Source organism: Microbacterium sp. TPU 3598 (assembly GCF_002356155.1).
In the GTDB taxonomy this organism is placed as follows: domain Bacteria; phylum Actinomycetota; class Actinomycetes; order Actinomycetales; family Microbacteriaceae; genus Microbacterium; species Microbacterium maritypicum_A.
Genome location: NZ_AP017975.1, coordinates 3734588 through 3787270 on the forward strand (window position 1 = coordinate 3734588; position 52683 = coordinate 3787270).

At 67.4% G+C, this 52683-nt stretch carries 55 protein-coding genes (1 of these 55 running past the window's edge); 30 read left to right on the forward strand and 25 right to left on the reverse strand.

Going from position 1 to position 52683, the window contains the following annotated elements; genetic code table 11:
* Positions 1–385, reverse strand: partial view of a Pr6Pr family membrane protein gene (locus MST3598_RS17835; RefSeq protein WP_036271974.1) — the 5' portion only. Its footprint begins 293 nt before the window's first position; only the first 385 of its 678 coding nucleotides appear in the window; it begins with the start codon at positions 383–385; the stop codon falls past the left edge of the window.
* An 80-nt stretch (positions 386–465) separates the two neighbouring features.
* On the opposite strand from MST3598_RS17835, the gene MST3598_RS17840 reads away from it, so the two are divergent.
* Positions 466–1434 carry a hypothetical protein gene (locus MST3598_RS17840; RefSeq protein WP_029260788.1) on the forward strand — a complete coding sequence of 323 codons (969 nt, stop codon included), beginning with the start codon at positions 466–468 and terminating at the stop codon, positions 1432–1434.
* Positions 1431–2531 carry a hypothetical protein gene (locus tag MST3598_RS17845; protein ID WP_029260789.1) on the forward strand — a complete coding sequence of 367 codons (1101 nt, stop codon included), beginning with the start codon at positions 1431–1433 and terminating at the stop codon, positions 2529–2531. The genes MST3598_RS17840 and MST3598_RS17845 overlap by 4 nt, the downstream gene beginning before the upstream one ends.
* A 326-nt stretch (positions 2532–2857) precedes the next feature.
* Here MST3598_RS17845 and MST3598_RS17850 read toward each other — a convergent pair whose 3' ends face one another.
* Positions 2858–3487, reverse strand: a complete 630-nt coding sequence (locus tag MST3598_RS17850; RefSeq protein WP_021201435.1) for a TetR/AcrR family transcriptional regulator — start codon at positions 3485–3487, stop codon at positions 2858–2860.
* A gap of 76 nt (positions 3488–3563) precedes the next feature.
* Here MST3598_RS17850 and MST3598_RS17855 point away from each other — a divergent pair, with 76 nt between their 5' ends.
* Both MST3598_RS17855 and MST3598_RS17860 read left to right on the forward strand, forming a co-directional pair.
* On the forward strand, positions 3564–3944 hold the full coding sequence (locus tag MST3598_RS17855) for a DUF1761 domain-containing protein (protein ID WP_029260790.1): 381 nt from the start codon (positions 3564–3566) through the stop codon (positions 3942–3944).
* A 16-nt stretch (positions 3945–3960) separates the two neighbouring features.
* A complete protein-coding gene (locus MST3598_RS17860; protein WP_021201433.1) occupies positions 3961–4242 on the forward strand; it encodes a DUF1905 domain-containing protein in 282 nt (93 codons plus the stop codon).
* A 9-nt stretch (positions 4243–4251) separates the two neighbouring features.
* On the opposite strand, the gene MST3598_RS17865 is transcribed toward MST3598_RS17860, so the two are convergent.
* The gene (locus MST3598_RS17865; RefSeq protein WP_029260791.1) at positions 4252–4998 is read right to left on the reverse strand and encodes a 3-hydroxybutyrate dehydrogenase; all 747 of its coding nucleotides are present in this window, start codon (positions 4996–4998) and stop codon (positions 4252–4254) included.
* 18 nt (positions 4999–5016) lie between these two features.
* Positions 5017–6378 carry an MFS transporter gene (locus tag MST3598_RS17870; RefSeq protein WP_036271975.1) on the reverse strand — a complete coding sequence of 454 codons (1362 nt, stop codon included), beginning with the start codon at positions 6376–6378 and terminating at the stop codon, positions 5017–5019.
* A gap of 107 nt (positions 6379–6485) precedes the next feature.
* Here MST3598_RS17870 and MST3598_RS17875 point away from each other — a divergent pair, with 107 nt between their 5' ends.
* The 7 genes from MST3598_RS17875 to MST3598_RS17905 all read left to right on the forward strand — a co-directional run bounded on the left by MST3598_RS17875 (position 6486) and on the right by MST3598_RS17905 (position 13106).
* Positions 6486–7397, forward strand: coding sequence for a LysR family transcriptional regulator (locus MST3598_RS17875; RefSeq protein ID WP_029260792.1), 912 nt, complete (start codon positions 6486–6488; stop codon positions 7395–7397).
* A 70-nt stretch (positions 7398–7467) separates the two neighbouring features.
* Positions 7468–8163 carry a DUF1684 domain-containing protein gene (locus MST3598_RS17880; protein WP_051671250.1) on the forward strand — a complete coding sequence of 232 codons (696 nt, stop codon included), beginning with the start codon at positions 7468–7470 and terminating at the stop codon, positions 8161–8163.
* A gap of 28 nt (positions 8164–8191) precedes the next feature.
* Complete coding sequence (locus MST3598_RS17885) at positions 8192–9688, forward strand: ABC transporter substrate-binding protein (RefSeq protein WP_029260794.1); 1497 nt, start codon at positions 8192–8194, stop codon at positions 9686–9688.
* Between the two features lie 52 nt (positions 9689–9740).
* Positions 9741–10703 (forward strand): ABC transporter permease, encoded by a 963-nt coding sequence (locus MST3598_RS17890; RefSeq protein ID WP_029260795.1) that lies wholly within the window; start codon positions 9741–9743, stop codon positions 10701–10703.
* Positions 10700–11560, forward strand: coding sequence for an ABC transporter permease (locus MST3598_RS17895; RefSeq protein WP_021201425.1), 861 nt, complete (start codon positions 10700–10702; stop codon positions 11558–11560). Before MST3598_RS17890 ends, MST3598_RS17895 begins: the two co-directional genes overlap by 4 nt.
* The gene (locus tag MST3598_RS17900) at positions 11557–12354 is read left to right on the forward strand and encodes an ATP-binding cassette domain-containing protein (protein ID WP_029260796.1); all 798 of its coding nucleotides are present in this window, start codon (positions 11557–11559) and stop codon (positions 12352–12354) included. Before MST3598_RS17895 ends, MST3598_RS17900 begins: the two co-directional genes overlap by 4 nt.
* The gene (locus tag MST3598_RS17905; protein WP_029260797.1) at positions 12351–13106 is read left to right on the forward strand and encodes an ABC transporter ATP-binding protein; all 756 of its coding nucleotides are present in this window, start codon (positions 12351–12353) and stop codon (positions 13104–13106) included. The genes MST3598_RS17900 and MST3598_RS17905 overlap by 4 nt, the downstream gene beginning before the upstream one ends.
* Before the next feature lie 13 nt (positions 13107–13119).
* Here MST3598_RS17905 and MST3598_RS17910 read toward each other — a convergent pair whose 3' ends face one another.
* The 5 genes from MST3598_RS17910 to MST3598_RS17930 all read right to left on the reverse strand — a co-directional run bounded on the left by MST3598_RS17910 (position 13120) and on the right by MST3598_RS17930 (position 17719).
* A complete protein-coding gene (locus tag MST3598_RS17910) occupies positions 13120–13623 on the reverse strand; it encodes an HIT family protein (protein ID WP_136053574.1) in 504 nt (167 codons plus the stop codon).
* Positions 13620–14021: a DUF779 domain-containing protein gene (locus tag MST3598_RS17915; protein WP_029260799.1), complete on the reverse strand. Its 402-nt coding sequence runs from the start codon at positions 14019–14021 to the stop codon at positions 13620–13622. The genes MST3598_RS17910 and MST3598_RS17915 overlap by 4 nt, the downstream gene beginning before the upstream one ends.
* A gap of 66 nt (positions 14022–14087) precedes the next feature.
* Entirely contained in the window at positions 14088–15638 is a 1551-nt protein-coding gene (gene exaC, locus MST3598_RS17920) for an acetaldehyde dehydrogenase ExaC (RefSeq protein WP_021201420.1), read from the reverse strand.
* A gap of 109 nt (positions 15639–15747) precedes the next feature.
* Entirely contained in the window at positions 15748–17076 is a 1329-nt protein-coding gene (locus MST3598_RS17925) for a GAF domain-containing protein (protein ID WP_029260800.1), read from the reverse strand.
* A 76-nt stretch (positions 17077–17152) separates the two neighbouring features.
* Positions 17153–17719, reverse strand: a complete 567-nt coding sequence (locus MST3598_RS17930; RefSeq protein WP_029260801.1) for a TetR/AcrR family transcriptional regulator — start codon at positions 17717–17719, stop codon at positions 17153–17155.
* A gap of 510 nt (positions 17720–18229) precedes the next feature.
* On the opposite strand from MST3598_RS17930, the gene MST3598_RS18790 reads away from it, so the two are divergent.
* The 3 genes from MST3598_RS18790 to MST3598_RS17945 are packed head-to-tail and all read left to right on the forward strand — an operon-like array spanning position 18230 to position 19135.
* Positions 18230–18361 (forward strand): hypothetical protein, encoded by a 132-nt coding sequence (locus MST3598_RS18790; protein ID WP_269320237.1) that lies wholly within the window; start codon positions 18230–18232, stop codon positions 18359–18361.
* A 56-nt stretch (positions 18362–18417) separates the two neighbouring features.
* On the forward strand, positions 18418–18756 hold the full coding sequence (locus tag MST3598_RS17940) for a FitA-like ribbon-helix-helix domain-containing protein (RefSeq protein WP_157749871.1): 339 nt from the start codon (positions 18418–18420) through the stop codon (positions 18754–18756).
* Complete coding sequence (locus MST3598_RS17945) at positions 18743–19135, forward strand: PIN domain-containing protein (protein ID WP_046399039.1); 393 nt, start codon at positions 18743–18745, stop codon at positions 19133–19135. The genes MST3598_RS17940 and MST3598_RS17945 overlap by 14 nt, the downstream gene beginning before the upstream one ends.
* Positions 19136–19141: 6 nt before the next feature.
* Here the strand turns inward: MST3598_RS17945 and MST3598_RS17950 are convergent, their stop codons facing one another.
* The gene (locus MST3598_RS17950) at positions 19142–20569 is read right to left on the reverse strand and encodes a CCA tRNA nucleotidyltransferase (protein ID WP_029260804.1); all 1428 of its coding nucleotides are present in this window, start codon (positions 20567–20569) and stop codon (positions 19142–19144) included.
* Positions 20570–20852: 283 nt separating this feature from the next.
* On the opposite strand from MST3598_RS17950, the gene MST3598_RS17955 reads away from it, so the two are divergent.
* The 12 genes from MST3598_RS17955 (at position 20853) to MST3598_RS18800 (ending at position 33755) form a co-directional block, all read left to right on the forward strand.
* Positions 20853–23399, forward strand: coding sequence for a purple acid phosphatase family protein (locus MST3598_RS17955; RefSeq protein ID WP_029260805.1), 2547 nt, complete (start codon positions 20853–20855; stop codon positions 23397–23399).
* Between the two features lie 138 nt (positions 23400–23537).
* Positions 23538–24179, forward strand: a complete 642-nt coding sequence (locus MST3598_RS17960; RefSeq protein ID WP_029260806.1) for a hypothetical protein — start codon at positions 23538–23540, stop codon at positions 24177–24179.
* Positions 24180–24277: 98 nt separating this feature from the next.
* A complete protein-coding gene (locus MST3598_RS17965) occupies positions 24278–25303 on the forward strand; it encodes an Lrp/AsnC family transcriptional regulator (protein ID WP_021201411.1) in 1026 nt (341 codons plus the stop codon).
* Positions 25304–25418: 115 nt separating this feature from the next.
* Complete coding sequence (locus tag MST3598_RS17970) at positions 25419–26909, forward strand: aldehyde dehydrogenase family protein (RefSeq protein ID WP_029260807.1); 1491 nt, start codon at positions 25419–25421, stop codon at positions 26907–26909.
* A complete protein-coding gene (locus MST3598_RS17975; protein WP_096359661.1) occupies positions 26906–27664 on the forward strand; it encodes a gamma-glutamyl-gamma-aminobutyrate hydrolase family protein in 759 nt (252 codons plus the stop codon). The genes MST3598_RS17970 and MST3598_RS17975 overlap by 4 nt, the downstream gene beginning before the upstream one ends.
* The gene (locus MST3598_RS17980) at positions 27661–28131 is read left to right on the forward strand and encodes a DUF3830 family protein (protein ID WP_017829890.1); all 471 of its coding nucleotides are present in this window, start codon (positions 27661–27663) and stop codon (positions 28129–28131) included. The genes MST3598_RS17975 and MST3598_RS17980 overlap by 4 nt, the downstream gene beginning before the upstream one ends.
* 41 nt (positions 28132–28172) lie before the next feature.
* Positions 28173–29252, forward strand: coding sequence for an extracellular solute-binding protein (locus tag MST3598_RS17985; protein WP_021201408.1), 1080 nt, complete (start codon positions 28173–28175; stop codon positions 29250–29252).
* Positions 29249–30076: an ABC transporter permease gene (locus MST3598_RS17990; protein ID WP_021201407.1), complete on the forward strand. Its 828-nt coding sequence runs from the start codon at positions 29249–29251 to the stop codon at positions 30074–30076. The genes MST3598_RS17985 and MST3598_RS17990 overlap by 4 nt, the downstream gene beginning before the upstream one ends.
* A gap of 2 nt (positions 30077–30078) precedes the next feature.
* Positions 30079–30879, forward strand: coding sequence for an ABC transporter permease (locus MST3598_RS17995; RefSeq protein ID WP_029260809.1), 801 nt, complete (start codon positions 30079–30081; stop codon positions 30877–30879).
* Positions 30879–31922: an ABC transporter ATP-binding protein gene (locus tag MST3598_RS18000; RefSeq protein ID WP_096359663.1), complete on the forward strand. Its 1044-nt coding sequence runs from the start codon at positions 30879–30881 to the stop codon at positions 31920–31922. Before MST3598_RS17995 ends, MST3598_RS18000 begins: the two co-directional genes overlap by 1 nt.
* A 67-nt stretch (positions 31923–31989) precedes the next feature.
* A complete protein-coding gene (locus MST3598_RS18795; RefSeq protein ID WP_269458656.1) occupies positions 31990–33273 on the forward strand; it encodes an alkaline phosphatase family protein in 1284 nt (427 codons plus the stop codon).
* The gene (locus tag MST3598_RS18800; protein ID WP_269458657.1) at positions 33165–33755 is read left to right on the forward strand and encodes an alkaline phosphatase family protein; all 591 of its coding nucleotides are present in this window, start codon (positions 33165–33167) and stop codon (positions 33753–33755) included. The genes MST3598_RS18795 and MST3598_RS18800 overlap by 109 nt, the downstream gene beginning before the upstream one ends.
* 51 nt (positions 33756–33806) lie before the next feature.
* Here MST3598_RS18800 and MST3598_RS18010 read toward each other — a convergent pair whose 3' ends face one another.
* The 4 genes from MST3598_RS18010 to MST3598_RS18025 all read right to left on the reverse strand — a co-directional run bounded on the left by MST3598_RS18010 (position 33807) and on the right by MST3598_RS18025 (position 37608).
* Entirely contained in the window at positions 33807–34229 is a 423-nt protein-coding gene (locus MST3598_RS18010; RefSeq protein WP_029259454.1) for a GNAT family acetyltransferase, read from the reverse strand.
* Positions 34230–34265: 36 nt separating this feature from the next.
* On the reverse strand, positions 34266–34916 hold the full coding sequence (locus MST3598_RS18015; RefSeq protein WP_029259455.1) for a dihydrofolate reductase family protein: 651 nt from the start codon (positions 34914–34916) through the stop codon (positions 34266–34268).
* Positions 34917–35015: 99 nt separating this feature from the next.
* A complete protein-coding gene (locus tag MST3598_RS18020; protein ID WP_029259456.1) occupies positions 35016–36071 on the reverse strand; it encodes an LLM class flavin-dependent oxidoreductase in 1056 nt (351 codons plus the stop codon).
* Between the two features lie 28 nt (positions 36072–36099).
* A complete protein-coding gene (locus tag MST3598_RS18025) occupies positions 36100–37608 on the reverse strand; it encodes a DUF7059 domain-containing protein (protein WP_172889168.1) in 1509 nt (502 codons plus the stop codon).
* A 135-nt stretch (positions 37609–37743) separates the two neighbouring features.
* On the opposite strand from MST3598_RS18025, the gene MST3598_RS18030 reads away from it, so the two are divergent.
* The 4 genes from MST3598_RS18030 to trxA all read left to right on the forward strand — a co-directional run bounded on the left by MST3598_RS18030 (position 37744) and on the right by trxA (position 43048).
* Positions 37744–39951, forward strand: coding sequence for a DUF6049 family protein (locus tag MST3598_RS18030; RefSeq protein WP_269458661.1), 2208 nt, complete (start codon positions 37744–37746; stop codon positions 39949–39951).
* Positions 39944–41560, forward strand: coding sequence for a murein biosynthesis integral membrane protein MurJ (murJ, locus tag MST3598_RS18035; protein ID WP_029259459.1), 1617 nt, complete (start codon positions 39944–39946; stop codon positions 41558–41560). Before MST3598_RS18030 ends, murJ begins: the two co-directional genes overlap by 8 nt.
* Before the next feature lie 119 nt (positions 41561–41679).
* Complete coding sequence (trxB, locus tag MST3598_RS18040) at positions 41680–42660, forward strand: thioredoxin-disulfide reductase (RefSeq protein ID WP_021201396.1); 981 nt, start codon at positions 41680–41682, stop codon at positions 42658–42660.
* Positions 42661–42724: 64 nt separating this feature from the next.
* Positions 42725–43048 carry a thioredoxin gene (gene trxA, locus MST3598_RS18045; protein WP_021201395.1) on the forward strand — a complete coding sequence of 108 codons (324 nt, stop codon included), beginning with the start codon at positions 42725–42727 and terminating at the stop codon, positions 43046–43048.
* Between the two features lie 88 nt (positions 43049–43136).
* Here the strand turns inward: trxA and MST3598_RS18050 are convergent, their stop codons facing one another.
* From MST3598_RS18050 to rpmH, 11 genes are all read right to left on the reverse strand, one after another.
* Positions 43137–43667 (reverse strand): GrpB family protein, encoded by a 531-nt coding sequence (locus MST3598_RS18050; protein WP_051671077.1) that lies wholly within the window; start codon positions 43665–43667, stop codon positions 43137–43139.
* Between the two features lies 1 nt (position 43668).
* Entirely contained in the window at positions 43669–44004 is a 336-nt protein-coding gene (locus MST3598_RS18055; protein ID WP_021201393.1) for a hypothetical protein, read from the reverse strand.
* A gap of 9 nt (positions 44005–44013) precedes the next feature.
* Entirely contained in the window at positions 44014–45462 is a 1449-nt protein-coding gene (locus MST3598_RS18060; protein ID WP_197024849.1) for a sugar porter family MFS transporter, read from the reverse strand.
* A 60-nt stretch (positions 45463–45522) separates the two neighbouring features.
* On the reverse strand, positions 45523–46494 hold the full coding sequence (locus MST3598_RS18065) for a ParB/RepB/Spo0J family partition protein (protein WP_021201391.1): 972 nt from the start codon (positions 46492–46494) through the stop codon (positions 45523–45525).
* Positions 46494–47369 carry a ParA family protein gene (locus tag MST3598_RS18070; protein WP_231924898.1) on the reverse strand — a complete coding sequence of 292 codons (876 nt, stop codon included), beginning with the start codon at positions 47367–47369 and terminating at the stop codon, positions 46494–46496. Before MST3598_RS18070 ends, MST3598_RS18065 begins: the two co-directional genes overlap by 1 nt.
* Positions 47370–49299: 1930 nt before the next feature.
* The gene (gene rsmG, locus MST3598_RS18075) at positions 49300–49923 is read right to left on the reverse strand and encodes a 16S rRNA (guanine(527)-N(7))-methyltransferase RsmG (protein ID WP_029259462.1); all 624 of its coding nucleotides are present in this window, start codon (positions 49921–49923) and stop codon (positions 49300–49302) included.
* Positions 49924–49957: 34 nt separating this feature from the next.
* Complete coding sequence (locus MST3598_RS18080; protein WP_021201388.1) at positions 49958–50449, reverse strand: Jag family protein; 492 nt, start codon at positions 50447–50449, stop codon at positions 49958–49960.
* Positions 50446–51516: a membrane protein insertase YidC gene (gene yidC / locus MST3598_RS18085; RefSeq protein ID WP_021201387.1), complete on the reverse strand. Its 1071-nt coding sequence runs from the start codon at positions 51514–51516 to the stop codon at positions 50446–50448. The genes MST3598_RS18080 and yidC overlap by 4 nt, the downstream gene beginning before the upstream one ends.
* Before the next feature lie 3 nt (positions 51517–51519).
* Positions 51520–51870, reverse strand: a complete 351-nt coding sequence (yidD, locus tag MST3598_RS18090) for a membrane protein insertion efficiency factor YidD (RefSeq protein WP_029259463.1) — start codon at positions 51868–51870, stop codon at positions 51520–51522.
* The gene (gene rnpA, locus MST3598_RS18095; protein WP_021201385.1) at positions 51867–52223 is read right to left on the reverse strand and encodes a ribonuclease P protein component; all 357 of its coding nucleotides are present in this window, start codon (positions 52221–52223) and stop codon (positions 51867–51869) included. The genes yidD and rnpA overlap by 4 nt, the downstream gene beginning before the upstream one ends.
* 6 nt (positions 52224–52229) lie before the next feature.
* A complete protein-coding gene (gene rpmH, locus MST3598_RS18100; protein ID WP_013584598.1) occupies positions 52230–52367 on the reverse strand; it encodes a 50S ribosomal protein L34 in 138 nt (45 codons plus the stop codon).
* Positions 52368–52683 lie beyond the last annotated feature (316 nt).

Here is a 52683-nt window from a genome sequence, read left to right on the forward strand (position 1 = left end):
GGAAGACGACGTGCAGGACGACGCTCACCCAGGGCGGCGCCGAGCCGGTGCCCGGGACGAGCACGTTGTAGATCACGCCGACGACGATCAGGTACGCGGTCACGAGGCCGCGCAGCAGGGTGAGCCAGGACGGAGCCCGTCGGCCGCTCACACCGAGGAATCCGGTGCCGATCAGGACGCCCGCCGCGATCAGACTGGTCTGATTCGTGAAGTACCCGAAGTAGTCGAACGGATTCACGTCTCCGACGGCGATGCGCAGGGCATAGGCGTATACGAGGATTCCGACGACCGCGATGCCGATCAGAATGCGGGAGAGCTCCCACGCGGGAGCGGGCCGCAGCGCGACGGAGGATCGCGGCGCGACGGTCCTTCTCCCGGTCTCCACGCCGTCAGCCTAGAGCCGCTCTCTGCACGCCCGGTGTCCGCCGACACTGCGCGCCGCGATGTGCCGGGTAGCGTGGGGGCATGGAGTGGATGTCCGATCCCTCGGCGGGAGCGTGGCTGCGCGAGCGGCTCGACGCAGACTACGAGACCATGCACGGGGTGGTGCCCCGTGGTTTCCCTGCGTACGCACGCATCTTCCATCCGGCGATCGCCCGGTCGCTGCCCGGCCGGACGATCCCGACGGCTGACGAGCTGGTGCGCATGCCAGAGCCCGAGCAGCGCGCGCTCATGGCCGAGTTCGTCGACGAGCCCGTCTCCTGGGCGCAGACCGCCGCGGCATTCGGCACGGTCCTGCATCCGCTCGCGCAATGGCAGCGGATCGTGCGCACCCCGCCCGACGGCGACTGGCGCACGCGGATCGCCCCGGACGGTCGCGAGTTCACCGCCCCGATGGAGGGTGAGCTCGATCCGAACCTTCTGGCGACCATCGCCGCTCACCTCGTGGACCACACTCAGACCCCGGATGCGGGCTTCGCCGCGCTCTGGGAGGGGCGAGGGGGGCTGCTGGGCTTCTTCGGTGTCACGCCTTCCCGCTCCTTCCTGACCTTCACCGACGATCCGAACCATCAGGCGATGCTCGAGCGCAGCGCGCACGACCCGTTCAACAACGTCTTCCGTCGGCCCACCTGGCAAGAGGGCATCCTCTCGCGGGAGATCTCGGAGGGGCCTCGGCTCGATCTGCCGGGGCGCGACCACGTGCTGTTCTCCGCTCCGCCGCGCGCATTCGCCGACCCGGAGTGGGTGCTGCACGTGCCGTGGCGCGATCTCCCCGCCGAGGAGCACGGATTCCCGCCATCGGCCCAGAGCCCGAGCATCCACTGGCCCGAGGATCGTGCCTGGGTGATGGTGAGCGAGGTCGACTACGACTCGACGATCGTGGCCGGCTCGTCTGCCCTGATCGAGGCGCTCTGCGCGGACGAGCAGCTGGAGGCGCTCCCTCTTCCGGAGGGGGCCGCCCTCACGTGGGACGCCGATGCGGTGAACCGGTGACCTCCCCGCAGCCGCCCTTCGACGCGCGCCCGCTCACCGATGCGGTGGATCCCGCTGCGGTGCGCGCCTTCGCCGCGGAACTCCGTTCGCGACCGACGGGCGGCGTGACGGCGTCCACGGTCATCGGCATCGTCGCGGCAGCGATCTTCGCGGTCGTGATGCTCCCGCTCCTCGTCGGCGTCACCCTGAGTCTGGCGTCCTTCGGCGACTCGCCCGCCGCCGCGGCGATCCCCCTCGTGCTGATCGTGCTCCTCCTCGCAGCGGTGGGAGTGATGATCTGGTTGGGGGTGCGCAACGCGCAGGCCCGGCGATATCGACTGCACAGCTTCGCCCAGGCGAACGGAATGACCTACGAGCCGAAGGTCGCCGACCCACCCCTGCCCGGGATGATCTTCCATCTCGGCCGCGCACGGCAGTCCACCGATCTGATCCGCGGCACCCGCCCGCGCTTCGTCGAGTTCGGCAACTACCAGTACACGGTGCAGTCGGGAAAGAACTCCACGACCTACCGGTGGGGATACGTGGCCGTGAAGCTCGACGTGCCGCTGCCGAACATCGTGCTCGACGCCACGGGCAACAACGGCTTCGGCTCGAACCTGCCGGCATCGTTCCAGCGAAGCCAGCGCCTGTCCCTCGAGGGCGACTTCGATCGGCACTTCACGCTCTACTGCCCTGAGGGGTACGAACGCGATGCCCTCTATCTCTTCACGCCAGACATCATGGCGAGGTTCATCGACAACGCCGCCGAGCTCGACGTGGAGATCGTCGACGACTGGCTGTTCCTCTACACGCAACGGAAGGTCTCGACCCTCGATCCCGCCACCTGGGCCTGGCTCTTCGGCACCGTCGGAGCCCTGCTGACGAAGTTCGATCAATGGACGCGGTGGCGCGATGAGCGGCTCGTGGCCGAGACCGGATCGCTCGCCTCGGCTCCGGCGCCGACTCCCTCATTGCCGTTCGCTCCCCCGGCCGGGCTGCTCACCCCGCCTCCCGGCGTCGCGCCGCAGGGCCGACGGCTCAAGCGCGGCGGCACCTGGGTGCCGGTCGTCATCGTGATCGCGGTCATCGGCTTCTGGATCGTCAGCCGACTGTACTGAACCCATTCCACGGAGCCGACCGAACGGAGGCCGACGGAACCGAGCCGACGGAACAGAGGCCGACGGAACCGAGCCGACGGAACGAGCCGGGCTGAGCCGACGGGCGGAGAGAGGCGGAGGGCCGAGTGTGGGGGTGGGTGCCGGCTGGGGACCGAGCTCCCACCCCATCCCCCCTCGGGATCGAAAAGAGATCCACTCTCCCTCCGCATGACGGCTGAGCCGCCCCGCCCACGGTCAGCTGGGGACTGACGCTGCTGGGCGTATGGTCAAATGGTATACCGGGCGAGGTTGCAACCCGTTGCATCCATTCGGGCGAATGCGCTTGCTTACCCGCGGTCCTCGCGAGGGAGGTAGCCCGCCAAGAACAGATCGACGGCTCTGGCCACCGGTGGCTCACCTGTCTCCACACCCAAGAGGCCGGCGTTCAAAGGTGCGCCCACGACCAGCCAAGTGAACTCGCTCGCGAGTGCGTCGGCGTCGTCGACGGTCAGGCCGTGCGCGTCGGAGAGATCGATCATCGCGTCTGCGAGATTGCGTATATTCGCGTCCCAGCTCTGCGCCAGGTAGTCCCTCGCGACCTCCGGATGCGCGGCCGCTTCGGCGATGACCAGTCGACGCATCGCCACCACCGGCGCGCTCAGCATCCCGGCCCGCATCGTCTCGCCGAGTGCGACGAGCCCCTCCCTCAGGTCGGGATGCGCCCTCACCGCTTCGAGAGCCGGTCTCATGGCATCACGGCCGGCGAGCGCCCAATGCCGGACGACGGCGGCATACAGCGCCGACTTCGACGCATGCTCCCGATAGAGGGACGCCTTCGAGATGCGGGCGCGCTTGGCGACCTCGTCCATCGATGCCCCCGCGTATCCGAACTCGAGGAAGACATCACGGGCGGTATCGAGCAGCGCTTCGCCCGTGCGACCGGCCGGACGTCCAGGCGTTCGAGTCATCGCGGTCATGTCGTTCAGTTTAGTACTTGACAGTTTCCCCTGTCGGGCATACTTTGAGTACCAACAAGTACTAAAGGAGGCCGACATGATCGTTCCGGCAATCGTCCTCGCCACGGTGGCATCGTTCATCGCGAGCGCTCTGCTCTACGCCGTGCCCCCGGTCTCGGCGCTCATCTCTCGGACGAGCACTCCTCGACCCGGCCTCCCCGCCGCCGCACAGATGGCATCGGTGGTCCTGCGCAGCCTCATCGTCTCCTGCCTCGTGGCCGGGCTGATGATCGCAGCCGGCTGGCACGGCGCCGGTTACGGGTCGCTCCTCGGACTGGCGCTGTGCACACTCCCTCTCGTCCTGCTCATGGGCGGCGTCGTGCACGAGAACACCGCGCTGCCGGCAGCGGGCGTGCACCTGCTCGACTGGATCCTCAAGCTCGTCATCATCGGAGCGATCGTCGGATCGTTCGTCTGACCGAAAGGAGAGGCACATGAGCAGCCCCCTCGACATCACATTCACGGCCACCCTCGGAAAGGTTCGCGAAGGCGACACCTGGACCTGCGTGCAGCTGGACGACTCCGCGACCATCTTCGGCACACGAGGACTCGTCAAGGTGGCGGGCACCATCGACGGCGAGCCCTTCCGCGGCGCCTTCATGGCGCTCGGCGACGGCACCCACAAGCTCCCGGTCGCCGCCCCCATCCGCACGCGCATCGGAAAGGGCGACGGCGACGAGGTGACCGTGCATCTCACCGAGCGCCTCAACGGCTGAAGCACGCCCTCAGCGGGCCGACCAGCCGCCGTCGATCGTGTAGCTGGCCCCGGTGACCATCCCCGCGGAGTCACCGGCGAGCCACAGCGCGAGCGAGGCGACCTCGCTCGGCTCGACGAGCCTCTTGATGGCGGACTCGGTGAGCATCACGGTCGCGAGGACCTCTTCCTCGGGGATCCCGTGCACGCGGGCCTGATCGGCGATCTGCTTCTCGACGAGGGGCGTGCGCACGTAGCCCGGGTCGATGCAGTTGCTCGTCACACCTCGGGGCCCGCCCTCCAGTGCCGTCACCTTCGACAGCCCCTCCAAGCCGTGCTTCGCTGCGACGTACGCCGCTTTGTAGGCGGAGGCGCGCAAGCCGTGCACGCTCGACACGTTGATCACCCGCCCGAAGCCCCGGTCGTACATTCCGGGGAGGGCGGCCCGGATGAGCAGGAACGGCGCCTCGAGCATGAGCCGCAGGATGAAGGAGAACCGCTCCGGCGCGAAGTCCTCGATCGGGCTCACGTGCTGCACTCCCGCATTGTTGACGAGGATGTCGACGTCGATGCGGGCATCGGCCAGCGCCCCGAGGTCGGAGAGGTCAACGTGCCACGCCTCTCCGCCGATCTCCGCCGCGAGCGCCTCCGCGGACGCACGGTCGACATCGGCGACCGTGACCCGGGCGCCCGCCGAAGCGAGCTCACGGGCGCAGGCCGCCCCGATCCCGCTCGCCCCGCCCGTGACGAGCGCCCTGCGTCCGTGCAGATCGGTCATGTCGTACTCCTTCGCATGTCAGGCCGCGGCCGCACGGGCAGCATCGGCGTCATCGATGGCCTGCAGCGAGATGCCCTTCGTCTCGCGCAACGACACCACGGCGATGGCGGTCACGACGCAGGCGATGACGATGTAGATCGCGATCGGCAACCAGGATCCGAAGTCGCGCAGCCACTGGATCGCGAGGATCGGGGCGAGCGAGCCGGCGAGGATCGCGGTGACCTGGGAGCCGAGGGAGACGCCCGAGTACCGCATCCGCGTGGGGAACAGTTCCGCCATCACCGCCGGCTGCGGGGCGTACATGAAGGCGTGGAAGCAGAGCCCGATGGTCACGGCCAGCACGATGAGGACCGGGTTGAGGGTGTCGAACATCGGGAAGGCGAAGAACGCCCAGGTCGCGCTGAGGATCGCGCCGGTGAGGTAGACGGGCTTACGCCCCCACCGGTCGGCGAGACGCCCCAGCTGCGGGATGATCGCGAAGTGCACGACGTGCGCGATGAGCAACGCGAGCAGCAACTGACTCGTGTCGTATTCGTGCACCGTCTTCAGGTAGACGATCGTGAAGCTGACGACGATGTAGTAGACGATGTTCTCGGCGAAGCGGATGCCCATCGCCTGCAGGATGCCCTTCGGATAGCGGCGCAGCACCTCGACGACACCGTACGACGTGGCCTTCTCCGCCTCGACCTGCGCCTTGGCCTCGAGGAAGATCGGCGCCTCTTCGACGTGACGACGGATGTAGAAGCCGACCAGCACGATCACCGCCGACAGCCAGAAGGCGATGCGCCAGCCCCATTCAAGGAAGGCGGCCGAGCTCATCACCCATGAGCTCACGAGCAGCACGAGGGTGGCGAGCAGGTTGCCCACGGGCACGGCGGCCTGCGGCCAGCTCGACCAGAATGAACGCGAGCGGTCGGGGCTCTGCTCGGCGACCAGCAGCACGGCGCCGCCCCACTCCCCGCCCACGGCGAAGCCCTGGAGGAAGCGCAGCGCCACCAGCAGGGCGGGCGCCCAGTAGCCGATGCTCTGGAACCCGGGGAGGCACCCCATCAGGAACGTCGCTGCGCCGACGATGATGATCGTCGCCTGCAGGGTGGGCTTGCGGCCGAACCGGTCGCCGATCTGCCCGAAGACGATGCCGCCGAGCGGACGCGCGATGAATCCGATCGCGTAGGTGACGAAGGCCGCGATGATCCCGTCGAGGGGAGAACCGGTTGCGGGGAAGAAGTAGGTGCCGAACACCAGGCTGGCCGCGGTGGCGTAGAGGAAGAACTCGTACCACTCCACGACCGTGCCGGCCATGGAGGCCGCGACGACCCGCTTCAGCTTCGAGTTCGGGGCGGAGGGGGCGGTGGGGGCCGCGCTCACTGAGGATGTCATTGTCTGTCTCCTTCGGGTGTCGCCGGTGACACCCGCGTCCCAGTGTCGAGCACGGCGCTCTCTGCAACAACGCCCAGTGCTGCACATCGACTGTGCATAATTGCAGAATGGATGCTGTCAAGCGGCCTCGCGCCGACGACCTTCTCGTGCTCCTCGCGGTCGCGCGCACCGGACGCTACACGAGTGCCGCCGCGCATCTGGGACTCGATCACACGACCGTCGCCCGCCGTATCGCCGCCCTCGAGGACGTGCTCGGCGGACGCGTGGTCGCACAGTCGGCGACGGGGTGGGAGTTGACCGACCTCGGCCGGTCCGCCGCAGAGACGGGAGGCCGGATCGAAGCGGCGCTGTCGCAGCTCGACGGCGGCACCGAACCACCGGATCCGATCTCCGGTGTCGTCCGAATGTCGGCGACAGACGGATTCAGCGCCTACATCGCGGCCCCCGCGGTCGCCGCGCTGCGCAGGGACCATCCGAGACTCACGGTCGAGATCGTCGCGGCGACCCGGCGCGCCGCCGAGCATCGCGCCGGTCTCGATCTCGAGGTCGTGGTGGGGGTGCCGCAGACGCGTCGTGCGCACGCCGTGAAGCTCGGCACCTACACGCTGGGAATGTACGCGTCCCGCGACTACCTCGATCGGGTCGGAACGCCGAGCACCGCTGCCGAGTTGGAGCAGCACCAGCTGGTGTACTTCGTCGATTCGATGCTGCAGGTCGATGCCCTCGACCTGCCTCGCCGACTCGTGCCGCGCATGCAGGACGGCCTGACCTCCACCAACGTCTTCGTGCATGTCGAGGCCACGCGAGCAGGCGCCGGCATCGGCCTCCTCCCCTGTTTCGCGGCAGACCGCCACCACGACCTCGTGCGGCTGCTGCCCTCGGTGTTCGCCGAGAAGCTCCCCTACTACCTGGTCGCTCGTCCCGAGTCGCTGCGCCTGCCCGCCGTCTCCGCTCTGGCCGCAGCTCTGCGCGCGCAGACGCGCGCGTCGAGGGCGATGCTCGACGGCGCGAGCGACTGAGCACCGCCTGTGTGACCCCGGGTGACGAACCCGACCCCGCCCCCTTCTGCATGCAAGAGAATTGAAAGCGATGTCTGAACGCGAAGAACACACCCACTGGCAGGCCGAGCGCCGCGCCGCCGTCACGTCGCCGACCGGCAACCTCGCCCTGATCGAGACCCGCTGGACCGGTGAGCGCCCCGATGTCGATGCCGAACAGCGCGCCGCGGCCGACACGGTGACCGTGACGCCGATCGAGCGCACGAACATCGAGACGGGTCAGGCGGAGCACGGGCTGCGCGTCTGGGATGCGGACGCCCCCGCCATCCGCGCCTTCGACCGCATCGACACCTACGATTACGACCCGGCGTGGGTGCTCGAGGGACACTTCACCCCGGTCTCCGGTGATCGACGCGTGTCGTTCGAGCACATCCGCGACAACGGCGGCACCCGTGATCTGGTCGTCCCTGGCGACATCCGCCTCGAGCTCGACGGCCAGGAGTACACCCTCGCCGCGTTCGACGACGGCGGCACGCTGCTGCTCGTGTTCGGCGACGAGACGAACGGCTCGGAGACCTACGGATCCGGTCGCTTCCTGTTCGTGCAGCTGCGCGACGACGAGGGCTCCGTCGTCCTCGACTTCAACCGCGCGTTCGTGCCGCCGTGCGGATTCAGCGCCCAGTACAACTGCCCGCTGCCGCCGGCATCCAACCGCTTCCCCCTGCCTATCCGAGCAGGCGAGAAGAACGTCGTGTTCCGCGACGGCTTCGACATCTACGCGGCCTGACGCCGCACTCGCTCACCCTGGAGTACTCATGAGAAGAACCCGCATCCTCGGCGCGCTCGGCGCCGTCGCCACGCTCGCCCTCGTGGCCGGCTGCGCGTCGGGCACGAGCAACGACGCCACCGCGAGCGAAGACGCCACGATCCTCATCGGGTCGCTGTACGAGCCCACCAACCTCAGCAACACGCAGGGCGGTGGCCAGGGTGTGACCGAGGCGCTGACCGGCAACGTCTACGAGGGCCTGTACCGGCTCACGGACGACGGCGAGGTCGAACCGCTCCTCGCCGAAGACGCCCAGGTGTCCGACGACGGCCTGACCTACACGATCACGCTGCGCGACGACGTGACCTTCCACTCGGGCGACCCGCTCACCTCCGCCGACGTGAAGTCGAGCATCGAGGCCGTCACCGCCGAAGACTCCGTGTCCGCCCGCAAGTCGAGCTTCACGACCATCGCCGACATCGCCACCCCCGATGACAAGACGGTCGTGTTCACGCTGTCGGAGCGCTCGATCTCGTTCCTGTACAACCTCAGCTACGTCTGGATCGTGAACGACGAGGCCGGCGACATCACGTCGTCCGAAGACGGCACCGGCCCGTACACGCTGGACGAGTGGAAGAAGGGCTCGACCCTCACCCTCCAGCGCTGGGACGACTACTGGGGCGAGCCTGCCAAGAACGGCGAGGTCGTCTACACGTACTTCACCGACGCGACGGCGGAGAACAACGCACTCCTCACGGGTGAGATCGACGTCATCACCAGTGTGCAGAACCCCGACTCGCTCACGCAGTTCGACTCCGACGACTACGTCGTGAGCGAGGGCACCTCGACCACGAAGGAGCTGCTCGCCTTCAACGACCGCGTCGCCCCCTTCGACAACACGCTCGTGCGCAAGGCGGTCTACTCCGCGATCGACACGAAGAAGCTCCTCGAGTCGATCTGGGGCGACTACGGCACGCTGATCGGGTCGATGGTGCCGCCGACCGACCCCTGGTACGAGGACCTCACCTCCGTGAACCCCTACGACGTCGAGCTGTCGAAGGATCTGCTCGCGCAGGCCGGCTACGCCGACGGCTTCACGTTCACGCTCGACACCCCGAGCTACGACCCGCACCCCGCCGTGGCGGAGTTCCTGCAGTCGCAGCTCGCCGAGGTGGGCATCACGGTCGAGATCAACACGATCAGCGCCGACGAGTGGTACACGAAGGTGTTCAAGGAGCAGGACTTCGAGGCCACTCTGCAGGAGCACGTGAACGACCGCGACGTGGTCTGGTACGGCAACCCCGACTTCTACTGGGGCTACAACGACGCCGACGTGCAGCAGTGGGTCGCCCAGGCCGAGCAGGCCGCAACGACCGACGAGCAGACGGCCCTGCTGAAGCAGGTCAACGAGAAGATCGCCGCGGATGCCGCGAGCGTATGGTTGTACCTGTACCCGCAGATCGTGGTCGCCTCCAGCGATCTCAGCGGGTACCCGGTCAACGGCCTGAACTCGCAGTTCTTCGCCTACGACATCGTCAAGTCCTGACGTGCGTGGGGGATGCCGCGCGTCGGCATCCCCCACGTCATCCTGAGAAGCCATGCTCGCCTACCTCCTGCGCCGCCTCGCGTTCCTCGCGGTCTCGCTCGTCGTCGCGATGGTCGCGATCTTCGTTCTGCTGCGCCTGCTTCCCGGCGACCCGGCCAACGCCCTGCTCTCGGTGAACGCCACCCCGGAGCAGATCGATGCCGCGCGCGCTCAGGTCGGCTCCGACCAGCCGCTGCTGCAGCAGTTCACGACGTGGGCGGGCCAGGTGCTCCGCTTCGATCTGGGTGAATCGTTCCTGAGCTCGCGCCCCGTCGGGCCCGACATCGCCGACCGTCTCGCCGTGACGCTCCCGCTCACCCTCATCGCCTTCACGATCGCGCTACTCGTCTCCCTCGCCATCGGCATCACCGCCGCCGTGAAATCCGACCGCTGGTACGGCATCGCCCTCTCGGGCTTCGCGCAGCTCGGTGTCGCGGTCCCCGTGTTCTGGGTCGGAGTGGTGCTCGTCTGGGTGTTCGCGCTCGGCCTCGGTGCTCTGCCGTCGGGCGGATTCCCCCGCAAGGATTGGGAAGATCCGGCGGATGCACTGCGCTCGCTCGCGCTGCCCATCCTCACCATCGTGATCGTCATGAGCGCCTCCCTGAGCCGCTACGTGCGCTCGGCGACGCTCGACGTGCTCGGCAGCGACTATCTGCGCACCGCCCGCGCCGGTGGTTCCGGCATGGGTGAGGCTCTGCTCCGGCATGGGGTGCGCAACGGCGCGGTGCCCGTCGTCGCGGTGCTCGGCATCGAACTGTCGACGACGCTTCTCGGCGCGGTGGTCGTCGAGAGCGTCTTCACGCTTCCGGGACTCGGCAGCCTGCTGCTGTCGGCCATCGAGCAGCATGACTTCCAGGTCATCCAGGGCGTCCTCGTCGTCAGCACCCTGTTCGTGCTGCTGGTCGGGTTCGCCGCCGACATCGTGCAGCGCCTGATCGACCCGCGCCTGCGCACGAGCGTCTCGGGGAACCGATGAGCCGCGTCGCCGAACAGCTGATCACCGCGTCCGTGCCCGTGCGCCGGCGGCCGAAGGCGACCCTGCTGATCGGGATCGTCCTCACCGGCATCATCGTGCTGATCGCCCTGGTCTCCCTGTTCTGGCTCCCCTATCCGCTGGCCGACACCAGCGGCGGGCGTCTCGAGGGGCCCAGCGCCCTGCACCTGCTCGGCACCGACCGACTCGGACGCGACCTGTTCTCGCAGCTGATGTGGGGCGCACGTATCGCCCTCATCGTCGGCACCTGCGCCGTCGCGATCGCGGCAATCCTCGGCACCGTCGTCGGGCTTCTCGCCGCATTCGCGCGCCCCTGGGTCGACGACACGCTCTCGGCCGGACTGGATGTCGTGATCGCGTTCCCCGTCCTCCTGCTCGCGATGCTGGTCGTCGCCGTACAGGGAGCGTCGCTGTGGTCGGCGGTGCTCGCGATCGGACTCGCGATGTCGGCGGTCGTCGCCCGTCTCACGCGCATCCTCGCGCGTCGCGTGCTGCAGGAGCAGTACATCACCGCCGCGCGCACGAGCGGCACCGGCGTGCTCGGAATCGTGTTCCAGCATGTGCTGCCGAACATCGCACCCACGCTCGCCGTGAGCCTGGCGCTGCAGTTCGGCGCAGCCGTGCTGGCCGAGGCGAGCCTGTCGTACCTCGGGTTGGGAGCACCGCCGCCCAACGCATCGTGGGGGCGGATGCTGCAGGAGGCGCAGGGCACCGTGCTCACCGCTCCCGTGGGCGCCATCGCTCCCGGTGTCGCGATCATCGCGCTCGTGCTCGGCGTGAACTTCCTCGCCGACGGTCTGCGTGACCTGGCCGACCCGACCCGCAGGAGGAGCCGATGAGCATCCTCGACGTCTCCGGCCTCACAGTCCGCTCCGGCGCGGGCACCCTCGTGCGCGATGTCTCCTTCTCCCTCGCGCCCGGTGAGCGCCTGGGCCTGATCGGTGAGTCCGGCTCGGGCAAATCGCTGACCTCCCTGGCCGTGACCGGGCTGCTGCCGGATGCCCTCAGCGCGTCGGGCTCGGTGCTGCTCGACGGCCACCAGGTGATCGACGCCCGCGACGCCGACCTCCGCCCGCTGCGCGGACCCGTCGCGCAGATCGTGTTCCAGGAGCCCCTCACCGCGCTCGACCCGCTGATGAAGGTCGGCCGCCAGATCGCCGAACCGCTGCGCCGCCATCTCGGGCTGCGCGGGGCAGAGCTGCGTTCTGCGGTAGCGGCTGCCCTCGACGAGGTCGCGTTGTCCGACGCCCGCATCGCACGCGCCTACCCGCATGAGCTCTCGGGTGGCCAGCGTCAGCGGGTGGCGATCGCCGTCGCCCTCGCGGCTCGCCCGCAACTGCTCATCGCCGACGAACCGACGACTGCACTGGACGTGACCGTGCAGGACGGGGTGCTCGCGCTAATGGAACGCCTGGTCGACGAACGAGGCATGGCGCTGCTGTTCATCAGCCACGATCTGGCCGTCGTCTCGCGCATGGCCGATCGCATCGTCGTGCTGCGCGACGGACTCGTGGTCGAAGCAGGCACGGTCGCGCAGGTGCTGCAGGAGCCCGCCGAGCCGTACACGAGGATGCTGGTCGACAGCGCCCGTGCACTCGACGCCTTCCTCGACGCCGGGGAGGTCGGACGATGACGCTGCTCGAGCTGCAGGGCGCCGGCTTCGCCTATGGGTCGCGTCGCGTGCTCGATGGCGTGTCGCTTCGGGTCGACGAGGGCGACTCCCTCGGCCTGGTCGGAGAATCGGGCGCGGGCAAGTCGACGATCCTCCGGCTGCTGCTCGGACTCGCCGTCCCGCGTGAGGGACAGGTGCTGTTCGAGGGCGCCCCGCTCGCACTGCGCGACCGGGCGCAGATGCGTCGCTTCCGCGCGAGCGTGCAGCCGGTGTTCCAGGACCCGTACTCGTCTCTCGACCCGCGCCAACGCATCGACCGGATCATCGGCGAACCGCTCCGTTCGCTGGGTCTGGCATCCGGCGCCGATGCACAACGCCGCATCGCCGAGGCGCTCGACTCCGTCGGGCTTCCCGCCGACACCGCGCGCCGCTATCCGCACGAGTTCTCCGGTGGGCAGCGCCAGCGCATCGCGATCGCGCGCGCCGTGGTCTCACGCCCCCGGGTGCTGCTCGCCGACGAACCCGTCAGCGCCCTCGACGTGACGACGCGCGTGCAGGTGCTCGAGCTGCTCGACCGGCTGCGCCGCGAGAACGGCCTGTCGCTCGTGATGGTGTCGCACGACCTGACCGCGATCGCCTCGGCCTGTGATCGCACGCTCGTGCTGCAGAACGGCCGCGTGGTCGAGCAGGGGGCCACCCCGGCCGTGCTGCACGAACCGCAGGACCCGTACACGCGGGCGTTGGTCGATGCCGTGCCGCGGCTGCCGCGCTGAGCACCGGGCGGGGTCAGGCGAAGTCCCGCCACGTCTCGCGAAGAGCGGCGACGGAACCACCCAATTCGGACGCCGACAGGTACACAGGCCCCTCCGCGATATCCACATTCCGAAGCGGGTCATCGTCTCGATGCTGCGGGAACACATGGCAGTGCAGGTGCGGTGCGCGATGCCCCATCACGAGGTAGTCGATCTTTCGGGGCGTGAACGCCGCGCCGACCGCCTTACCCGCGCGCTGCACGTCGTGCCAGAAAGCATCGAGCTGAAGCGCATCGAGCCGATCGAGGTCGGTGACGTGTTCACGAAGAATCACCACGGAATAACCGGCGTGAGCTTGATTTCGCACGAGACGAAAGTATGTGGCCTCGGTGGAACCCACCAGGATGCTGTGTTCGTTCTCCTCCAGGTGAGCGTCGGCGCACATGCCGCACCGCGCGGGATCGATGAGCTCCGACCACTGCTCCTCCGTCCACCACATCGGCTCATCGTAACCAGAAGCCTCCGTCGCGCCGTTCACACCGCTCGCGTCGACAAGCCGAAGTACTCCAGCTCCGCATCGTTCAGCATCCGGGACCGGATCAGGAATCGCATCCCGGTCGGGCCTTCAACCGAGAAACCCGCACCGCGCCCCGGCACCACGTCGATGGTCAGGTGCGTGTACTTCCAGTACTCGAACTGCGACTCCGACATGAACACCTCCACCGTCTGCGGCAGTCCGACGTCGAAGGCACCGAGCAGCACGTCGCCCGGCCCCGTGATGAACATCCCGATCGGGTAGCACATGGGTGAAGAGCCGTCGCAGCAGCCGCCGGACTGGTGGAACATGAGCGGCCCGTGCTGTGCGGTCAGCTCACGCACGAGTGCGGCCGCCGCCTCCGTCACGTCCACGCGCTGATAGGTGCCGATGCTGACCATGACTGCCGCCTTCCCGGGAGGAGCCGGGCGGACGCTGAGGGAGCAGCGCCCGCCCGGGGATCGAGCTCAGAAGAAGCCCATCGGCCCTTCCGCGTACGAGACGAGGAGGTTCTTCGTCTGCTGGTAGTGGTCGAGCATCATCTTGTGGTTCTCGCGCCCGACGCCCGACTGCTTGTACCCGCCGAACGCCGCATGCGCCGGGTACTGGTGATACGTGTTCGTCCAGACGCGTCCGGCCTCGATCGCCCGCCCTGCACGATAAGCCGTGTCCCCGCTGCGGCTCCACACGCCGGCACCGAGTCCGTAGAGGGTGTCGTTCGCGATCGAGATCGCGTCGTCGAAGCCGTCGAACGAGGTGACCGACAGCACGGGCCCGAAGATCTCCTCCTGGAAGATGCGCATGTCATTGGTGCCCTCGAACACGGTCGGCGCGACGTAGAAGCCCTCGCTCAGATCGCCGCCGAGATCGACCCGCTCGCCACCGGTGAGCAGTCGCGCACCGCCCTGCTTGCCGATGTCGATGTAGCTGAGGATCTTCTCCAGCTGATCGTTCGACGACTGCGCGCCGATCATCGTCGCCGGATCCAGCGGATTGCCCTGCACGACCTTCGCGACCCGTTCCAGCCCGTCGGCGAGGAAGCCGTCGTAGATCGACCGCTGGATGAGTGCGCGCGAGGGGCAGGTGCAGACCTCGCCCTGATTCAGCGCGAACATCGTGAAGCCCTCGAGCGCCTTGTCGTAGAACGGATCGCTGGTCGAACGCGCGACGTCTTCGAAGAACACGTTGGGGCTCTTGCCTCCGAGTTCCAGCGTCACCGGGATCAGGTTCTGCGAGGCGTACTGCATGATGAGGCGACCGGTCGTGGTCTCGCCCGTGAAGGCGACCTTGCGGATGCGCTTGTGCTGCGCGAGCGGAGCGCCCGCCTCGATACCGAACCCGTTCACGATGTTCACGACGCCGGCCGGCAGCAGGTCGCCGATGATCTCGAACAGGAACAGCAGGGATGCCGGTGTCTGCTCGGCGGGCTTGATCACGACGCAGTTGCCCGCGGCGAGCGCGGGCGCCAGCTTCCAGACCGCCATCAGGATCGGGAAGTTCCAGGGGATGATCTGACCGACCACACCCAGCGGTTCATGGAAGTGGTACGCGACGGTGTTCTCGTCGAGCTGGCTGATGCCGCCTTCTTGCGCCCGCAGGACGCCGGCGAAGTAGCGGAAGTGGTCGACGGCGAGCGGGATGTCGGCGGCGAGGGTCTCGCGTACCGGCTTGCCGTTCTCCCAGGTCTCGGCGACCGCGATCTCCTCGAGGTGCTGTTCGATCCGGTCGGCGATCTTGTTGAGGATCACGGATCGCTCGGCAGGACTGGTCTTGCCCCAGGTCGCGAACGCCTGCCACGCGACCTCGACGGCCCGGTCGATGTCTTCGCTCGTGCCGCGACCGACCTCGGTGAAGACCTTGCCGTTCACGGGGCTGACGTTCTCGAAGTACTGGCCCTTCACAGGCTCGACGAACTCGCCGCCGATGTAGTGGCCGTAGCGCGGCCGGTAGTTCGCGAGCGCGCCCGGCTGGCCCGGGGCCGCGTAGGCGAGGGACACGTCTTCTTCGACGATGCTCATGGGGTCTCCTTCGACGGGGCCGCGCGTCGGTGCAGCGGCTCTTCTCCGAAGGTAGGTCGCCCGGGGTTGCGCCCCGATGCGCAACGTTGCGCCCGGTTGCAGGCCGCGGTCAGGCCTCGAGGCGCTCGATCCTCGCGACGAGCCCTGCGCGCTTCGGCGACCGGGCGGGGAGCATCTCCAGCGCGAGACGGAGTGCCTCGGCATCTCCCTGCCCCTCGGGGATCTCTGCGTAGGAGAGCAGCACGTCGAGACTCGCCTCGGACAGCATCGCTTCGCGGAGCGCTCCCCTCACCGACTCCCGGAACTCCTCGACGCCGGGCGAGGTCGACTCGGGGAGCACCGGACCCCGATAGGCGGTGAGCGCCACACGGTGCGCGCCGCGATCGAGCAGTGACAGCACGTCATGTGCGTCGGTATCGAGGGCGACGGGAAGGCGGTACGGGCGCGACTCGGGCACCAGATCGGGGGTCGTGCGCTCGAGCACCTTGCGCAGGCGAACCATTTCCGGGCGGAGCGTGTCGGGCGAGACGCCCGGGCCGTAGACGAGCTCGCAGAGGCGCTCGGCCGAGAGACCCTGGCGGTGCACGGCCAGCATCAGCAGGATCGCCGCGTGGCGTGCGCTGAGCTCGATCATGGACTCGTCGTGTGCGGACTCGGTCTCCAGGCGGGCCCGATCCCGGCCGAGCACATGCAGCGTCGCGCGCGCGGTCGCCGGCATGCGTCCCTTCGTCACGCTGGTTCGCGGCCGGGACTCCTCGCTCCGTCGGCGCAGACGAGCCACCATCAACTCCGACTCGACCGCGCGGGCCGTCGCATCGACCAGCAGTCGCGCCTGCAGCGAGACCACCTCGGGGCCTCCGGTGATGTCGATGACTCCGAGCACACGCTGCGTCTCGGGGTCGCGGACGGGCGCAGCCGTGCATGACCACGGATGCACGAGGCGGTTGTAGTGCTCCGCGCCGCGGATCTGCACCGACTGGCCGAGGGCGAGCGCGGTTCCGGGGGCGCTCGTGCCGACGGCATCCTCCGACCAGTTCGCACCGGCGACGAAGCCCATGCCGTCGGTGAGCGAGCGCAGCTGATCATCCCCCTCGATCCAGAGCAGGCGTCCGGCCTGGTCGCCGACGGCGATGATCACTCCGGTGTCCTCCGCCTCGCCGGGCAGCAGCAGCGCACGGATCATGTCCATCACCGAGGCGAGAGGGTGGGCGAGGCGGTAGGCCTCGAGCTCGTCGCTGACCAGTTCGAGCGGAGGAGCGCCTTCGGGTCCGACCCGACCGCGCCACGACCTCTCCCACGACTCGCGGACGAGGGGGCGCACCTCTTGCAGGCGCCGGTCGTCGAGATTGCCGGCGAGCAGCTCTTCGTGCGCACGCTCGATGAGCAGTCGCGATGTCGGGGGGAGGGACTCGCGGGATACCTGCCACGGCGCAGACACAGCGGTCTCCGATCGTCGAGAGCGTGCGTTGCCTCAGTGTACGAGCAGCGCGGCCCCGAGGGAACACCTCACCGCGTCAACGGAGGAGGCCGGCGACGAGGTCGTCGATCACCTCGTCCGTCGAGGTGTCCGGATCGATCGGCGTGGTGAGCCGGTCGAGCAGCAGTCCGTCGATCGCGTAGTGGAAAAGCGCGATCTCGCGCCGTCCGCCCGGGAGCCCTGCCGCGGTGTTGAAGGCGATGTCGCCGTCGAAGCCGGCACGTTGCCAGGCGCCCAGCACGGCGGCGACCTCGGGGCGTCGGCCGCCTTCGAGTCGCAGCTCGAACAGGGCGAGCGTCACGTCTCGATCCTCGGTCAGCCTTCGCACGATGTCGCGGATGTAGTCGGCGAACAGCGCGGGGCCGGGTGGCACGTTCGCGCGGCGCTCGAGATCCTCGGGCGTAGGAGCGAGTCGCTCTCCGATTCGCTCGACGAGTCCCTCGATCAGGGCGTCCCGACTGCGGAAGTAGTTCGATGTGGTGCCGGTCGGAACCCGCGCGGCGACGTCGACCGCGCGGTGCGTGAGACCTCTCGACCCTTCCCGTGCGAGCACCGTGAGTCCCGCATCCGCGATCGCCCGCCGCCGGGAGTCGTTCTTGACCATGGGAAGAAGACTAGCGCAATCACTACGCCTGTTGTACTGCAACTGCGACAAATGTAGTGATTGGAGCATCATGCGAGAACTCGTGTACTACGCCGCCGTCACCCTCGACGGCTACATCGCCGGCCCGAACGGCGAGTTCGACGCGTTCCTCGTCGAGGGCGACCACATGGACGGCATCAATCGGCGCTTCGCCGACACCCTCCCGACCGCCGCGGCCGCAGCGCTCGGGATCGCACAGAACCGCGACGTCTTCGACACGGTGCTGATGGGATGGAACACCTACGCCGTCGGCGGGGTCTCCAGCCCCTATGCGCACCTTCGGCAGATCGTGTTCAGTCGCACGAGGAGCGCAGAGGCCGAGAACCTGCAGGTCACGTCCGAAGACCCCGTCTCGGTGGTGCGGCGACTGAAACAGGAAGACGGCGCCGCCATCTCTGGCTCTGCGGCGGGGGCGCCCTGGCGGCGACACTCGCCGACGAGATCGACCGACTCGTCCTCAAACGACAGCCCTTGCTGTTCGGCTCGGGCATCCCCCTGTTCGGTGAGCGCCCGTATCGCCCCGAGAGGTTCGATGCCGTGCAGACCGTTGCCTACGAAAGCGGCGTGGTGTTCACCGAACTGGAGCGTCGGCGCGAGGGGTGATGCGAGAGATATCTTCCTGCTAGCATTCTGCTGTCAGGAGGCGGAATATGGCGACCGTGACCATCCGGAATCTCAGCGACGATGTCGTCGACGCGCTGAAGGAGCGTGCCCGACAGAACTCCCGCTCGATGGAGGCCGAGGTGCGCGACGTGCTCACGCGATTGGCGAAGAACAGCGCGAGCGGGCTCGAAGCCGACCTGGCGCAGCGGATGGCCCGTCCGCGCCGATGGTCGGTCCCATCAAGCGAGATCATGGCGAGGGTGGATGCGAACCCGTCGACCCCGGAACATGACAGGATGCGTCGGGCATGGGCGGCGGAGCTGGAGGCGGACAGGCAGAATCCCTTCTTCCTCGAACCGCTCCGGGACCCGTGGGAGAGTCGTGATTCTTCTTGACACGAACGTGCTGATCCAGCTCGACAGCGTGCAGTTGCCCCCGGACGACGTGGCTCTGAGCGCCATCGTCTACGCCGAACTTCAGCTCGGAGTCGAGCGTGCGACAGATCCGGTTCTTCGCCGCAGCCGCCGCAACGAACTGATGCGCCTCTCCTCACTCCTCGAAGCCGACTGGCTGCCGTTCGATCGGGCAGCCGCGGAGGGATACGCCCGCCTTGCGTCGGAGGTGATCCTGACCCGTCCCGCACATGCCCGGAGCAAGGACCTCATGCTGGCCGGGCACGCCTACGCACTCGGCGCCGCCCTCCTCACCTTCAACCCGAAGGACTTCGAGCTCGTCTCCGGCGACGTCGAGATCATCGTCCCCGAACTGCGCTGAGACAGGTCAGCCGCGCGCGGCCCACCACTCTCGAAGCCGCTGCTCGGCGACATCGGGGCCGAGCACGCCCTCGTCCAGGCGCAGGTCGAGGAGGAACCGGTACGCCTCGCCGACCTCGCGTCCGGGGCTGATGCCGAGCACCTGCTGGATGCGGTTGCCGTCGAGCTCCGGACGGATCGCGTCGAGCTCCTCCTGCTCGCGGAGTGCGGCGATGCGCGACTCGATGTCGTCGTAGGCGCTCGCGAGACGACCGGCCTTGCGCTTGTTCCGCGTGGTCACGTCGGCGCGGGTGAGGATGTGCAGGCGCTCCAGCAGATCGCCGGCATCGCGCACGTAGCGACGCACGGCCGCATCCGTCCAGGCCCCCTCGGCATAGCCGAAGAAGCGCAGGTGCAGCTCGATGAGCGTGGCGACGGCGTTCGTGGTCTCGGTATCGAAGCGCAGCGCCTGCAGCCGTTTGCGCGCCATCCGCGAGCCCACGACGTCGTGGTGGTGGAACGTGACGACTCCCCCGGCCTCGAGCTTGCGCGTGCGGGGCTTGCCGATGTCGTGCAGCAGTGCCGCGATGCGCAGGGGCACGTCGGGCGCGGCGCCGGGGTGCCGGAAGTGCTCGAGCTCGATCGCCTGGGCGAGCACGGTGAGCGAGTGCTCGTAGACGTCCTTGTGGTGGTGGTGCTCGTCGACCTCGAGGCGCAGTTCGGTGACCTCGGGCAGGAACTCGTCGATCAGCCCGGTGTCGACCAGCACGCGGATCCCGCGCACCGGGTCGTCGGTCTGCATGAGGCGCACGAGCTCGGACTGGATGCGCTCCGGACTCACGATCTTCAGCGTCTCGCGGAGCTCGGCGATCGCCTCGGCCGTGGCCTCTTCGACGCGGAAGCCGAGCTGGGCGCTGAAGCGGGCGGCGCGCAGCATGCGCAGGGGGTCGTCGCCGAATGAGATCCGGGGGTCCGCCGGGGTGCGCAGAACACCCGCGATCAGATCTTCCACGCCACCGGTCGGGTCGATGAGCTTGACCGACGGCACCTGCAGGGCCATGGAGTTGACGGTGAAGTCGCGGCGCACGAGGTCGCCGTCGATCGTGTCGCCGAACTCCACCGTGGGCTTGCGGGTCACACCGTCGTAGCTGTCGGCGCGATACGTCGTGATCTCGACCTGTTCGCGCTGCACGCGCGCGCCGATCGTGCCGAACGCCCGGCCGATGTCCCACTGGGCGGTCGAGATCGGCGTGACGATGGTCAGGATCTCGTCGGGCGAGGCATTGGTCGTGAAGTCGAGGTCATGGGTCGCGCGTCCGAGCAGCGCATCGCGCACCGGACCACCGACGACGGCCAGATCGAAGCCGGCCTCCTCGAACGCCGTCGCGAGGGTGCGGACGACCGGATTCTCGGCGAGCGCACCGAGACGGGCGAGGCCGTCAGCCATATTGAGCATGGGTTCCAGCGTACCGGGGTGAGCCGTTCGTGCCGGGGCCGTCTGCTGCCCCTGCCTCTTCTCCGAGCCCTTCTGCGAAAACCCAGACCGTCCGCCCGCGCGCCGGCGCGCCACCCCTCGACACGCCGGTCCCCGCGACGTCGGTCTCCGTTTCGGCCGAAGGAGCGTCGGTCGCGGAGTTCACCCACCCTTCTCTTCGGGGTCAGACGCCGGTCATCCGTCTTCGATGGGGTGGAGGGGCCTCGTGCGGCTGAGCACGGAAACCCCACCTCGAAGGACTGACATGACCTCCCCCACCCCTGCGGTGCGGTGGCGGCGTCGCGGACTGACGTCCGTCGCGCTCCTCGCCCTGCTCGGCGGCGCCGTCGTCGCCCCCGCGGCTCTCGCCGCACCCGACCCCGAGGTGCCGACGGGATCGCTCATCACCGGCGACACCTCCTGGCACTACCTCGACGACGGCTCCGACCCGTCTCCCGCACCGGCGGCGCTCCGCGACTGGACGCTGCCCGCCTATGACGACAGCGCATGGAAGACCGCTGCCGGCTCGTTCGGCGCGAAGGGCGGGAAGCTCGCACCGGTCGGTCCGCAGACGCCGAAGACCCTTCTGAACCACTACCTCGACGGTACGGCGGCCCCCACCGTCCCGACCTACTTCTTCCGCACGACCTTCGAGCTCGAAGCGGGCGTCGCCGAGCAGGTCGCGGCCCTCCAGAGCACTATCACGTACGACGACGCGATCATCGTCTGGATCAACGGCGAAGAGGTCGCCCGCTACGTCGACGGCCGCATCACCGACACCACCAACGTCGAGTACGCGGGAGACGGCAACGGCGACCCGCTCACCAGCACGTTCAGCGCCGAAGGCGACCTGCTGCACGACGGCACCAACACGATCGCCGTCTCGCTGTTCCAGGACCGGGAGACCAGCTCCGACATCTTCTTCGACATGTCGTCGCTGACCCTGGTCAAGGCATCCGCCCCCGGCACCCCGGTCGTCGCCCCGCCGACCCGCGTCATCCTCACCCCGACCGAGCAGCCTGCCGTCTCGCAGTCGTTCTCCTGGCTCGCCGGCGACGCCTCGCACACGGTCGGACAGGTCGAGATCGCGCCCTCGGCGGGCGGCGAGACCCGCACCGTCGACGCGTATGACGCGGGTGTCGTGAACGGCAACCCGAACAAGCACTTCTCGGCCACCGTGACCGGCCTCACCGCCGCCACCGAGTACCGCTATCGCGTCGGCCTCCCGGGCAGCTGGAGCGACTGGTTCACTTTCCGCACCGCGGATCCGTCCGCGACCGACTTCCAGTTCATCTACTACGGCGACGCGCAGATCGGCCTCGACACCACGTGGCCGAGCGTCGTGAAGCAGGCGGAAGCCGCCGCGCCCCGGTCGATCGGCTCGGTGCACGCTGGCGACCTCATCAACACGTCGAGCAACGAGAACGAGTGGGTCAACTGGTTCAAGGGCATGAAGGACTCGGCCGTCCGCACCAACGTGATGGCCGCCCCCGGCAACCACGAATACTCGGGCGACAAGCTGCTCACGGCGTGGAAGGCCGCGTTCGAATACCCGCGCAACAACCCGTCGACGAGCTCGATCGGCGAGCTGGCCGACCTCGCCAAGGGCGACTCCGCCGTGGCGCAGCAGTACCGCGCGTTCTTCGACCACTGGAGCTCGTTCGCCGCCGAGACCGCGTACTACACCGACTACCAGGGCGTGCGTTTCATCACGCTGAACGCCACCCGCGACACGACCTTCCTCACCCCGGCCGGACTCCCGTCCTGCACGGGCACGGAGTGCCCGTCGTCCCAGATCGGCACGCTGTGGACCCGCTTCCAGGGCGCCTGGCTCGACCTGCTGCTGCAGAACAGCCCGTCGAAGTGGAACGTCGTCACGTTCCACCAGCCGGTGTTCTCGGCATCCGAGGGTCGCGACGAGCCGGTGCTGCGCGCCGAGTGGCTCCCGGTCTTCCAGCGCAACGACATCGACCTGGTGCTCATGGGCCACGACCACACCTACGCTCGCGGCTACGTGAACACCGATGCCACCGAGACCCCCGGCCTCACCACCGGCCCGGTCTACGTCGTGTCGAACTCGGGCGCAAAACACTACGACCTCGAGACCCCCGAGAAGAACGTCTGGACCAACAACGGCGCCACCCAGGTGCTGCGCGGGCAGGGCGTGACGACCTACCAGGTCATCGACGTCTCGAAGAACCAGCTGGTCTACCGGTCCTACCTCGCCGAGAAGCAACCGGGCGCCACGACCGAACTCCCCGTCGGCGCCGTCTACGACACGTTCACCGTGACGAAGTCGGATGCCGGGGAGAAGTGGGTCACCGAGGCCGGCGTCACGCCTCCGGTCACGCCGGAACCCGAGGTTCCGGCCAAGGTCGAGCTCGGCGCGGCATCCGTGAAGGCCGGCGGCACGGTCACGGTATCGGGCAGAGGCTTCGCGGAGGGCGCGCAGCTGCGACTCGAGCTGCGGTCCGACCCGGTGCAGCTGGGCACCGCCACCGCCGGTGCGGACGGATCCTTCCAGCGCACGGTCACGATCCCGGCGAACACCCCGGCTGGCGCGCACACGCTCGCGGTGATCCTGCCCGACGGCACCGAAGTCACCGCGGCCCTCACCGTCGCAGCGGCAGCCGGTGGCGGAGCGGTGGCACCGGGCAACGGCGGCTCGACAGGCGGCGACCTCGCCACCACGGGTGCCGACAGCGCGCCGTACATCGTCGCAGCCGTCGTGCTCCTCGCCGCCGGCCTCGGCCTGTTCGCGATGCGCCGTCGTCGCCGTCACGCCGCGGTGGAGACGACCGAGGCGGAGTAGTCCGCACGAGAGGGTGCCGTGCCGTCTTCGGACAGGCCGGCACCCTCTTTCCCTGCACAGATATCCCATCGATAACGATGCGGTTTCCGCTGCTCACGGGCAGCCATCCCCTCCTCCACACACCCCTACGCTCTGGACATGCGCCCTCACTCTCGCCTCATCCTCGCTTCGGCCACAGCCGCACTCCTGGGCTTCTCGCTCACCGCCTGCGCCCCGGCGAGCACAGACGGCTCGGTGACGCCGTCATCGTCATCGTCGCCGGTCGCCTCTCCGTCCCCCACGCCTGCGGACCGGGTCGTCGAGATCTCGGTCGACGGCCTCTCGGTCGACGACGGCGCCGTGATCGCGTACGACGACCCTGACGGCGCTGTCGCCGCCCTCACCGACGCCTTCGGATCGGCTCCGACGGAAGGAACCGTCGAGGGCCCCTACGGCGCCGTGTACTCCGGAGACGACTGGCAGGGCACGAAGGCGACGGTCCGCGAGACCCGTATCGACCTGGTCGTGTCGGCGGATGCCCCCGGTGTGATATTCCGCACCCCGGAGGGCATCGGCATCGGTTCCACGCGCGCCGAGGCGATGGCCGCAGGAGCGGTGGACGGCTGGGATGAAGACGGCGACGGCGTCGCCGACTACCTGAGCATCGGCGTGCGAGAGGTTCCCGGCACGTCATCCCTCGTGAATCCCGGAGAAGTCGGCGTGGAGTACATCGACCTCAAGATCACCGGCGATGTCGTGACCCGCCTCAGCACCGGAGGCAACGACTTCAGCGACATCTGAAGCGAATCCGGACGCTGTCGACAAGACTCCCCATCGCCTGACGGAACCGCCGACTGAGATAGCCTTCACCCGAGTCCGTCCCCGGTGAAGGAGAGCAAGTGTCCGCGAATGATGTGATCGCCGACGAGACCGATCGGATCGTCGCCGCGGCCCTGCAGGTGAACGGCCGCGCGTCGTGGGGCGAGATCGCTCGCGTGGTCGATCTGCCCGAGCGCACGGTCGCCCGTCGAGGCCAACGGCTGCTGGATCGAGGACTGGTCCGCGTCTCCACCTACGTCGACCCGGCCCGCGTCCTACACGCCCGCGCGGTGCTGTTCCGCATCACGACCGAGCCCCATGCCCTGTGGCACGTGGCACGCACGCTCGCGCGGCGGGCGGACGCGTCCTCGGTCTCGGTGCTCGAGGGCAGCAGCGACATCGCCGGAATGCTGCTCCCCCACGATGACGCCTCCATCCGCGAGCTGCTCTTCACCGACTTCCCCGAGCTCGACGGCATTGACTCGATCAATGTCACGACAGTGCTGAAGTTCTTCCGCTCGGGGCACGACTGGCGCGCGGGAGTGCTCACCGACGAGCAGGCGCGCATGCTCGACGAGTCGTCCGGATCCGAGGTCGACCCCGCCGATTCTCTGAGCACGGACGAAGAGGCGCTCATCCGGCTGCTGCTGAAGGACGGACGGATGCCGGTCGCTCAGCTTGCCCGATCGCTGGGACTGAACGTCACGACCACCCGGCGCCGGATGGAGTCCCTGAGCCGTCGCGGTCTGATGCATCCGCGGACCGAGGTCGTGCCGAGTCTGTTCGGGTTGGGACTGGAGGCGCTCGTCTGGCTCCGGGTGCCGATGGCGCGCCTCGAGAGAGTGGGAACCGCCCTGGCGGCAGCGCCCGAGGTGAAGTTCATCGCCGCGACCACCGGCACCTCGCAACTGCTCGCCAACGTGCTCGTGAAAGACGCCGACGAGTTCTACGAGTTCCTCACCGGGCCGGCCGTGGCGGGCCACGAAGGCCTCGAGGTCGTGGAGTCGCTGGTCGTCATCACGCCGGTGCTGCGTGGGTCGCTGATCGTGGATGAGGCACCCGAAGCACTGGCGAACGACATGCCCACCGGCGCCATCCGCCTATAGTCTGATTCTGTTACTGACATGTAACGAAATGGCGAGATCGTTCTTCAACGCTTGACCTAGTGGCGAAATAGGGCAAGTATCCTCTCCAGGGCCATCACCCCTGGAGAGGACGACCGTGTTCACGGCAACGGGAGACGACTGGGCGGATCGCGCGGCGACGCTGCCCCTGCGCACGCGCTTGTTCATCGACGGTGCGTGGGAGGAGGGCTCGGCCGAGCCACTGACGCCGGTGAGCCCGCGCGACGGACGGACGCTCCCGCCGATCAGCGCAGCCTCGGTGGGCGATGTGGACCGTGCTGTGCGCTCGGCGCGCGCGGCATTCGACTCCGGGATCTGGTCGCGGATCGCTCCCCGCGAGCGTGGACAGCTGCTGATCGCGTTCGCCCAGAGGATCCACGACAACGCCGAAGAGCTCGCCCTCACCATCTCGCTCGAGATGGGCAAGCCCCTGCGCGAGGCGCTGCAGACCGAGCTCCGCGCCGTCGTGAACTGCTTCCGCTGGTACGGCGAGGCTGCGGACAAGGTCCTCGACGAGATGCCGGTCACCGCCCCGGGCAGCCTCGCGCTCGTCACCCGCGAACCGGCGGGAGTGGTCGCGGCCGTCGTGCCCTGGAACTTCCCCCTGACCATGACCGCCTGGAAGCTCGCCCCCGCTCTCGCGGTCGGCAACAGCGTGGTGCTCAAGCCCGCCGAGCACACCACCTTCTCGGCGCTCCGTCTGGCCGAGCTCGCACACGAGGCCGGGATCCCCTCCGGCGTCCTCAACGTCACACCCGGCACCGGCCAGGTCGCCGGCCGTGCTCTCGGCGAGCACCATGACGTCGACGTCGTCACCTTCACGGGCTCGCCCGAGGTCGGCCGCAAGTTCCTCGGCTATTCGGCGGCGTCGAACGGCAAGCGCGTCTGGCCGGAGCTCGGTGGCAAGACCGCCAGCCTGGTGCTGCCGGATGCCGACCTCGAGCGCGCGGTGCGGGCCACCGCCGACGGCTGCTTCTACAACCAGGGCCAGATGTGCACGGCCTCGTCGCGTCTGCTGGTCCCCCGCGCCCAGCGGGAGCGTGCCCTCGAGATCGCCGCCGACGTCGCACGCACGACCCTTCCCGCCGACCCCTTCGAGGTCACGACCTCGATGGGCGCGATCGTCAGCGAGAGGCAGCTCGCGGGCATCGCCGGCTTCGTCGAGCGCGCCCAGGCGGAAGGCGGCGAACTCGCGGCCGGCAGCCCCGAGCGGTTCCACGCCGTCGATGGTGGCAGCTACTTCGCCCCGGTCGTGCTCGGCGTCACTTCCCAGCACGAGGTCGCGCAGCGCGAGGTGTTCGGCCCCGTGCTCTCGGTCATCGCCTACGACGACGTCGAAGACGCCCTCGAGATCGCGAACGGCACCGAGTTCGGACTCGCCGCCGCGCTCTGGAGCACCGACCTCAACGCCGTGCACACCCTGTCTCGGCGCCTGCGCGCGGGCATCGTCTGGGTCAACTGCTTCGAGGAGGGCGACATGACGATCCCCTTCGGCGGGGTGAAGGGTTCCGGCTTCGGTCGCGACAAGAGCCTGCACGCGCTCGAGAAGTTCACCGATCTGAAGACGACCTGGATCGAGCTCTCATGACGCGCCCGTTCATCGGCATCACCACCTGGCGCCGGTTCATCGACACCGATCTCGGGGCCGGCCGCGCGGCGCACACCCTGGGCACGGAGTACGCCGCCCCCATCGAAGCGGCCGGCGGTGCCGTCGTTCTCCTCCCTCCGACGGCGAGCGTGGACGAGGTGCTCGACCGCCTCGACGGGCTGGTGCTCTCCGGCGGCGAAGACGTGCACCCCTCGCGCTACGGCGCCGAACCGCAGGAGGGGAAGAACTACGACCCCTCGCGCGACGGCTTCGAGATCGAACTCGCCCTCGGGGCACGCCGGCGCGGTATCCCCGTACTCGCGATCTGTCGCGGACTGCAGGTGAGCAACATCGCCTTCGGCGGGTCCCTCGTGATCGATATCTCGACCACGGAACACCACCAGCCGGTGCGCGCCGCCGACCAGCAGCTCGCCGCCCGGCATCCGATCGTCCTCGCGGACGGGAGCCGGCTCGCCGCCCTCTACGGCACGCGGGAGCGGATCGTGAACACCATCCATCACCAGTCGATCGACGTTCCCGCCCCCGGTGTCCACTCCGTCGCCTGGGCGCCGGACGGGATCGTCGAAGCCGTCGAGTCCGACGACGACTGGCCCTTCTGGGCAGTGCAGTGGCACCCCGAGAAGATGATCGACCCCGATGAGGCCGCAGAGGAGATGCCGCTGTTCACGGCGTTCGTCTCGGCCGCCCGCGAACGAGCAGCGGAACACCCCGCTGCGGAGAAAGGAACACGATGACCAAGCAGGTCTTCCTCGAGTACGAGAACGGCGTCCGCGCCGTCGCCACCCTGTTCGAGGACCTCGCCCCTCGCACCTGCGAGGCCATGTGGGGTGCGCTGGAGAAGCCGGTCACCATGCAGGCGATGCACGCGATGTATGCCGGACCGGAGGTCATGGTCGGGCTCCCCGAAGAGGCTCAGAACTTCGACCCCGAGAAGGTGCCGTTCGAGAACCAGCAGGTCGTGCCCGCACCGGGTGATCTGCAGTGGTACTGGCAGCGACCCATGCAGATGGGTGGGCTGCCGTTCGAGTGGTACGAGATCGGCGTCTTCTACGATCGTGGTGCCCGTACTCTCGGCCCGCTCGGATGGACACCCGTCAACATCTGGGGCGGCATCACCGAAGGACTCGCGGAGTTCGCCAAGGAGAGCGCGGCGATCCGCATCGACGGAGCCAAGCAGCTCACCATCGGACGCCTGGTCTAAGGCGTCTACTCAGTGCTGGACCCATCCCGAAGGAGCAGTGCATGAATACCCGAAGAATCCTCACCACCGGAGCGCTCGTCGCCACCGGAGCCCTCGTCCTCGCCGGCTGTGCTGCCGGTGACGACAGCGCATCGTCCGGCGACAAGGAGTTCGCCGGCGAGACCATCGTCGTCACGTCGTTCGGCGGCGACTGGGAGAAGGCCTTCATCGAGGCCGTCGTCGATCCCTTCGAGGAGGAGACCGGGGCGAAGGTCGAGCTGATCACGCTGTACAGCGCCGACGCCCTCGCGCAGGTCACCGCCCAGAAGGCGAGCCCGCAGATCGACGTCGTGCATTTCTCCGGAGGGCAGGAGTTCACCGCGGCCGCAGACGGTCTCATCGCGCCGATCGCCGCCGACGAACTCTCCGAGACCGGCGACCTGATCGACCTGGCCACGGCCGGACTCGAACGGGGCGAAGGCCCGGTCATCCAGCTCGCGCCGATCGGGCTCGTGTACAACACCGAGGCGGATGCGCCGGCACCCACCTCGTGGTTGGATCTGTTCGACGAGGCCTACGCAGGGCACGTCGCCCTCACGGACTTCTCGAACACGTACGGCGTGCTCTCGATGCTCCGGGTCGCCGACGCGCTCGGTGGTGGCATCGACGACCCATCGCAGGCGATCAGCGATCTCGGGGCCCTGGCTTCCTCGGGCGACGCGATCGTCGTCCCGACCTCGCCCGATCTGCAGACCGCCTTCGCCCAGCGCGACACGTGGCTCGCACCGTACGCGATGGACTACGCCGGCACGCTGCAGGACGCCGGCCTTCCGGTAGAGTTCATCGTCCCGGAAGAAGGCGTCACCGCCTCCCTCATCACGGCGAACGTGGTCGAGGGCCGGGACAACCCCGACCTCGCGAAGCTCTTCATCGATTTCGAACTGCGCCCCGAAGCACAGGCCGTCTTCGCGGAGAACATGCGGTACTCGCCGGTCAACACCAAGACCGAGCTCTCCGACGAGGCTGCGGACGCGGTGCTGACGGGTGACGAGCTCGAGACGGTCGTCGTCTACGCTCCGGGCGATGTCGCGGCTTCGCGACCGGCCTGGACCGATGAGTGGAATGCGCTGATCACCAAATGAGTGTGCGAACCCGTAGGGAGCCCTGGCTCCTGCTCCTGCCGGCGATCGTGCTGCTCGCGCTCGCCTTCATCACCCCGGTGGCTGGCATGCTCCTCATGAGCGTGCAATCGTCGGCAGGCGGGTTCACCCTCGACAACTTCACCCGGTTGTTCACGAGTGAGTATCACCTCCAGGCGGCGCTGCGCTCGCTCCGCCTGGGGGTGATCCAGACGGTGATCACCCTGCTCATCGCCATCCCGCTGTCCTACGTGATGGCGCGCGCCGGATCCAAGGTGCGCTCGTTCCTGCTGATCGTCGTGATCCTCCCGCTCATGACGAGCGTCGTCGTCCGCACGTTCGGGTGGGTGGTCCTGATGGGACCGTCAGGGCTCCTCATGAAGATCCCCGGTGCCGAGTTCCTCGTGAGCGGCACCCAAGGCTTCCTCGGAACCGAGACCGGTGTCGTGATCGCGATGGTGCAGGTTCTCCTCCCGTTCGCGGTGCTGAGCATCCTCGGCGTGATCTCGGGCATCCGGCCGCAACTGGAGGAGGCCGCACGCACCCTCGGCGCCGGATTCTGGCGCACACTGTGGCACGTCGTCCTCCCCCTCGCGATCCCCGGCATCGTCGCCGGCGCCTCGCTCGTCTTCGTCCTGTCGGTGAGCTCGTTCATCACCCCGCGCTTCATCGGCGGCGCGCAGATCCCGGTGTTCGCGCAGACGATCTACATCGATGCGACCACCAACCTCGACTGGTCGTTCGCGGCCGCGCAGGCCGTGCTGCTGTTCGCCGGGGTCATGCTCGTGCTCGCAGCGACGTCCCGACTCGGGAAGCAGAAGGTGTGACCATGGTCCGTTCCGTTCCGATCCTCGGCAGGGTCCTCGCCATCGTCCTCGGCGTCGTGGTGACGCTCTACATGCTCGTGCCGCTCATGGTCGTCGCCGGAGCCTCGATCGGCGAGAACCGCTTCCTGACCTTTCCCGGTCAGGGCTTCACGCTCGAGTGGTACGTCGAGGCGCTCACCTCCGACACGTATCTCGAGCCGTTTCGGCTGAGTCTGCTGGTCGGCATCACGGTCGCGATCGTCGCCGCAGCCATCGGCACCGCAGCCGCTCTCGCCCTCACCCGCTTCAAGGTCCCCGGCGGTGCCGCCATCCAGGGGCTGCTGATGTCGCCGCTGACGATCCCCACGATCATCCTCGCCATCGGCGCACTGTCCATCTCCTCACTCACGATCGGGTCGCCGAATGTGGGTGTCCTGATCGCGATCCACGTCGTGATCGCGATCCCCTATGTCATGCGCACCGTCACAGGTGTCATGACCAGGGCCGATCACTTCACGGAAGAGGCGGCACGCACCCTGGGCGCCAGCACCTGGAACCGCTACCGCCTGGTCGTGCTCCCCATCGCCCGCCCCGGCATCGCCGCCGGCGCGTTCTTCGCCTTCAACATCTCGTTCGACGATGCGGTCATCGCCCTCTTCCTGCGTACTCCGCAGCTCGAGACCCTGCCCATCGCCATCTACGGCCAGCTGGAGTTCAGCACGTCGCCCACCGTGGCCGCCGTCTCGACTCTCATGGTCTTGCTCACCGTCGTCCTCATGATCGTGCTCGAACGCATCATCGGCCTGGGAAGGTTGTTCGTCTGATGACAACACTCACCATCACTGCTCTCACCAAGGACTTCAAAGGGACGAAGGTGCTCAAGGGCATCGACATCTCGATGCGTTCGGGGGAGTTCGTCTCCTTGCTCGGGCCCTCGGGGTGCGGCAAGACCACGCTCCTGCGCTGCATCGCGGGCCTCGAGTCGCCCAGCGGCGGCACGATCGAGATCGCCGGCCAGGATGTGACCGGGCTCCCGCCCGAGAAGCGCCACCTCGGCATGATGTTCCAGAGCTACGCGCTGTTCCCGCACATGAGCGTCGTCGAGAACGTGCGCTTCGGTCTGCGCATGTCGGGCGAGAAGACCAAGGCCGAGCAGAAGGAACTCGCCGTCCGTGCGCTCGAGCGCGTGCAGATGGGCCACCTGGCCGATCGGATGCCGGCACAGCTGTCGGGCGGACAGCAGCAGCGCGTCGCCCTGGCCCGTGCCATCGCGTTCGAGCCGCGCGTACTGCTGCTCGACGAGCCGCTGTCGAACCTCGATGCCCGCCTACGGGAGGACATGCAGGTCGAGCTGAAGGAACTGCACCGCACGCTCGGCCTGACCACCGTGTTCGTCACCCACGACCAGGAGGAGGCGATGAGCCTCTCGGACCGCATCGTCCTCATGAACGCAGGTGTGATCGAGCAGGAGGGTGCACCGGCCGAGCTCTACGGAGCACCGCGCACTCCCTTCGCCGCCGACTTCATCGGTGCGGCGAACCTGCTGCCTGCGACCCGTTCCGGCGCCGTGGCGACATTGGATGGCACCGCGATCCAGGTGCCGATGACCGGCGCGGGCCCCGATGGCGCCGGCGAGGTGGTGCTCCGCCAGGAGGATCTGCGGCTCTCCCCGACGATCGGAGGCGACGCTCCGGTACGTGTCGAGGTCGTCACCCATGTCTACCGAGGCGCCGACGTCGTCTACATCGTCGAGCTCGCGGGAAAGCGGATGCGCGTCGTGCGTCCGCGGCACGAGGCGCCGATCCCCGAGGGTGCGGCCGGTCTCGGCTGGCGAGAGGGTGCCGTGCTCTGGATCGCCGCGGCCTGACGGACAGATCCGCTCCTCGTCGGAGGGCGCCCTCCGACGAGGAGCGGCACCGTCGTAGGATCGCGGCATGGCCGACGAAGACTCCCCCTCCCCCGACGCCCCCCGCGATGCCTCCCGCCGAGGCTTCTTCAAGGTGGGCGGCGCCGCCCTCGCCGGCGCGGTGGTCGGCGGTGTCGGCGGCGCGGCCATCGGAGCCTCCATCGCCGGTAACGGTCGCGACGGTTTCGCGGCGGATCCTGATCCGTTCGCTGCCCTCACACCGCGCAGCGAACCCGGTTTCGATCACCTCGTCGTCGTGATGGGCGAGAACCGCTCCTTCGACAACCTGCTCGGGTACCTGTACTCGAAGGAGAACCTCCCGGCGGGCGAGACGTTCGAGGGACTGGAATTCGGCTCCTACAGCAACACCGCCTCCGACGGCACGGTCGTCGACGCGCACGTGTACGAGGGCGACACCGACCGGATCATGAGTCTTCCCGACCCGGACCCGGGCGAGGAGTACCCGCACGTCAACACGCAGATCTTCGGCACGGTCGATCCTCCGACGAACGCCGACCTCTTCGTCGACGAGATGACCGCGCCCTTCAACGCCCCGACGCGCGGCGAGAAGGCCACGATGTCGGGTTTCCTCGAGGACTACATCATCAACTTCCGACGCCTGCGCAAGGGTGTGGATCCCCGGCCCGACGAAGCCGCGCACATCATGGGCTCGTTCTCTCCCGAGATGCTGCCGGTGCTGTCGACGCTCGCCTCGGAATTCGCGGTGTTCGACCACTGGTACGCCGGAGTGCCCTCGCAGACCTTCTGCAACCGTTCGTTCTTCCACGCCTCCACGTCTCACGGTTTCGTGACCAACCAGGCCGGAGGCGGCTACCGGAAGTGGTTGGATGCGCCGGCAGCGCCCACGGTGTTCAACCGGCTCGAAGACAAGAAGGTGAGCTGGAAGATCTACATCGACAAGCTCCAGCTCGTCTCGTTCACCGGCATGCTGCATGCGGCGGTGCTGGAGAAGTACTGGCGCACCGATCATTTCGGAACGATGGAGGACTTCTACGCCGAGGCGAAGGACGGCACGCTCCCCGCATACGCCTTCATCGAGCCGCGGATGGTTTACGACCACAACGACTTCCACCCTCCTTTCGGTTCCCCCGCGAGAGCGAGATCGACGGTGAGGCCGTGTTCGACAGTGCGATCTCTGACGTGCGTGCCGGAGACCGCCTCATCCACGACATCTACGAGGCGGTGCGCACGAGCGCTTCCCCGAAGGGCTCCAACGCCGTCAACACCCTGCTGCTCATCACCTTCGACGAGCACGGCGGGTGCTACGACCACGTGCCGCCGCCCGCCGTGACGAAGCCGACGCCCGAGACCGGTCCGGGTGAGATGGGCTTCACCTTCGATCGGCTCGGGTGCCGGGTGCCGGCCATCGCCGTCTCGGCCTATACCAAGCGCGGCAGCATCATCCATGACGAGATGCATCACGGATCCGTGACCGCGACCCTCTCGCGCCTGCACGGCCTGACGCCCCTCAACGACCGGGATGAGTCGGCGAACACGCTGCTGAACGTCGTCAACCTCGACAAGCCGCGGCATCCGTCCGACTGGCCGGTGACCACCCCGGCCTACACGCCGCCCAACCCGGAGGACACGGCACCACAGCCCGGAGAGAAGGATCAGCTGAAGCCTCTCACGCCGCCCGCACGCGGTCTGCTCGGCCTGCTCCTCGCGCGCTACGGGAAGCCTGGTGAGCAGGAGCCGGAGACCTTCGCCGACGCGTACAAGCTGCTGCACGAGCACGGCGAGGAGCTGTTCGGTCCGCCGAGCGGGAACTGATCGTGGCTCTACTCGTACGGTCGGCGCTCAGTGAGCAGAACCTCCTCCCGACTACACGTCGGCGATGAGCCTCTTGCCCAGGTCGACCGTGTCGTCGATCTCGTAGCCGAGGCGTCGGTAGAACTCGACGACCTGGGCGTTCCCCGTCCGCACCTGCAGGTTCACCTTGGGGCAGCCCAGATCGCGCAGACCGGCCTCGACGTGGGCGACGAGTGCCCTGCCCACCCCGAGCCCTCGTGCATCGAGATTCGTGGCGAGATAGTTCATCCACCCGCGATGTCCGTCGTAGCCGGCCATGACCGAACCGAGGATCCGCCCTGTCTCGTCCTCCGCCACCACGAAGAGATGCGGCTGCACTGTCGCCTTGCGGGCTATGTCCTGAAGCGGGTCGTTCCACGGTCTCGTGAGACCTGCGGTCTCCCACAGGGCCACGACGGCATCGGTGTCTTCGGGCTGGAACGGTCGGATGCGCACCGGTCCAGCTTTCCAGATCGACCCCGCCCGCCCGGGTCAGCCCTCGCGGGAGAACGTGATGTGCGTGACACCGGACTCGGCGACCTCCGAGGTCACGCGGTAGCCCGACTCGAACCCGCGCAGGTCGTCCCACAGGCGGATCCCGCTGCCGATCAGGATCGGCGTGATCCCCACATGCAGGTCGTCGACGAGTCCGGCGCGAAGGTACTCGCGCACGGTCGTCGCCCCGCCTCCGACGCGCACGTCGCGTCCATCCGCAGCGGCGACCGCCTTCCGGAGCGCCTCCTCGGGCTCGGCAGACAGGAAGTGGAAGCTCGTGCCGTTGGCGAACTCGATCGACGGACGCGGGGTGTGCGTGAGCACGAACACCGGAGCCTGGAACGGCGGCTCCTCTCCCCACCATCCGCGCCAGTCGGGGTCGTCCTGGTTCGCGTGGAGCCCGAACATCCCGGCCCCCATGATCTCGGCGCCGATGTTCTCGAAGTAGTGCGAGGCGTACTTCTCGTCCACGCCGGTGGTGCCCGCCCCGCTGGTGTCATGGAAGACGCGTTCGTGGAACGTGCGGGTTGCCGTATATGCCGCCGTCAACCGCCCCCAGTCCTCGCCGAACGGGTTCTCGGGAGTCTGATCCGTCGTCGTGGCGAAGCCGTCGAGCGAGATGTTGAGATCGACGCGAACACGGGTCATGACTGCCTCCGGAACTGCACGGGGTGACGACGCGTCCATCGACGCGCCGTCACCCAGCGTCAGCGTTCAGCGACGCCTTGTCAAGGACGAGGGTCTTGATCAGATGGCGTCGCCTTGGACAGGCCCTTCCGTGTTCGGCTTCCATCCGAGTGCGGGTGCCACATGTTTCGCGAACGACTCCAGCACATGCAGGTTGTACTCCGGTCCGAGCTGGTTCGGGATCGTCAGCATCAGGGTGTCAGCGGCCATCACCGCCTCGTCCTGCTTCAGCTGTTCGATCAGCACGTCGGGCTCCGCCGCATAGGTCTTGCCGAACGTGGAACGGAAGCCGTCGATGATGCCGATCTGGTCGGCGTTCTCCTCGCTCCGAAGGCCGAAGTAGGCCCGGTCCATGTCGGACACCAGCGGGAACACGCTGCGACTGACCGAGACGCGCGGTGTGCCGGTGTGACCGGCCTCCTTGTACGCCGAGCGGAAGAGGTCGATCTGCTCACGCTGCAACTCGTGGAACGGCTGCCCTGTGGCCTCGGTGACGAGCGTCGAGCTCATCATGTTCAGGCCCTTGCGACCCGTCTCGATCGCGGTGGGACGCGAACCCGATCCCCACCAGACGTGATCGCGAAGCGTCGGCGACTGCGGCTCGATCGCGAGGTAGCGTCCGGCGCCCACCATGCGGGGATCACCGGGGGCGATTCCCTCGCCGTCGATCGCGCGCAGGAACAGGTCGAACTTCTCCCGGGCGATGACGCTCCCGCGCTCGGTGTCCTCCTCATCGACGTAGCCGAAGGTCTCATAGCCGCGCAGAGCCGTCTCGGGTGAACCGCGGCTCACCCCGAGCGCGATGCGTCCGTCGGAGATCAGATCCAGCGCCGCCGCTTCTTCCGCGAACTGGAACGGGTTCTCGTAGCGCATGTCGATCACCCCGGTGCCGACCTCGATGCGCTTCGTGCGCGCGGCCATGGCCGTCAACAGGGGCATCGGCGAAGCCGCCTGACGCGCCCAGTGGTGCACACGAACGTATGCGCCGTTCACACCGATCTCGTCTGCGCCCTCGGCGATCGCGATGGTCTGCTTCAGCATGTCCCCCGCGGTGCGGGTCGCTGAGCCGGGCACATCCGCATAGTGCCCGAAGGAGAGGAATCCGAAAGCCTTCATGATCTATTCCAACGCATGGAAACGCCGTCTATTCCCCCGGTACCAGGATGCCGTCGAGCACGAGTGACCGGATGCGGGGCTCGATCTCGGCCCACAGATCCGGGAGCGGAACCTCGAAGAGGTCGGCCAGCGCCGAGACGATCTGCACCACGGTGAGCTCGCCGTCGCACGCGCCCACGAACCCGGCGAGCGCGGGATCCACGTTCACCGTCCGGGCGAAGCCGCCGCCCTGTCGCAGCTCGATGACGCTCGGGTCGTCGTTGCCCGGAAGCAGGTGCCGGGCCTCGGTGACATCGGGTGCCGTCACCAGCGTTGCAGGAAGCCCGTCGGCGAGGGCGTCGTGCGCGGCCAGCCCGGTACCGAGAGCGGCGCCGACGTTGGAGACCGGCTGGGCGATGCGCTCCGTACGGCGAAGCGGAGGCGTCGAGCCTCGCCGCATCAGTACGTACCCGAATCCGACCGACGTCACGCCTCGCGCGGCGAAGTCGTCGAGCCAGGCGGTCAGCAGCGGGGTGAACGCAGGGTCGCGGGGTGTGGTGCCGCCGTCACGGATCCACAACTCCGCGTAGCCGAGCGGCGACAGCTCCTCGCGTTCGATCACCCAGAGGTCGATGTCGCTCGGCACCCACGCGTCGAGACGTGCGAGACCCGTGATCCCGGCCCGCGACTCCCAATTGCCGAGCAGCTGGGCGATGCCGTGCTGCGTCAGATACGCGGGTGCGCTCCGCACGAACTGCTCGACGAGCGCGTCTCCCACCAGTCCGCCGTCGCGGTATTCGTATGCCGGGACGCCGTCCATCCGGGGGGTGATGACGAACGGCGGGTTGGAGACGATCAGGTCGAAGGCCTCGCCCGCGACGGGCTCGAACATGCTGCCGTGTCGGAACTCGATGTTGGCCACGCCGTTGAGGCGGGCGTTGAGTTCCGCGAAGGCCAGGGCGCGCTCCGAGATGTCGGTCGCGATCACGGTGCCGGCCCGACGGGCGACGAGGAGCGCCTGGATCCCGCACCCGGTCCCCAGATCGAGCGCGCGATCGACCTGGATGGGAACGATCGTCTCGGCGAGAGTGCGCGACGCCCCGCCGACCCCGAGCACGTGGTCGAGAGGAAGAGGGCCGTCGAGCGCGACCTCATCGAGGTCGCTGGCGATCCACCACTCCCCGACGCCGTCGGCGTCTACGAACGACTGTGGACGCAGCAGGACGGTCGGGGTCACGGTATCGGCATCGGCTTTCGCGAGTGCGAGCGCCACGAGCCCGTCCACGCCGAGCTGCGGCAATGCGGTGGCGACCGCCACCCGCGGCTGCGGCATGCCGAGCACCAGGAGGCGTCCCAGGGTCGCCAGCACGCCCCCGTCACCGGCGATCGCGCGCAGGATAGGCTCTCTCATCCCGCGGGCGAGGGCATCGTCGGCCTCCTCGCCCCACAGTCGGCGAAGGGGCGCGGAACGCAGGTCGGCGGCGTCGAGATCAGAAGCGAGTGCGGCGACGAGAAGCGGGTCGGTGTGGGGTGCGGGGGTGTCGGACACGGCCGTCACTCTACGCGTCTTCAGGGTTCTCCTTCCCCAGGCCTCCTAGAATCAGGGGGTCAGTACTCACGATCAGCCCTTTTCCGGGCGTTCGAGGAAGACCTTCATGACCGCGATCACCCCGAGCACGGCTTCCGTGCGCGCCTGCGAAGGCTCGCAGGCGGGACCGCTGTACTCGCGATCGCTTTGGGCGCCTACACGGTCGCCCTCCCGAGCACCGCCATCGCCGCCGGCGGATCCTCCTCAGACGACGAGCAGAGCATCGGGTTCCACGTCTCCGCGGGTCTGCGGGGGCTCGTCGCCCCCGGTTCCGCGACCACGGCGATGGTTACGCTGCAGAACGACACGGATTCGAAGCTCTCCGGCGGTCAGGTGCAGGTGGAGCTCAGCAAGACTCCCCTGACGGATGAGGCTTCGGTCACGAGCTGGCTCGACGAGGGTAAGGCTCCTGGCGACTTCGCGACGATCGGTTCCGAGACGACGGCGCCACTCGAGGCCGACACGTCGGCCACGGCGACGGTCTTCGTGCCCGCCGACACCCTCTCCGATCTCACCCCTGGTGTGTACCCGCTGCGCGCAGAGCTCACCGGCGCGAAGACGGCGAGCGCCACCGACGATCGCGCGACAGCCGTCGCGGCCACCGCCACGAGCGTGCTGGTCGTGGCGGACTCCCAGACGACGCAGGTCGGTGTCCTGGTCCCGGTCACCGCGACGCCGGAGGGTGGGGCGCTGCTCAGTTCCGACGAACTCGCCGCGCTCACCGCGCCGGACGGTGCTCTCACCGCTCAGCTCGACGGTGTCGCGGGAACCACCGCGGTGCTCGCGATCGACCCGTCGATCCTCACGGCCATCCGCGTGCTCGGCTCCTCAGCGCCGCGGTCGGCCCAGGACTGGCTCACCCGTCTCGAAGCTCTGCCCAACGCACGGTTCGCGCTGCAGTTCGGTGATGCGGATGCCACCGCTCAGGCACAGGCGGGGCTGCCCGCACTCCTGCAGCCGACGACTCTGGCTCCGTTCCTCGATCCCGCGAACTTCCCGCAGGCACCTGCCAGCGTCTCCCCGACGGACGGACCGAGCGCGTCACCGGGTCCGTCCCCCAGCCCGACCAACACGCCGCAGCTGCCCGACGACCAGGAGCTCACGGCCGTCGAGGGCGCCCTTCCTCGAATCCTGTGGCCGGACGACGACCTCGGACCCGACGACCTCTCCTCGTTCACGCGCTACCTCGGCGAGGGCACGACCACGGTCGTCTCCTCGGCAGCGCTCGGCGGACAGAGTGCGGCGCACGCCACGCTCGGCGGAAACGACCTCCTGGTCACAGACACGGGCCTGTCCGAGTCCTTGTCCGACGTCGCGGCCGAAGCGGACCCGCTCGATCGCCAGCGCCTCCTCGCCGAGGCCGCTGCTCTGCTCCTGCTCGCCGAGGATCGCGTCGCCGGTGCCCCCCTGCTCGTCGGACTCGACCGCGACGAGAATCGCGACGCCGACGCGTTGCGCGACGCGATCTCGGCCGCCGATTCGATCGGATTCGAGCTGTCCGCGCTCCGCGCGACACCGCCGGTTCCGGCCGCCCTCACCTCCCAGGCCGATCCCGCTCGCGCCACCGCGGTCAACGAGCTCCTCGCCGATGAGGGCACTCTCACCGCCTTCTCCTCGATCCTCACCGACCCCCAAGTGCTGCTGAGCCCCGAGCGCATCAGGATCCTCCGCACGCTGGCCGTCGGATCGTCGGCGAAGTCCTTCGCCGACGGTGTCGAGAAGCACCGGAAGCGCACCACGGAGACGCTCGCGGCCGTGAGCATCCCGCCGTCCAGCACCATCCAGCTGCTCACGGCCAACGCCGACCTGCCGATCGCCGTGCGCAACGACCTTCCGTGGCCGGTGACGGTGCAGCTGTTCGTCTCACCGACCGACCCGCGCCTCGAAGTCACCCCGATGACCGAGACCGTCGTCGAGGCGAACTCGACGAAGCGCGTCAAGGTCCCGGTATCGGCACGCGTCGGCAGCGGTGAGGTCGACCTGCGGCTCAGCCTCTACAGCCCCACCGGCGTGCAGATCCAGGGTCAGCAGGAGATCCGAGTCGCCGTTCGCGCCGAGTGGGAGACCATCGGTCTGGTCATCTTCGGAGGTCTCGCCGTCCTCCTGATCACCCTCGGTGTGATCCGGACGGTCCGCCGCAAGCGCCACGAGGCTGCTGAGGAGGCCGAGGCGGAGGCCGAGCTCGAGAAACTCGACGAGGTGGCCGCGGAGGCGGAGGTGTCCACGGAAGACGAGGTGGTCGTGGAAGCCGAATCCGATGCTCCTGCGCCGACGACTGGAGACAAGACCGGCGACGGGAGACAGATTGAGTAGTCTCGGCCGCGCGAGCGCCATCATCGGCGCCGGCACCCTCGTCTCTCGACTGACCGGCCTGCTCCGCAGCATCGTGCTCGTCGGCGTCCTCGGCTCGGTCGCATCCCAAGCAGCAGACGCGTTCACCTATGCGAACCAGTTGCCGAACAGCGTCTTCTCCCTCATCTCGGTCGGAATCCTCACCGCCGTCATCGTCCCGCAGATCGTGAAGGCGACAGCGGATGCCGACGGCGGCAACGCGTTCATCTCGAAGCTCTTCACCCTCGGCACCGTGGTGCTCGTGGTGGTGACGGGGATCGCGACCGCCGCGGCACCCTGGCTCGTCCACCTGGTCGCCGGCAAGGCGAACGAGGCCACTCTCGCGCTCGCGACGGCACTCGCATACTGGTGTCTTCCCCAGATCCTCCTCTACGGCCTCTACGCGATGCTCGGCGAGGCTCTCAACGCGCGGAAGATCTTCGGTCCGTTCACCTGGGCGCCCGTCGTCAACAACATCGTGTCGATCGCCGGTTTCCTCGCGCTCGGTGCCCTGTTCGGGCCGGTGTCCACGAAGGCCGCCGACTGGACGCCGCAGATGATCACGCTGCTGGGTGGCACGGCCACTCTCGGCATCGCACTCCAGGCCGTCGTCCTGCTTCTCTTCTGGCGCCGCACGGGGCTCGCATTGAAACCCGACTTCCGCTGGCGGGGAGTCGGACTCGGGAATGTCGGACGGCTGGCGGGCTGGACCTTCCTCATGGCGTTCGCGAGTCTCTCCGCCGGAGTCCTCCAGGGCTACATCGTCAGCGAGGTCGCCGGTTTCGGTGCTTCCGCCACCGTGACGGCGAATGCCTGGCTCATCTTCATGCTCCCGTACTCGGTGATCGTGCTCTCGATCGGCACTCCCTACTTCACCCAGATCAGCGGTCACGCCGCCGCCGGCCGCGACGATGAAGTCCGTGCCGACATCGCGCAGAGCATCCGCACACTGCTCTTCTTCATCGTCGCGGCAACAGCAGCCGTCGCGGCCGCAGCCATCCCTGCTTCTCGGGTGTTCACCGCCTCTGCCGACGACGCCCAGGCAGCCGCCCTGGTGCTGCTCGCCTATCTCGTCGGGCTCATCCCGCTCACGGTCCTGTTCATCGTGCAGCGCACGTTCTACGCGTACGACGACACGCGCACCCCGTTCTGGTTCACGATCTTCCAGTGCGTGCTCATCGTGGTGACGGCGCTCATCGCGTTGGGCATGCGCGAAGCGGGAATCATCCCCCTCACGTCCCTCGCCGCGGCGGTCGCGCTCGGTCAGTCCATCGCGAGCATCCTGCAGACGATCGTCGCCACGTGGCTGCTGCATCGCAAGATCGGCGGCCTGCAGATCCGTTCCTGGATGTCCGCCATCGTTCGCTTCGCGATCGCCGGCGTCCCCGCGGGTCTCGCTGGCTGGGGAGCGTTCGCCCTGCTGGGAGGAACCGCAGGCTGGACGATGGATGACAAGATCCAGGGCGCCCTCGGCACCGCGATCATCGGGCTCGTCGTGGTGATCGTCTACATCGCGATTCTCGCTCTCCTGCGTGCCCCTGAGCTCAAGGCCGGCAGCGCCCTCATCCGTCGCTTCCTGCCCGGTCGCTGATCCCACCCCAAAGGCTTCTCCCAGCGCAGCGGCGCAGACTGTGCGGGGAATGCCTCGCGGTTACCATGGGTTGAAGCATTCGAAGGTCATTCGACTGCAGTTTCTAAGACGGAGAGCACATGCGTCAGGTCATCATCATCGGCTCCGGCCCCGCCGGATTCACGGCTGCCATCTACGCGGCCAGGGCGAACCTCAAGCCGCTGCTCATCGCGAGCTCCGTCGAGGTCGGCGGCGAGCTGATGAACACCACCGAGGTCGAGAACTACCCGGGCTTCCCCGAAGGCATCCAGGGCCCCGAACTCATGGCCAAGTTCCAGGAGCAGGCGGAGAAGTTCGGCACCGAGGTCGTCTACGACGACGTCACCGAGCTGCAGCTCGACGGTCCCGTCAAGAAGGTCATCCTCGGCAGCGGTGCGGAGCACGAGACGCAGTCCCTGATCTACGCGACCGGTTCCGCCTACCGCAAGCTCGGCATCGAAGGTGAAGAGCGCCTCTCGGGCTACGGCGTCTCCTGGTGTGCCACGTGCGACGGGTTCTTCTTCCGCGAGAAGACGATCGCGGTCGTCGGAGGCGGCGATTCCGCGATGGAAGAGGCCACGTTCCTCACCCGCTTCGCCGACAAGGTCTACGTCATCCACCGCAAGGACACCCTGCGAGCGTCGAAGATCATGCAGGAGCGCGCCTTCGCGAACGAGAAGATCGAGTTCGTGTGGAACAGTGAGGTCGCCGAAGTGCTCGGTGGCGACTCCGTGACCGGCGTGCAGCTGCGCTCGACCGTCGACGGCACCCTCAGCGACCTCCCGCTCGACGGACTCTTCATCGCCATCGGCAACGACCCGCGCACGCACCTCGTGCACGACAAGCTCGAGCTGACGTCGGAGGGCACCATCTGGGTCGACGGCCGTTCGTCGAAGACCTCGGTTCCCGGAGTCTTCGCTGCCGGCGACGTCATCGACCCCACCTATCGTCAGGCCATCACGGCTGCCGGCACGGGGACGGTCGCCGCTCTCGACGCGGAGCACTTCCTCGCAGACTTCGAAGACGCCTCCGTCGAGGTCCCGGCGGCCGAGGCCGCTGAGATCCTCACCGCCTCGGCATAGCCCGGGAACACTTTCCCCTCGTCGGCTGTTGTAGCAGACGAACCTCGAATCAAGGAGAACTCTGATGAGTGCAAAGGCTACGAGCCAGGCGACCTGGGAGCAGGACGTTCTGCAGGCCGACGGTCCGGTGCTGGTGGACTTCTGGGCTGAGTGGTGCGGTCCGTGTCGTATGGTCGCGCCGGTTCTGGACGAGATCCAGGCCGACAACCCCGACAAGATCACCATCCTCAAGCTCAACGTCGACGAGAACCCCGAGCTGGCGATGAAGTATCAGATCACGTCGATCCCGGCGATGAAGGTCTTCCACGGTGGTGAGGTCAAGACGACCATCATCGGCGCCAAGCCCAAGTTCGCGCTCGAGAAGGACCTTGCCGCATTCATCGGCTGATCCTCTGACAAGAAGGGGCCGTACCTCCCGGGGAGGTACGGCCCCTTCTTCGTCTCCGCGTCGCATCGCGGAGACGACGCCGTTCGTCTCAGTGCTTGTCGTGCACCGAGACGGACGGCAGTCCGCGCGCGGCGCGAGCCCGATCGAGGATGTTCTGGATCACGGCCGTCTTCCCGTCGTTGTACGAGCCCTCTCCCCGAAGGGCGGTGCCCACGGCGGCATGCTTCGCACGTGCGTAGAGCTCGACGTCGTCCGGATGCTGCAACAGCCAGTCCCGAAGTATCCGCTGGTTCACATCAGCCCACTCGTCCGCGCCGAAGAAGTGGGCAATTCGCGTGCGGACGCCGTCCTGCTCGAAGATCATCACCCGGTGGCTGCGCACTCCGCTCCCGAGCCTCCACCCCACGGCTTCGAGACCGGCTCGGTGCCGCCCGAAGTCATCCTCGTCTGCGATTCGCACGGCGAGGTCGATGATCGGTTTGGCATCCATGCCCGGGATGGCGGTGGATCCGATGTGCTCGACGAGCCAGTGCGGATTCCCGCACTCCCTCAGCTCCACCGCGATGTTCTCGAAGACCGCTGCCCAGCTCGGATCGTGGGGAACGAGAACCACGCCCACCTCAGGAGGCGTCGGCGACGGTCGGATCCCAGCGGCGGTGCCGCTGCTTCTCGTCCAGCAGGCCCCAGACGGCCGATGTCAGCTCCGGGTACTCCAGGGCGATCTGCCGGAGCACGCGATAGTGTCGGGCCGCATTGGGACGCACACCGTCGTTCGCATTGATGTTGTCCGCGCGCAACAGGTAGACGACGAGCTCATCGACGCTGGGGAGCTCTTCCATGAACTCCCAGGGATCCTCTCCCCCGAGAAGGCGCTCCTGGATGAGAACCGCGAGTTCGTCCGCCGCTTCGGCACGCAGCACTTCCAGGCTGGCGCGACGCTGTACGGACTCGGTCATACTTCCAGCCTACGTCGGCTGCGGGCCCCTCCGGCGCTCCACCTTCATGTTCTCGGTCATTTCTTCGAGCTCCCTGCCCTTGGTCTCCGGCACCTTGAAGAACACGAAGAAGAACGACAGGAGCGCGAAGAACGCGTAGAACCCGTAGGCGAACGTGAGGCCGATCTCAGCGAACGCCGGGAACGTCGTGGAGATGAAGAAGTTCGCGACCCACTGCGCTGCAGCCGCGACGGCGAGAGCACCGGCTCTGATCGAGTTCGGGAAGATCTCGCCCAGCAGGACCCACACCAACGGACCCCAGCTCGCGCCGAAGAACACGACGAAACCGTTCGCGCAGATCAGGGCGATGGTGGCCCACGGGTCGGGAAGCGTCGCCGTCCCCTGCGCGTCCAGCGTGCCGAACGAGAATGCCACCGCCATGAGGCCCAGCGTCACGGTCATCCCGACCGAACCCACCAGCAGCATGATCCGGCGACCGATCTTGTCCACCAGCAGAATCGCCACGATCGTGACGACGATGTTCGTGACCGAGGTGATGACGGAGGTGAGCAGGGCGCTGGATTCGTCGAAGCCCACCGACTGCCAGAGGGTCGTCGAGTAGTAGAAGATCACGTTGATGCCGACGAACTGCTGGAACACCGACAGCAGGATGCCGATCCAGACGATCGGCTTCAGGCCGAGACGGTTGCCGCGCAGGTCACGCAGCGACTCCGAGCGCTCCGTGTCGATGGTTCCGGTGATCTCGTCGATCTTCCCCTGCACATCGACGGTCCCGGTGACGGTCTCGAGAACGTCGGCAGCTCTCTTCAGCTCACCCTTGCGCACCAGATATCGCGGAGACTCCGGCAGCCGAAGCGACATGAGCCCGTAGACCAGGGCAGGGATCGCGGCCACCATGAACATCCAGCGCCACGCGGTGAGACCCCACAGCGGCTGGTCCGCGGCACCGGCGATACCGGCGAGCAGTGCGTCGGAGAGCAGTGCCGCGAAGATACCGGTGACGATGGCGAGCTGCTGCAGGGAGCCGAGGCGCCCGCGGATGGCAGCCGGCGATACCTCGGCGATGTAGGCCGGTGCGATCACCGAGGCAGCACCGACGCCGAGGCCCCCGATGACTCGCCAGATGATGAGATCGACGACGCTGAAGGCGAGACCGGAACCGATGGCGGAGATGAAGAACATCGCGGCGGCGACGACCATGACCGGGATGCGGCCGTATTTGTTGGAGACCGGACCCGCGAACCAGGCACCGACGGCGCAGCCGATGAGGGCCGAAGACACGGCGAAGCCCTTCAGGGCAGTCCCGAGATCGAACCCCGAGACGTCGCCCGCCAGCGCGTCGACGGCACCGTTGATCACGGCGGTGTCGAATCCGAAGAGGAAACCACCCAACGCGGCCGCGATACTGACGGCGATCACGCGGCGCTTGATGGCTGCTGGACCGGCTGTTCTCGACATGACATCCCCCTCGTCGTCACGATGACGCGAGTCTAGGCTAGCGCTGCTCCTGTCGGGAGATCACTTCGACGAGCCGTAGCCGCCCTCTCCCAGTTCTTCGAGAATGCGGTTGAGATCCTGGATCGAAGCGAAGTCGATCGTGACCTGGCCTTTTCGTGCACCTAGAGCGATCTTCACCCGGGTGTTCAACCGGTCACCGAGCTTGCCGGCGACCTCATCGAGGTACGCACGTCGTGCACCGGGAGTCGGCTTCACGGACTTGCCGGCGCTGGGCTGCGACTTGGCCGCTTCCTCCGTGGCGCGCACCGACAGGTCTTCGTTCACGACCTTGTCCGCGAGGCGCTGCATGGACTCGGGATTGTCGAGGCTGAGGATCGCGCGTGCGTGGCCCGCGGTCAGGACTCCCGCCGCCACCCGCTGCTGCACCGGCACCGGCAGTTTCAGCAGACGGATCGTGTTGCTGATCTGCGGACGAGAGCGTCCGATACGAGTGGCCAGCTCTTCCTGGGTGATACCGAAGTCTTCGAGCAGCTGCTGATAGGCCGAGGCCTCTTCCAGCGGGTTCAGCTCGGAGCGGTGAAGGTTCTCGAGTAGCGCGTCCCGCAGGAGATCTTCGTCGGCGGTGTCGCGGACGATCGCGGGGATGACGTCGAGACCTGCCTCGCGAGCGGCACGAGTGCGCCGCTCGCCCATGATGAGCTCGTACTGTCCCTCGGTGTTCTTGCGAACCACGACGGGCTGCAGCACACCGAACTCACGCACGCTGTGCACCAGTTCTGCTAGATCTTCGGGGTTGAAGTGTGTTCGAGGCTGGCGGGGGTTGGCGACGATCGTGTTCGGGTCGACCTGGATCAGGTGGATGCCGGGGACGATCTCGAGATCGGGTGCGTCGGCTTCCACCTCCGGCGCGGTCTCCGCGTTCGCCTGTCGCAGGCTCGCACCAGGGAAGAACACGTCGACGGGACGTTCCGACTGATCAGCTGTGGGGATGAGGGCGCCGATACCCCGACCCAGCCCAGTGCGCTTCGCCATCATTTCTCCTTGCTCTGCGTCGCTGTGCGCGACGCGATTTCAACAGCGGCCTCACGGTACGCGATCGCGCCGGCGGACTGACCGTCGTAAGCGATCACGGTCTGACCGAAGCTGGGGGCCTCCGATACCCGGACGGAACGCGGGATGACCGTCTCGAGTACCTGCTCCGGGAAGTGCGTACGCACCTCTTCGGCGACCTGCTGCGCCAGGCGCGTACGACCATCGAACATCGTGAGCAGGATCGTGGAGAGGTGAAGGACCGGATTCAGGTGCTTCTGGATCATCTGAATGCTCCCGAGCAGTTGACTCAATCCCTCGAGGGCGTAGTACTCGCACTGGATCGGGATGAAGACCTCGGTGGCGGCCGTGAAGGCGTTGATCGTGAGCAGCCCCAGCGAAGGCGGGCAGTCGATGATGACGAAATCCATAGGGTGGTCGGCCAGGTACGCCTCGAGCGCGCGACGCAGGCGATGCTCTCGGGCGACCTGTGCAACGAGTTCGATCTCTGCACCCGCGAGATGGATGGTGCTCGGCGCACAGAAGAGGTTCGAATCCTCGGGGCTCTCCTGCACGATGTCCGCCAGTGGGAGCTCATCGATCAGTACGTCGTAGACGCTGGGAATCTCAGCGCTGTGCGGCACACCCAAGGCCGTGGACGCATTGCCTTGGGGGTCGAGGTCGATGACCAGAACCTTCGCCCCCATTCCCGCCAGGGCGGAGGCGATGTTCACGGCGGTAGTGGTCTTACCCACACCGCCCTTCTGATTCGACACCGTCAGCACACGGGTTTCCCCGGTGAACTCCACGGTGGTGGCCTCGAGTGCGCGCCGACGCGCGGAGAGGTCAGCGAGTTCCCGCGCGAGCGGCGTATCCATCCCGAACGATCCGTTCGATGACGTCTTCTCGGACTGTTTCACGTGAAACATCCACTCCTTTCGGGGCCGCGTTCCACTCTAATCGCTGGGACTGACCTTCGATGACGGAGCGTACGCCGTGGGCCCTTCGAGGGTACGTTGCGGGAGGAAAGGGATCCGAGATCTCAGGAGGTCTGAGGGCCCCTTTTGGCGGTCGAGGCCGTTGTTTCACGTGAAACGGGGGCGTTCGCGAGGCGCGTGCACCCTGGGAGCCGCTTCCTCCCCGGCAGAACGACAGCGGGGCACAGCCTGGGTATGTCAGTTTTGGGGCGCCATGGACTTTCGTGCCGAGCCGCGTCTCCTGAAATGTGCTCCCTAGCCCGTGCACCCCAACCGAGGCGCACTCCCTGAACTACATTCCCTTGACCGCACCCCCTAGCCGCAATACCTGAGCCGCACTCTCCTAGCCGCGCTGACCGAGCTACGCGCCTGAACCGAAGGTTTACAAGGCCGTGCGCAGAGCGGCGTTCTTCCTCACATCAACTCGTCCGTACTGCGCTCACGGAGAAAGCCGCTTGCGCCGGAGCGCGGGACTCACGCACACCGCGCGAGCCCCGCTGCTGCCGATCAGCCTCGTAAGGACCTACCTCGAGATGACCGCCCGCGGCGCAACCACGGTACCTCGAGCCGTTTCACGTGAAACATGAGTGAAGAAGGGCTGCACGGACGAGATCGGACACCAATACCAGCGCAGTGATTCCTGGAGGAAGTGCATCCACATGTGACCATGCGCTGGGAGGACAACCACGCGAATCCCCGCGCCCCGGAGTGCGAAGCGGCGACCAGATCGCGCTCCGCCGCGAAGACCACTCTCCACAGGAAGTCCCAGTCTTGCGGCGAGTCGCAGATCTACAGGGAGTCCCCCTTCACAAGAGAGGCCGCAATCCGCAACATCGGCGATCGGTGGCCAAAAGGTCAGGCGCACATAGGTGAAACGCACATAAATGAGGCGCACATGGAAGAGATCGACCCTTGGAGGGATACGTCTCGCAAGCAAAGGACAGTGGCCACCGCCCTCCCCCACCCCACTATCCGCGCCTCTCCAGATCAATGTCGCTCGTGCGGTTCTCCACGGCAGAACCGTTTTCACGCGCGATAACCGACGAACAGGCGGGAACGTTTCACGTGAAACACCCTTCCAAAGCCATCGAGAACCGTGACCGTGGCAGATGGGCATCCACGAAGGTGGGGTCGACATAGTGCTCGCTCCGTCAAGGGGGACTCGGTGGAGCTTGAGCCGTCGATCTCGCGCCTGGACGCGACGTCAGCGTTTCACGTGAAACCAGGCAGCAAGCGTGTTCGGCATCACCCGGTCCCCGCCGGCAGCAAGCCTGCGCACCATGCTTCTTGGTGCGCATCTGCCACGCCCACGCCCACGCCCACAAGCCACACCCACAAGCCATCACGCTGACAGCCCGTGACAACTCCAGCGACGACAATCCGCGATGGCTATTCCCCACAACGTCGTCATTGCGCCCAGTCGAGCACCCAGAGACACAGGACCACTACGAGAGGCTGCGCCACGAGGTGCGTCTATCCACCGTGTTTCACGTGAAACGTCTCCTCTAGTCTGCTCGACGAACAAGTGCGCCGCGCAATGGGCGGCACTTCAGCGATCTCCGCGTCGAGCGGCGCCCAAGCGCCGCTTTCCCCCGACAGACATAGCAAGGACAGAGCACCGGCGTGCTTGGCCCGCTCCCACCAGGATCCTCCGTCGGGAGCCCACGCATCCCCGGGTCGTCTGGACTCTACGGAAGACAGGCGCCCGACAATTCATCACGTCCAAAGCCGACATCACTCCGGCGCGAGGCAAACTGGCCCCGACAGCACTACACAGAAAAGCGGGGTGTTTCACGTGAAACACCCCGCCTATCTGTGGAACTGGACGGCCCTAGCGAACGCGCGCGCGAACAACCCGGGTGGTCTCGGGGAGGATACCCTCCCCCAAGACCTCGACCCTCACATCCGTCAGACGGAACTTCTTGATCTGCTTCTGGGCCGCCTCGATCTCATTCGGTGCGTTCATCCCCTTGAGGAGAGCGAGTTCGCCGCCATCTCGAACCAGCGGAGCAGTCAACGGAACCAGGGTGCGCAGTGCGCTGACGGCGCGAGCAGTCACGACATCAAAGCCTTCCGCAGGACGTACATCCTCCGCACGCGATCGAAGAACGGTCACGTTCGAGAGCTCCAGTCCATCGACCTGCTCGTTGAGCCAGGTGACGCGTCGCTCCATCGGTTCAACAAGAGTCCACTGCACGTCCGGGCGGGCGATCGCGAGAACCAGGCCAGGAAGTCCGGCACCCGAGCCGATATCAGCGACGGAACCGTGGAAGAGGGGAGCAGCGATCACGCTGTTGAGGATGTGACGCGTCCATAGCCGTGGGAGCTCGAGTGGACCGATGAGGCCCCGCTCTTCCCCCTCGCGAGCGAGAGCTGAGGTGAACGAACGTGCCACATCGATGCGGTCTCCGAAGAGATCGGAAGCGACCGAGGGTTCCTGCTCCAGCTCACTCATTGCCTGCCCCCGAAACGATGTTTCACGTGAAACATCAACGACGGCGAAGAACCGTGTGGCGGTCGGCGCCCTCACCGTAGGACTCGGAGACCAGACCCCGTTCGGCAGCAATGTCGTGCACCAGCTTGCGCTCGTAACTCGACATCGAAGGCAGGGATGCCTGGGACGAGCCCTCGTCGAGCTTCGCGGCGGCGGCATCGACCAACGTCTCCAACTGACGGCGACGGGTGTCGCGGGAGCCGGCGATGTCGAGGATCAGTCGAGAGAACGACCCGGTCTTGCTCTGCACCGCGAGACGCGTCAGTTCCTGCAGCGCCTGCACCGTATCCGGGGCGGAGAGCAACGCCAATGCATCTCCCTCGGCCTCGACCGAGACATAAGCGCGGCCCTGACGAACGTCGAGGTTCAAGTCGCCATCGATGTCCGCGATGTCGAGGAGTTCCTCGAGATAGTCCGCGGCGACGTCGCCTTCGTTCTCGAGCTGAGCCACGGTGGGCTCGGTGCTGTCGGTCATCGTCTCGCTCATGAACCGCTCCCCTTCTTCTTCGCGCGCTTCTTGCCGACCGGCTGCTGACGCTTCGGTGCTTCCGCCTTGGCCTTCTCGGCCTCTTCGAGCAGACGCTGCTGCTCCGCCTCATAAGCGGCCATCGGGACGACCTTGCCCGAGGAATCGATGGCCTTGCCCTTGCGGGCGAGACGCTCCTCGCGAGCCTTGGCGGCTTCTGAACCGGGTGTCGGCATCTCGCGGATGACGAGGAACTGCTGGCCCATGGTCCAGAGGTTAGAGATGAACCAGTACACGACGACGCCCAGCGGGAAGAAGACACCGGAGAAGATGAAGCCCAGCGGCAGCACGTAGAGCATGATCTTCTGCATCTGGTACGCCTGGCCGGTCTTGGCCTCGGGCGACAGGTTCTTCGAGATGATCTGCAGCTGTGTGAAGAACTGCGAAGCGATCATGAGGACGACGAGCGTGACCAGGATGACGATCGCCGTGGTGTTCTTCGCATCGATCGCATTGCCGAGGTTCTCGTGCAGCGAGGCGACGCCGAACAGCTTGGCGTCGTAGAACTCCTTCGTCAGCTCCGGGCTCAGGAGCCCGACGCCACCACCACCTGCCTTCGCATGCTTGCTCACATCGCTCAGCACGCTGTACAGCGAGAAGAAGATCGGCATCTGCACCAGCAGAGGCAGACAACTCGACATCGGTGTCGTACCGTGCTTCTTGTACAGCGCCATGGTCTCGCGGCTCATGGCCTCGCGAGAGAGCTGATCCTTCTTGCCGCGGTACTTCTCCTGAACTTTTCGCAGTTCAGGAGCAATTTCCATCATCTTTCGCTGACTCTTGATCTGCTTCACGAAAAGCGGGATCAGAGCGGCACGGACCACGACGACGAGTCCGACGATCGACAGCACCCAGGTGATGCCGGATGCCGCAGGAAGCCCGACGGCGGTGAACAGCCAGTGCCAGGCGACGAGGATGAGCTCGACGACCCACTTGAGCGGCCACAGGATGGTGCCGATCAGATCGAACCCACCTGCCGCGGGTTCGGGGCTGGGAGTCGCACTGGCGAGCAGAAGGTCAAGACCCACCGATCAGTCCTTTCGGGAAGGGACGACGAAACCGTGTGCAGTCAGGTCGTAACGGAAGTGGTCGTGCGGACGGACATCATCGACGCCGCCGGTAGTCCAGGGGTTGCAGCGGAGGATGCGCCATGCCGAGAGCGCTGCCCCCTTCACTGCACCGTGCTGCTGCACCGCACCTACAGCGTAGGCGGAACAGCTGGGATAGTACGCACAGACATCTCCGTACATCGGGGAGATGACCTTGCGATACGCGGTGAGGAATCCCAGCACGAGATTGCGCGGGATCACCGGGATGCTGCGGATCAGGTCCTGCGCGTGCAACTGCGCGGTCCCGACAGACGAGGCTGGAAGCGCGGTCATGCCGACACCGCGGCAGGAGCCGGCGTCAGTCTGCCCAAGCAGCGTTCGACATCGGCTCGAAGCTCCGCGAAGGAGGCCGTGGCAGACGCAGGAAGGGCACGGATGACGACATCCGTGCCCTCGGGAACACCCGGGAGCGCCTCCGCGCACACGGCTTTGAGCCGACGACGCACGGTGTTGCGCACCACAGCGGTGCCTACCTGCTTGCTGATGATGAATCCGAACCTTGCGGCTCTGCTCTCGCCCGTCGTCAGCATCGAGGTGATGACGCGCGCCCCGCCACAACGGGAACCGCGACGAACGACCAGACGATAGTCGCTCCCGCGGGTCAGCCGATACGGGCGGGCGAGCACAGCGGACTACGCAGAGAGCTCGGTGCGGCCCTTCGCACGGCGTGCAGCGAGGATGCCGCGGCCTGCACGCGTACGCATGCGGGCACGGAAGCCGTGCTTCTTGGCGCGACGACGGTTGTTGGGCTGGAAGGTGCGCTTGCTCATGGAATCACTCCGGGAATGCTGCCACCGGGTTCACTTCGACCGGAGACATGGGGTACTGCCAAAAATGGCATAAGTCAACCAAGTAAGGGTACGTCTTACCGGCGCGCAGAGCAAATCTGCGCGCTCCTCTGGTGGTCTTCCGGTACGAACCGCACAGCCATTATCCACAACCCCGGGTCGGCCGGCAGCTGCAACACGCACGCGTGTTTTCAAGGGCAGGTTGCCGTTCACAGCCGGGATGACTACCGTGGCATCCTAAGTTATCCACAGGGGACACGGCACGTCGACCCCGCCTCGATCACTCGTCCGGAGCGTC

Excerpts from the sequence above, each read along its gene's own strand:
- MST3598_RS17840 (WP_029260788.1), top strand. The coding sequence starts at position 466 with ATGGAGTGGATGTCCGATCCCTCGGCGGGAGCGTGGCTGCGCGAGCGG.
- MST3598_RS17850 (WP_021201435.1), bottom strand. The coding sequence starts at position 3,487 with ATGACCGCGATGACTCGAACGCCTGGACGTCCGGCCGGTCGCACGGGC.
- MST3598_RS17855 (WP_029260790.1), top strand. The coding sequence starts at position 3,564 with ATGATCGTTCCGGCAATCGTCCTCGCCACGGTGGCATCGTTCATCGCG.
- MST3598_RS17860 (WP_021201433.1), top strand. The coding sequence starts at position 3,961 with ATGAGCAGCCCCCTCGACATCACATTCACGGCCACCCTCGGAAAGGTT.
- MST3598_RS17865 (WP_029260791.1), bottom strand. The coding sequence starts at position 4,998 with ATGACCGATCTGCACGGACGCAGGGCGCTCGTCACGGGCGGGGCGAGC.
- MST3598_RS17870 (WP_036271975.1), bottom strand. The coding sequence starts at position 6,378 with ATGACATCCTCAGTGAGCGCGGCCCCCACCGCCCCCTCCGCCCCGAAC.
- MST3598_RS17875 (WP_029260792.1), top strand. The coding sequence starts at position 6,486 with ATGGATGCTGTCAAGCGGCCTCGCGCCGACGACCTTCTCGTGCTCCTC.
- MST3598_RS17880 (WP_051671250.1), top strand. The coding sequence starts at position 7,468 with ATGTCTGAACGCGAAGAACACACCCACTGGCAGGCCGAGCGCCGCGCC.
- MST3598_RS17885 (WP_029260794.1), top strand. The coding sequence starts at position 8,192 with ATGAGAAGAACCCGCATCCTCGGCGCGCTCGGCGCCGTCGCCACGCTC.
- MST3598_RS17890 (WP_029260795.1), top strand. The coding sequence starts at position 9,741 with ATGCTCGCCTACCTCCTGCGCCGCCTCGCGTTCCTCGCGGTCTCGCTC.
- MST3598_RS17895 (WP_021201425.1), top strand. The coding sequence starts at position 10,700 with ATGAGCCGCGTCGCCGAACAGCTGATCACCGCGTCCGTGCCCGTGCGC.
- MST3598_RS17900 (WP_029260796.1), top strand. The coding sequence starts at position 11,557 with ATGAGCATCCTCGACGTCTCCGGCCTCACAGTCCGCTCCGGCGCGGGC.
- MST3598_RS17905 (WP_029260797.1), top strand. The coding sequence starts at position 12,351 with ATGACGCTGCTCGAGCTGCAGGGCGCCGGCTTCGCCTATGGGTCGCGT.
- MST3598_RS17915 (WP_029260799.1), bottom strand. The coding sequence starts at position 14,021 with ATGGTCAGCATCGGCACCTATCAGCGCGTGGACGTGACGGAGGCGGCG.
- exaC (WP_021201420.1), bottom strand. The coding sequence starts at position 15,638 with ATGAGCATCGTCGAAGAAGACGTGTCCCTCGCCTACGCGGCCCCGGGC.
- MST3598_RS17930 (WP_029260801.1), bottom strand. The coding sequence starts at position 17,719 with ATGGTCAAGAACGACTCCCGGCGGCGGGCGATCGCGGATGCGGGACTC.
- MST3598_RS17950 (WP_029260804.1), bottom strand. The coding sequence starts at position 20,569 with ATGCTCAATATGGCTGACGGCCTCGCCCGTCTCGGTGCGCTCGCCGAG.
- MST3598_RS17955 (WP_029260805.1), top strand. The coding sequence starts at position 20,853 with ATGACCTCCCCCACCCCTGCGGTGCGGTGGCGGCGTCGCGGACTGACG.
- MST3598_RS17960 (WP_029260806.1), top strand. The coding sequence starts at position 23,538 with ATGCGCCCTCACTCTCGCCTCATCCTCGCTTCGGCCACAGCCGCACTC.
- MST3598_RS17975 (WP_096359661.1), top strand. The coding sequence starts at position 26,906 with ATGACGCGCCCGTTCATCGGCATCACCACCTGGCGCCGGTTCATCGAC.
- MST3598_RS17980 (WP_017829890.1), top strand. The coding sequence starts at position 27,661 with ATGACCAAGCAGGTCTTCCTCGAGTACGAGAACGGCGTCCGCGCCGTC.
- MST3598_RS17985 (WP_021201408.1), top strand. The coding sequence starts at position 28,173 with ATGAATACCCGAAGAATCCTCACCACCGGAGCGCTCGTCGCCACCGGA.
- MST3598_RS17990 (WP_021201407.1), top strand. The coding sequence starts at position 29,249 with ATGAGTGTGCGAACCCGTAGGGAGCCCTGGCTCCTGCTCCTGCCGGCG.
- MST3598_RS17995 (WP_029260809.1), top strand. The coding sequence starts at position 30,079 with ATGGTCCGTTCCGTTCCGATCCTCGGCAGGGTCCTCGCCATCGTCCTC.
- MST3598_RS18000 (WP_096359663.1), top strand. The coding sequence starts at position 30,879 with ATGACAACACTCACCATCACTGCTCTCACCAAGGACTTCAAAGGGACG.
- MST3598_RS18795 (WP_269458656.1), top strand. The coding sequence starts at position 31,990 with ATGGCCGACGAAGACTCCCCCTCCCCCGACGCCCCCCGCGATGCCTCC.
- MST3598_RS18015 (WP_029259455.1), bottom strand. The coding sequence starts at position 34,916 with ATGACCCGTGTTCGCGTCGATCTCAACATCTCGCTCGACGGCTTCGCC.
- MST3598_RS18020 (WP_029259456.1), bottom strand. The coding sequence starts at position 36,071 with ATGAAGGCTTTCGGATTCCTCTCCTTCGGGCACTATGCGGATGTGCCC.
- trxB (WP_021201396.1), top strand. The coding sequence starts at position 41,680 with ATGCGTCAGGTCATCATCATCGGCTCCGGCCCCGCCGGATTCACGGCT.
- trxA (WP_021201395.1), top strand. The coding sequence starts at position 42,725 with ATGAGTGCAAAGGCTACGAGCCAGGCGACCTGGGAGCAGGACGTTCTG.
- MST3598_RS18055 (WP_021201393.1), bottom strand. The coding sequence starts at position 44,004 with ATGACCGAGTCCGTACAGCGTCGCGCCAGCCTGGAAGTGCTGCGTGCC.
- MST3598_RS18060 (WP_197024849.1), bottom strand. The coding sequence starts at position 45,462 with ATGTCGAGAACAGCCGGTCCAGCAGCCATCAAGCGCCGCGTGATCGCC.
- MST3598_RS18065 (WP_021201391.1), bottom strand. The coding sequence starts at position 46,494 with ATGGCGAAGCGCACTGGGCTGGGTCGGGGTATCGGCGCCCTCATCCCC.
- MST3598_RS18070 (WP_231924898.1), bottom strand. The coding sequence starts at position 47,369 with ATGGATACGCCGCTCGCGCGGGAACTCGCTGACCTCTCCGCGCGTCGG.
- rsmG (WP_029259462.1), bottom strand. The coding sequence starts at position 49,923 with ATGAGTGAGCTGGAGCAGGAACCCTCGGTCGCTTCCGATCTCTTCGGA.
- MST3598_RS18080 (WP_021201388.1), bottom strand. The coding sequence starts at position 50,449 with ATGAGCGAGACGATGACCGACAGCACCGAGCCCACCGTGGCTCAGCTC.
- yidD (WP_029259463.1), bottom strand. The coding sequence starts at position 51,870 with ATGACCGCGCTTCCAGCCTCGTCTGTCGGGACCGCGCAGTTGCACGCG.
- rpmH (WP_013584598.1), bottom strand. The coding sequence starts at position 52,367 with ATGAGCAAGCGCACCTTCCAGCCCAACAACCGTCGTCGCGCCAAGAAG.